The 50,302-nt window shown below is 65.1% G+C and carries 50 protein-coding genes and 5 pseudogenes (1 of these 55 running past the window's edge); 30 read left to right on the top strand and 25 right to left on the bottom strand.

The window, feature by feature from the left end; genetic code table 11:
• The 9 genes from N5J71_RS09465 to N5J71_RS09425 form a co-directional block, all read right to left on the bottom strand.
• Positions 1 to 130, bottom strand: a 130-nt coding sequence (locus N5J71_RS09465; protein ID WP_279916758.1) for a glutaredoxin family protein, incomplete at its 3' end; no start/stop codon positions are given.
• 10 nt (positions 131 to 140) lie between these two features.
• Entirely contained in the window at positions 141 to 839 is a 699-nt protein-coding gene (gene copM, locus N5J71_RS09460; RefSeq protein WP_279916756.1) for a CopM family metallochaperone, read from the bottom strand.
• 224 nt (positions 840 to 1,063) lie between these two features.
• Positions 1,064 to 2,260, bottom strand: coding sequence for an MFS transporter (locus tag N5J71_RS09455; protein WP_008786732.1), 1,197 nt, complete (start codon positions 2,258 to 2,260; stop codon positions 1,064 to 1,066).
• A gap of 91 nt (positions 2,261 to 2,351) precedes the next feature.
• Entirely contained in the window at positions 2,352 to 2,744 is a 393-nt protein-coding gene (locus tag N5J71_RS09450; RefSeq protein WP_019396549.1) for a MerR family transcriptional regulator, read from the bottom strand.
• A 50-nt stretch (positions 2,745 to 2,794) separates the two neighbouring features.
• Entirely contained in the window at positions 2,795 to 4,300 is a 1,506-nt protein-coding gene (locus tag N5J71_RS09445; RefSeq protein WP_008786734.1) for an efflux transporter outer membrane subunit, read from the bottom strand.
• Between the two features lie 20 nt (positions 4,301 to 4,320).
• Entirely contained in the window at positions 4,321 to 7,497 is a 3,177-nt protein-coding gene (locus N5J71_RS09440) for an efflux RND transporter permease subunit (protein WP_008786735.1), read from the bottom strand.
• Entirely contained in the window at positions 7,494 to 8,732 is a 1,239-nt protein-coding gene (locus tag N5J71_RS09435) for an efflux RND transporter periplasmic adaptor subunit (protein WP_021162752.1), read from the bottom strand. The genes N5J71_RS09440 and N5J71_RS09435 overlap by 4 nt, the downstream gene beginning before the upstream one ends.
• A gap of 424 nt (positions 8,733 to 9,156) precedes the next feature.
• Positions 9,157 to 9,534: an ArsR/SmtB family transcription factor gene (locus tag N5J71_RS09430; RefSeq protein ID WP_008786737.1), complete on the bottom strand. Its 378-nt coding sequence runs from the start codon at positions 9,532 to 9,534 to the stop codon at positions 9,157 to 9,159.
• 43 nt (positions 9,535 to 9,577) lie between these two features.
• Positions 9,578 to 10,675, bottom strand: coding sequence for a cation diffusion facilitator family transporter (locus N5J71_RS09425; protein ID WP_008786738.1), 1,098 nt, complete (start codon positions 10,673 to 10,675; stop codon positions 9,578 to 9,580).
• A 224-nt stretch (positions 10,676 to 10,899) separates the two neighbouring features.
• Between N5J71_RS09425 and N5J71_RS09420 the strand changes: the two genes are divergently transcribed.
• On the top strand, positions 10,900 to 11,157 hold the full coding sequence (locus tag N5J71_RS09420) for a metal-sensing transcriptional repressor (protein ID WP_019396551.1): 258 nt from the start codon (positions 10,900 to 10,902) through the stop codon (positions 11,155 to 11,157).
• A gap of 9 nt (positions 11,158 to 11,166) precedes the next feature.
• Positions 11,167 to 12,477, top strand: coding sequence for an MFS transporter (locus N5J71_RS09415; protein WP_008786740.1), 1,311 nt, complete (start codon positions 11,167 to 11,169; stop codon positions 12,475 to 12,477).
• A 38-nt stretch (positions 12,478 to 12,515) separates the two neighbouring features.
• Here the strand turns inward: N5J71_RS09415 and N5J71_RS09410 are convergent, their stop codons facing one another.
• Entirely contained in the window at positions 12,516 to 12,872 is a 357-nt protein-coding gene (locus N5J71_RS09410) for an ArsR/SmtB family transcription factor (protein ID WP_008786741.1), read from the bottom strand.
• Positions 12,873 to 13,110: 238 nt separating this feature from the next.
• Here N5J71_RS09410 and N5J71_RS09405 point away from each other — a divergent pair, with 238 nt between their 5' ends.
• The 4 genes from N5J71_RS09405 (at position 13,111) to N5J71_RS09390 (ending at position 17,432) form a co-directional block, all read left to right on the top strand.
• The gene (locus tag N5J71_RS09405; RefSeq protein ID WP_008786742.1) at positions 13,111 to 15,606 is read left to right on the top strand and encodes a heavy metal translocating P-type ATPase; all 2,496 of its coding nucleotides are present in this window, start codon (positions 13,111 to 13,113) and stop codon (positions 15,604 to 15,606) included.
• A gap of 15 nt (positions 15,607 to 15,621) precedes the next feature.
• Positions 15,622 to 16,101 carry a Cu(I)-responsive transcriptional regulator gene (cueR, locus tag N5J71_RS09400; RefSeq protein ID WP_008786743.1) on the top strand — a complete coding sequence of 160 codons (480 nt, stop codon included), beginning with the start codon at positions 15,622 to 15,624 and terminating at the stop codon, positions 16,099 to 16,101.
• A gap of 16 nt (positions 16,102 to 16,117) precedes the next feature.
• A complete protein-coding gene (fdx, locus tag N5J71_RS09395; RefSeq protein ID WP_008786744.1) occupies positions 16,118 to 16,456 on the top strand; it encodes an ISC system 2Fe-2S type ferredoxin in 339 nt (112 codons plus the stop codon).
• Between the two features lie 217 nt (positions 16,457 to 16,673).
• Positions 16,674 to 17,432 (top strand): MauE/DoxX family redox-associated membrane protein, encoded by a 759-nt coding sequence (locus N5J71_RS09390; RefSeq protein WP_008786745.1) that lies wholly within the window; start codon positions 16,674 to 16,676, stop codon positions 17,430 to 17,432.
• A 74-nt stretch (positions 17,433 to 17,506) separates the two neighbouring features.
• Here the strand turns inward: N5J71_RS09390 and N5J71_RS09385 are convergent, their stop codons facing one another.
• Both N5J71_RS09385 and N5J71_RS09380 read right to left on the bottom strand, forming a co-directional pair.
• Positions 17,507 to 17,701 (bottom strand): heavy-metal-associated domain-containing protein, encoded by a 195-nt coding sequence (locus N5J71_RS09385; RefSeq protein ID WP_003821167.1) that lies wholly within the window; start codon positions 17,699 to 17,701, stop codon positions 17,507 to 17,509.
• A 57-nt stretch (positions 17,702 to 17,758) separates the two neighbouring features.
• On the bottom strand, positions 17,759 to 18,133 hold the full coding sequence (locus tag N5J71_RS09380; protein ID WP_008786746.1) for an Lrp/AsnC family transcriptional regulator: 375 nt from the start codon (positions 18,131 to 18,133) through the stop codon (positions 17,759 to 17,761).
• Here N5J71_RS09380 and N5J71_RS09375 point away from each other — a divergent pair.
• From N5J71_RS09375 to N5J71_RS09365, 3 genes and pseudogenes are all read left to right on the top strand, one after another.
• A pseudogene (locus N5J71_RS09375) lies at positions 18,090 to 18,248 on the top strand (4-hydroxyphenylpyruvate dioxygenase); the annotation flags it as partial. The gene N5J71_RS09380 and the pseudogene N5J71_RS09375 overlap by 44 nt on opposite strands.
• Before the next feature lie 286 nt (positions 18,249 to 18,534).
• On the top strand, positions 18,535 to 19,479 hold the full coding sequence (locus N5J71_RS09370) for a LysR family transcriptional regulator (RefSeq protein ID WP_008786747.1): 945 nt from the start codon (positions 18,535 to 18,537) through the stop codon (positions 19,477 to 19,479).
• Positions 19,476 to 19,754, top strand: a complete 279-nt coding sequence (locus tag N5J71_RS09365; RefSeq protein WP_008786748.1) for an EexN family lipoprotein — start codon at positions 19,476 to 19,478, stop codon at positions 19,752 to 19,754. The genes N5J71_RS09370 and N5J71_RS09365 overlap by 4 nt, the downstream gene beginning before the upstream one ends.
• Here the strand turns inward: N5J71_RS09365 and N5J71_RS09360 are convergent.
• Complete coding sequence (locus tag N5J71_RS09360) at positions 19,744 to 19,995, bottom strand: hypothetical protein (protein WP_124014400.1); 252 nt, start codon at positions 19,993 to 19,995, stop codon at positions 19,744 to 19,746. The genes N5J71_RS09365 and N5J71_RS09360 overlap by 11 nt on opposite strands.
• Here N5J71_RS09360 and N5J71_RS09355 point away from each other — a divergent pair.
• Genes N5J71_RS09355 through N5J71_RS09295 form a run of 13 tightly spaced genes read left to right on the top strand, consistent with a single transcriptional unit; the run spans position 19,990 to position 32,244 of the window.
• The gene (locus tag N5J71_RS09355) at positions 19,990 to 21,993 is read left to right on the top strand and encodes a conjugal transfer protein TraG (protein WP_019396555.1); all 2,004 of its coding nucleotides are present in this window, start codon (positions 19,990 to 19,992) and stop codon (positions 21,991 to 21,993) included. The two genes, N5J71_RS09360 and N5J71_RS09355, sit on opposite strands and share 6 nt — an antisense overlap.
• Positions 21,990 to 22,454 carry a CopG family transcriptional regulator gene (locus tag N5J71_RS09350; RefSeq protein ID WP_008786751.1) on the top strand — a complete coding sequence of 155 codons (465 nt, stop codon included), beginning with the start codon at positions 21,990 to 21,992 and terminating at the stop codon, positions 22,452 to 22,454. The genes N5J71_RS09355 and N5J71_RS09350 overlap by 4 nt, the downstream gene beginning before the upstream one ends.
• Positions 22,451 to 23,503 carry a P-type conjugative transfer ATPase TrbB gene (trbB, locus tag N5J71_RS09345; protein WP_008786752.1) on the top strand — a complete coding sequence of 351 codons (1,053 nt, stop codon included), beginning with the start codon at positions 22,451 to 22,453 and terminating at the stop codon, positions 23,501 to 23,503. Before N5J71_RS09350 ends, trbB begins: the two co-directional genes overlap by 4 nt.
• Complete coding sequence (locus N5J71_RS09340) at positions 23,500 to 23,883, top strand: TrbC/VirB2 family type IV secretion system protein (RefSeq protein ID WP_008786753.1); 384 nt, start codon at positions 23,500 to 23,502, stop codon at positions 23,881 to 23,883. The genes trbB and N5J71_RS09340 overlap by 4 nt, the downstream gene beginning before the upstream one ends.
• A complete protein-coding gene (locus N5J71_RS09335) occupies positions 23,880 to 24,152 on the top strand; it encodes a VirB3 family type IV secretion system protein (protein ID WP_008786754.1) in 273 nt (90 codons plus the stop codon). Before N5J71_RS09340 ends, N5J71_RS09335 begins: the two co-directional genes overlap by 4 nt.
• 12 nt (positions 24,153 to 24,164) lie before the next feature.
• A complete protein-coding gene (gene trbE / locus N5J71_RS09330) occupies positions 24,165 to 26,618 on the top strand; it encodes a conjugal transfer protein TrbE (protein WP_008786755.1) in 2,454 nt (817 codons plus the stop codon).
• Positions 26,615 to 27,340 (top strand): P-type conjugative transfer protein TrbJ, encoded by a 726-nt coding sequence (gene trbJ, locus N5J71_RS09325; RefSeq protein ID WP_008786756.1) that lies wholly within the window; start codon positions 26,615 to 26,617, stop codon positions 27,338 to 27,340. Before trbE ends, trbJ begins: the two co-directional genes overlap by 4 nt.
• Before the next feature lie 12 nt (positions 27,341 to 27,352).
• Positions 27,353 to 27,637 carry a hypothetical protein gene (locus N5J71_RS09320; protein ID WP_008786757.1) on the top strand — a complete coding sequence of 95 codons (285 nt, stop codon included), beginning with the start codon at positions 27,353 to 27,355 and terminating at the stop codon, positions 27,635 to 27,637.
• On the top strand, positions 27,634 to 29,004 hold the full coding sequence (gene trbL, locus N5J71_RS09315; protein WP_021221531.1) for a P-type conjugative transfer protein TrbL: 1,371 nt from the start codon (positions 27,634 to 27,636) through the stop codon (positions 29,002 to 29,004). The genes N5J71_RS09320 and trbL overlap by 4 nt, the downstream gene beginning before the upstream one ends.
• Positions 29,005 to 29,028: 24 nt before the next feature.
• Complete coding sequence (gene trbF, locus N5J71_RS09310; protein ID WP_008786883.1) at positions 29,029 to 29,733, top strand: conjugal transfer protein TrbF; 705 nt, start codon at positions 29,029 to 29,031, stop codon at positions 29,731 to 29,733.
• Complete coding sequence (trbG, locus tag N5J71_RS09305; RefSeq protein ID WP_008786882.1) at positions 29,730 to 30,728, top strand: P-type conjugative transfer protein TrbG; 999 nt, start codon at positions 29,730 to 29,732, stop codon at positions 30,726 to 30,728. The genes trbF and trbG overlap by 4 nt, the downstream gene beginning before the upstream one ends.
• Positions 30,729 to 30,730: 2 nt before the next feature.
• On the top strand, positions 30,731 to 32,005 hold the full coding sequence (locus N5J71_RS09300) for a TraB/TrbI/VirB10 family type IV secretion system protein (protein WP_008786881.1): 1,275 nt from the start codon (positions 30,731 to 30,733) through the stop codon (positions 32,003 to 32,005).
• Entirely contained in the window at positions 32,002 to 32,244 is a 243-nt protein-coding gene (locus tag N5J71_RS09295) for a DUF2274 domain-containing protein (protein ID WP_023123026.1), read from the top strand. The genes N5J71_RS09300 and N5J71_RS09295 overlap by 4 nt, the downstream gene beginning before the upstream one ends.
• Positions 32,245 to 32,598: 354 nt before the next feature.
• On the opposite strand, the gene N5J71_RS09290 is transcribed toward N5J71_RS09295, so the two are convergent.
• A complete protein-coding gene (locus N5J71_RS09290) occupies positions 32,599 to 33,561 on the bottom strand; it encodes a LysR family transcriptional regulator (protein WP_074858791.1) in 963 nt (320 codons plus the stop codon).
• A 100-nt stretch (positions 33,562 to 33,661) separates the two neighbouring features.
• Between N5J71_RS09290 and N5J71_RS09285 the strand changes: the two genes are divergently transcribed.
• Positions 33,662 to 34,429, top strand: coding sequence for a sulfite exporter TauE/SafE family protein (locus N5J71_RS09285; protein WP_074858788.1), 768 nt, complete (start codon positions 33,662 to 33,664; stop codon positions 34,427 to 34,429).
• Here the strand turns inward: N5J71_RS09285 and N5J71_RS09280 are convergent.
• Positions 34,424 to 35,278: pseudogene (locus N5J71_RS09280) on the bottom strand (LysR family transcriptional regulator). The gene N5J71_RS09285 and the pseudogene N5J71_RS09280 sit on opposite strands and share 6 nt — an antisense overlap.
• 97 nt (positions 35,279 to 35,375) lie before the next feature.
• Between N5J71_RS09280 and N5J71_RS09275 the strand changes: the two are divergent.
• From N5J71_RS09275 to N5J71_RS22520, 4 genes and pseudogenes are all read left to right on the top strand, one after another.
• Positions 35,376 to 35,624, top strand: a complete 249-nt coding sequence (locus N5J71_RS09275; RefSeq protein WP_084341809.1) for a DUF1127 domain-containing protein — start codon at positions 35,376 to 35,378, stop codon at positions 35,622 to 35,624.
• Positions 35,625 to 36,569 carry a DMT family transporter gene (locus N5J71_RS09270; RefSeq protein ID WP_074858778.1) on the top strand — a complete coding sequence of 315 codons (945 nt, stop codon included), beginning with the start codon at positions 35,625 to 35,627 and terminating at the stop codon, positions 36,567 to 36,569.
• A gap of 3 nt (positions 36,570 to 36,572) precedes the next feature.
• A pseudogene (locus tag N5J71_RS22525) lies at positions 36,573 to 37,174 on the top strand (DUF3291 domain-containing protein).
• Between the two features lie 14 nt (positions 37,175 to 37,188).
• Positions 37,189 to 38,340 (top strand): annotated as a pseudogene (locus tag N5J71_RS22520) (winged helix-turn-helix domain-containing protein).
• Here the strand turns inward: N5J71_RS22520 and N5J71_RS09245 are convergent.
• The 5 genes and pseudogenes from N5J71_RS09245 to N5J71_RS09225 all read right to left on the bottom strand — a co-directional run.
• Positions 38,337 to 38,435, bottom strand: coding sequence for a hypothetical protein (locus N5J71_RS09245; protein WP_242408929.1), 99 nt, complete (start codon positions 38,433 to 38,435; stop codon positions 38,337 to 38,339). The pseudogene N5J71_RS22520 and the gene N5J71_RS09245 sit on opposite strands and share 4 nt — an antisense overlap.
• On the bottom strand, positions 38,401 to 38,784 hold the full coding sequence (locus tag N5J71_RS09240) for a M48 family metalloprotease (protein WP_242408915.1): 384 nt from the start codon (positions 38,782 to 38,784) through the stop codon (positions 38,401 to 38,403). Before N5J71_RS09240 ends, N5J71_RS09245 begins: the two co-directional genes overlap by 35 nt.
• Positions 38,785 to 39,008: 224 nt before the next feature.
• The gene (locus N5J71_RS09235) at positions 39,009 to 40,355 is read right to left on the bottom strand and encodes a class II 3-deoxy-7-phosphoheptulonate synthase (RefSeq protein ID WP_279916748.1); all 1,347 of its coding nucleotides are present in this window, start codon (positions 40,353 to 40,355) and stop codon (positions 39,009 to 39,011) included.
• Positions 40,356 to 40,529: 174 nt separating this feature from the next.
• Positions 40,530 to 40,901, bottom strand: coding sequence for a hypothetical protein (locus tag N5J71_RS09230; RefSeq protein WP_174575453.1), 372 nt, complete (start codon positions 40,899 to 40,901; stop codon positions 40,530 to 40,532).
• A gap of 120 nt (positions 40,902 to 41,021) precedes the next feature.
• Positions 41,022 to 41,785: pseudogene (locus N5J71_RS09225) on the bottom strand (flavin-containing monooxygenase); the annotation flags it as partial.
• A 136-nt stretch (positions 41,786 to 41,921) separates the two neighbouring features.
• Between N5J71_RS09225 and N5J71_RS09220 the strand changes: the two are divergent.
• Both N5J71_RS09220 and N5J71_RS09215 read left to right on the top strand, forming a co-directional pair.
• The gene (locus N5J71_RS09220) at positions 41,922 to 42,701 is read left to right on the top strand and encodes a spermidine synthase (protein ID WP_279916747.1); all 780 of its coding nucleotides are present in this window, start codon (positions 41,922 to 41,924) and stop codon (positions 42,699 to 42,701) included.
• A gap of 291 nt (positions 42,702 to 42,992) precedes the next feature.
• A complete protein-coding gene (locus N5J71_RS09215) occupies positions 42,993 to 44,687 on the top strand; it encodes a DEAD/DEAH box helicase (protein WP_279916746.1) in 1,695 nt (564 codons plus the stop codon).
• A 155-nt stretch (positions 44,688 to 44,842) separates the two neighbouring features.
• Here the strand turns inward: N5J71_RS09215 and N5J71_RS09210 are convergent, their stop codons facing one another.
• Both N5J71_RS09210 and N5J71_RS09205 read right to left on the bottom strand, forming a co-directional pair.
• Entirely contained in the window at positions 44,843 to 45,340 is a 498-nt protein-coding gene (locus N5J71_RS09210; protein WP_003460226.1) for a DUF934 domain-containing protein, read from the bottom strand.
• Positions 45,324 to 46,982 (bottom strand): nitrite/sulfite reductase, encoded by a 1,659-nt coding sequence (locus tag N5J71_RS09205; RefSeq protein ID WP_003460220.1) that lies wholly within the window; start codon positions 46,980 to 46,982, stop codon positions 45,324 to 45,326. The genes N5J71_RS09210 and N5J71_RS09205 overlap by 17 nt, the downstream gene beginning before the upstream one ends.
• A 445-nt stretch (positions 46,983 to 47,427) precedes the next feature.
• On the opposite strand from N5J71_RS09205, the gene N5J71_RS09200 reads away from it, so the two are divergent.
• Complete coding sequence (locus N5J71_RS09200; RefSeq protein ID WP_279916757.1) at positions 47,428 to 48,477, top strand: ABC transporter substrate-binding protein; 1,050 nt, start codon at positions 47,428 to 47,430, stop codon at positions 48,475 to 48,477.
• On the opposite strand, the gene N5J71_RS09195 is transcribed toward N5J71_RS09200, so the two are convergent.
• The 3 genes from N5J71_RS09195 to N5J71_RS09185 all read right to left on the bottom strand — a co-directional run.
• Positions 48,478 to 48,702, bottom strand: coding sequence for a DUF2970 domain-containing protein (locus N5J71_RS09195; protein ID WP_279533334.1), 225 nt, complete (start codon positions 48,700 to 48,702; stop codon positions 48,478 to 48,480).
• Positions 48,703 to 48,832: 130 nt separating this feature from the next.
• On the bottom strand, positions 48,833 to 49,852 hold the full coding sequence (locus N5J71_RS09190) for a PDC sensor domain-containing protein (RefSeq protein WP_003460217.1): 1,020 nt from the start codon (positions 49,850 to 49,852) through the stop codon (positions 48,833 to 48,835).
• 383 nt (positions 49,853 to 50,235) lie between these two features.
• Positions 50,236 to 50,302 carry the final stretch of an RNA methyltransferase gene (locus N5J71_RS09185; RefSeq protein WP_003460216.1) on the bottom strand. The gene runs 974 nt beyond the window's last position, so the window shows 67 of its 1,041 coding nt (coding positions 975-1,041); the start codon falls outside the window, past its right edge; it ends in the stop codon at positions 50,236 to 50,238.

The following is a 50,302-nucleotide window of genomic DNA, read 5'->3' as shown; positions in this document are numbered from 1 at the left end:
TCTTCGGGTCGGTCAGGTCGCGTTCTTCAAACACGATGCTCTGCTGGGACAGCCACTCCTTCAGCACCCGACAGTCCGGGCAGGCTGGAGTGCTATAGATGATGATGCGCGGGGTGCTGGCTTGGTTCATGGTCGTGCCTTCACTTTCCCCGAGCGGCAAGCCAGCTCTTCATCATGGCGATCTCTCCTTCCTGCGCAGAGATAACCTCCTGAGCCAACTCGCGGACCTCCGGGTCCTTGCCGTACTGCAACGCCACCTTGGCCATGTCGATCGCGCCCTGGTGATGCGGGATCATGCCGCGCATAAAGTCCACATCGGCATCGCCGCTGAAGTCAATCATCATGTCGGCGTGCATGCGGTCATTGCCGGCACGGTAGGCGGTCGTCGAGGCGTCGCCCGAGCTGCCGGTCGCCGCCTGTTGGCCGCGTTCTCCAAGCCACTTATTCATCATGGCGATCTCGCCTTCCTGCGCAGAGATAACCTCCTCAGCCAACTTGCGGACCTCCGGGTCCTTGCCGTACTGCAACGCCACCTTGGCCATGTCGATCGCGCCCTGGTGGTGCGGGATCATGCCGCGCATGAAATCGACGTCGGCGTTGCCAGTGAACTGCGCTCCCATCCCCGCGTGCATCTGGTCGTTCACGGCGCGATACGCGGTCGTGGAAGGGCTGTCATTGGCCGAGGCGCTGGAGGGCATCGCGTGCCCTTGGTGATCTCCGCTCGCATTGGCCTGCATCACTTCACCCGACGGGACCACCTTCTTCTGAACGGCCATCAGGCCGATGGCGACCACGATGGCGCCCGCAATGAACAACAGGCTGAACTTGTTGACTCTCATGAAAAACTCCTTGAATGAGATTGATGGAGTCACTGTAGGGCTTCCCATTGTTGGAAGGTCAAGCCCCTCATTTCGCCGTTGATGCCGATGAAGACCCTCGGCGCAAGATCCAGTCCTTCACTTCCGCCGCCTACGACAACGCGCTGTCGAAGCTGCAGCGGTGGAAGCAGGTGATGTAGCGCCTGAGGCGACCGCTAGATGGAACACCTCCCGCATCGGCCCGATCAGCCCGGACCTAGCCGCACCGGCTTTCGCGCGGTCTGCCACAGCAGCGGCACCAAGATCAGCGCCAGGGCCGGGAAGATCATCCAGTTGACCGCCTGCCAGCCCGAGCTGTGCAGGATCGATCCCGCGAGGAACGACACGGCCGCCGTGGCGGCGAAGACGAAGAAATCGTTCATGCCCTGCGCCTTGCTGCGCTCGGCCGGGGTGTGGCAATCGGTGACCACCGCCGTCGCGCCGATGAAGCTGAAGTTCCAGCCGATGCCCAGCAGCGCCAGCGAGCCCCAGAAGTGGGACAGGCCGAGCCCGCCCAGGGCCACCACCCCGGAGGCGGCGAGCAGCACCATGCCCACGGCGGTCACGCGCTCCTTGCCGTAGCGCACCATCAGCCGCCCAGTGAAGAAGCTCGGCCCGAACATCGCCAGCAGGTGCCACTGGATGCCCAGGGCGGCGTTGTCCACCGAATGCCCGTGGTTGACCATCGCCACCGGCGCGGCGGTCATCACGAACGCCATCACCCCATAGGACACCACGCCCGCGGCCACGGCCAGCGCGTAGCGCGGCATCGCCAGGAGCTGCAGCACCGTGCGGCCGCTGTCGGCGGCGGCTTCGGCCGGGGTCTGGCGCGGCGTGCGCAGCATCAGCAAGATCGGCAGGGCGATCAGCGGCAGCAGCGCCTGGCTGAGGAAGCTGCCGACGTAGGGCGTGCCCGCTACCGCGTCGCGCGTGAAGATCACCAACTGCGGCCCGATGATGGCACCCGCGAGACCCCCCACCATTACCCAGGAAATCGCCTTGGCCTTGAGCGCGTCCTCGGCGGTGTCGGCGGCTGCGAAGCGGTAGCTCTGCACATACGCGCCGTAGAAGCCCGCCAGGAAGGTGCCGGCGCAGAAGATCCAGAACGAGGCCAGCATGATGCCCAGCGCGGCGATCAGGCCCGAGGCCACGCCGAAGCCGACCCCGACCACGTATCCGTTGCGGCGGCCATGGCGCCGCATGATGAACGCCGCAGGCAAGGTGCCGATGGCAAGACCCAGGCCGAACAGGCTCACGGGCAAGGTGATCCAGGCCGAGTCCTTGGCAAGCTGCTGGCCGACCAGCCCGCCCAGCGACATCACGATGGGCGCGCTGGCGCCACCGAGCGCCTGCGCGGCGGTGAGAACGCCGATGTTTCGGCGCGTGATGCTCTGGTCGGTCATGGGCGGTCTTTCTTGTTCGTTTGTCTGGCCGGAAATATTACACGCATGAATATATGTTCAGTTATCCGACCATGATTCGGCCATGCGATGCTCATGAACCGCCGCAACCTGGTCGCTCCTCGCAAATCTCCCGAGCGGCAGAAGGAACAGCCTGCCGTTCCAATGCGAGCAGGTGCTCTTTCACCCGGGTCAGTTGCGCCATGCGTTCCTCGACATAGGCGAGATGGTCCCGGACAGCCTGCGTCAGCAGCTCGGGTTCCGGGGACTCGCGATGCGTCCAGCCCAGCAAGTTGCGCATGTCATCCAGGCCGATGCCCGACGCGCGGTAGTTGCGAATCAGGTAAAGCCGCTCGACATGGGCCGGGCCATAGCGCCGGTAGTTGTTGCGGGACCGCTCGGGAGCGGGCAGCAGGCCCTCCCGTTCGTAGAACCTGATGTTCTCAGGGGGCGTGCCGGTCAAGCGCGCGAGTTCACCAATCCTCATCCAGCTCTCCGCGCGCAGCGATGGGGGACGCCACCGCTGCGCGCCGGCCCTCATCCCGGCGACCGGGCGGACTGCTGCGCCGTGGCGCCCGATTGCACCGTGTGCTCAGTCCAGCCGCCGCCCAGCGCCTTGTACAGATGGATGAGGTTGTTCAGCCGCGTCAGGCGCGTGCGCACCAGGGTCTGCTGCGTGCCGTAATGCGTGCGCTGCGCGTCGAGTACAGTGAGGTTGTCGTCCACGCCCTCCTGGAAGCGCTGCTCGGCCAGCTCGTAGGCCTTCTGGCTGGCCGCCACCAGGAGCTGCTCCGCGCGGATCTGCTCATCGAGCGTGCGCTTGCCCGCCAGGCCGTCGGCCACCTCGGCGAAGGCCGCCTGGATGGACTTCTCGTAGTTGGCGATCTCGATGCGCTTCTGTACGTGCGCCACGTCCAGGTTGGCGCGCAGCGCGCCGCCGCGGAAGATGGGCAGCGTGATCTGCGGCAGGAAGCTCCAGGCCCGCGAGCCCGAATCGAACAGGCCGTCCAGCGAAGCGCTGGCCGTGCCCGCCGAGCCCGTAAGGCTGATCGTCGGGAAGAACGCGGCCCGCGCCGCGCCGATGTTGGCGTTGGCGCCGATCAGCATCTGCTCGGCGGCGCGGATGTCCGGCCGGCGCGCGAGCAGTTCGGACGGCAGGCCGCTCGGCAGGCCGGTCGGCACGATGTCGTCCGGCAGCGCCATGGCCTCGTCAAGCTGCCGGGACAGCTCCGGCGTCAGCGGCTGGCCCAACAGCAGCACCAGCGCGTTGCGGTCCTTGGCCGCCTGCCGTGTGTAGGCGGCATGGTTGGCCTCGGCGGTGCGCAACGCGATCTCTGCGCGGCGCAGGTCGAGCTGCGTGGAGTTGCCCGCTTCCACCAGTTGGGTGGTCAGCCCGTAGGAGCGCTTCTGCGTGGCGAGGGTGTCGCTCGTCAGGCGCAGCAGTTCCTGGTCGGCACGCAGCGTGAGGTAGGCGCTGGCCACCTCGGACACCAGGCTCATCTGCGTGGCGATGCGGGTCTCGTCGAGGGCCAGGTAGGACGCCAGCGCCCGGTCGCTGAGGCTGCGGATGCGGCCCCACAGGTCCAGTTCCCAGGCGGCCGTCACCCCGGCCACGTCGTAGCGCCGGAGCACGTCGCTTTGCCCCGTGGTGCTGAGGTCGGCCGGTACGCGCTCTGACGCGCCGCGGGCGGAAACGCCCAGGTTCGGCAGCATCTCGGCACGCTGGATACGGTACAGCGCCTGAGCCGCCTCCACGTTGAGCGCGGCCTTGCGCATGTCGCGGTTGTTCTCCAGTGAAATGCCGATCAACTGCTGCAGCAGCGGGTCGCGGAAGAAGTCCCGCCAGCCGATCTCGGCCGTGATCGCGTCGTCGGGCGTCGCGGCCGCCGGTTCCACATAGGCCGCGCCCAAGGGATAAGCCGTGTCGATCGGCGCTGCGGGCCGGTCATACTTCGGTGCCATGGAGCAGCCAGTCAACGCCGCCGCGAGGGCGAGCGGCGCCAGCGTCCTGGCGGGTCGTGTGAATGCGAAAGATGTTTTCATGTCGTATGTCCTCCTGGCCGTCATGCGTGCTGGTCGGTCATGCCGACACGGGCATGGCGCGCTTCGCGGCGCAGCGCCAGCTTGCGCACCACGACGTAGAACACCGGCGTCAGCACCAGGCCGAATACCGTCACGCCCAGCATGCCGGCGAACACCGCGATGCCCATGGCGTGGCGCATCTCGGCGCCCGCACCGCTGGCCAGCACCAGCGGCACCACGCCAGCGATGAAGGCGAACGACGTCATCAGGATCGGGCGCAGCCGCAAGCGCGCGGCTTCGAGCACGGCTGCCAGCGGATCGGCCCCTTCGCTTTCCTTCGCGCGGGCGAACTCCACGATCAGGATCGCGTTCTTGGCGGCCAGGCCGATCAGCACCACGAAACCGATCTGCGTGAAGATGTTGTTGTCCCCCCCAGAGAGCCAGACGCCGGCGATCGCCGAGAGCAGCGCCATGGGTGCAATCAGCAGCACAGCGAACGGCAGCGACCAACTGTTGTACTGGGCCGCCAGGAACAGGAAGGCGAGCAGCACCGCCAGCGCGAAGATATAGATAGCAGTATTGCCAACTCGCTTTTCCTGGAAAGTCAGGTCCGTCCATTCGTAGGTCATACCGTCAGGCAGCGATTCGCTCACGATCTTCTCAATCGCGGCGGTGGCCTGGCCGGATGAGTAGCCCGGCGCTGGCCCGCCGCTGATGTCCGCCGAGGGGAAGCCGTTGTAATGCATCACCCGGTCGGGGCCGGAACTGCGCTCGATGGTCGCGAACGCGCTCAGCGGGATCATGTCGCCCGCTGCATTGCGCACCTTGAGCATGCCTATGTCCTCAGCCTGCATGCGGAACTGCGCATCGGCTTGGGCCATTACCCGGTAGGTGCGACCGAAGCGGTTGAAGTCGTTGACGTAGAGCGAGCCAAGGTTGACCTGCAGGGTGTCGAACACCTCGGTCAGCGACACGCCCTGCGACTTGGCCTTCACCCGGTCGATGTCCACCTGCAACTGCGGCGCATTGGTCTGGAAGCTGGCGAGCATGTTCGCCAGCTCGGGCGCCTGCATGGCCTTGCCCATGATCTGGCCCTGTGCTTGTGCAAGCGCCTCGGGACCCAGGCCCGCCCGGTCCTCGATCTGCAGCTTAAAGCCGCCCATAGAACCCAGGCCCGGCACCGGCGGCGGCGGGAAGATGCCGACGAAGCCGTCCGGGATCTGGCTGAACTTGCCCATGAGCTTGCCCTGGATGGCGAAGGCCGACAGCGACGGGTCCTTGCGCTCATCGAAGGGCTTGAGCATGGCGAACATCAGCGCGGTGTTCGGCTGGTTCACCGGTCCATTGACCGACAGGCCCGGGAAGGCCACCACGCTCTCGACGCCCGGCTCAGCCAGTGCGATCTTGGTCATCTCCTTGACGACCGCCTCGGTGCGATCCAGCGAGGCGCCGGTCGGAAGCTGGGCGATGCCCACGAGGTAGTACTTGTCCTGGGCGGGCACGAAGCCCGCAGGCACCTTGTGGAAGCCCAGCCAGGTCAGGCCCAGGAAGCCGACGTAGAGCAGCAGCACGATGGCGCTGCCGCGCACCGCGCGGCGCACGCCCCCGACGTAGGAATTCGAGGCGCGGTCGAAGAAGCGGTTGAAGCGGCGGAAGAAGCCGCCGAACACGCCGTCGATGATGCGCGTGACGCGATCGGGCTTGGCCGCGCCGTGGTGCGGCTTGAGCAGGATGGCGGCCAGCGCTGGCGACAGCGTAAGCGAGTTGATCGCCGACAGGATGGTCGAGAACGCGATGGTTAGCGCGAACTGGCGATAGAACTCGCCCTGCAGCCCCGACAGGAACGCCGAGGGGATGAAGACCGCTGCCAGCACCGAGGTGATGGCCAGGATCGGGCCAGTCACTTCATCCATCGCCTTGCGCGCCGCGTCCTTGGGTGATTCGCCCAGCGCTATGTGGCGCTCCACGTTCTCCACCACCACGATGGCGTCATCCACCACGATGCCGATGGACAGCACCAGTCCGAACAGCGACAGTGTGTTCAGCGAGAAACCGAACATGTGCATCACCGCGAACGTGCCGACCAGCGAGACCGGCACGGCGATCAGCGGGATGATCGACGCGCGCCAGGATTGCAGGAACAGCACCACCACGATCACCACCAGGAAGATGGCCTCCAGCAGCGTGACGGCGACGGACTGGAGCGAGGCGCGCACGAAGACCGTGGGGTCGTAGGCGATCCTATACTCAATGCCGTCGGGGAACTTAGCTTGAAGTCGGTCCATTGCCGCGCGCACCGCGCTAGACACATCCAGCGCGTTCGCGCCCGGGCTCTGGATGATCTGTATCCCCACCGCCGGCTCGCCATTGAGCAGGCTGCGCAAAGAGTAGGAATCGGCCCCCATCGAGATGCGGGCGACATCCCGCAGGCGAGTTACCTGGCCGTCGGCGCCCGTCTTCACGACGATCTCGCCGAATTGCTCCTCGCTCGACAGTCGGCCCAGAGTGTTGACCGTGACCTGGAACGCCGCCGAGGCATCCGGCTGCTGACCAACCGAACCAGCGGCAACCTGTATGTTCTGCTCGCGGATGGCGGCAACCACGTCGCTCGCGATCAGCCCACGAGCAGCGACCTTGGCGGGTTCGAGCCAGACCCGCATCGAATACTCCCCGGCGCCCCAGACTAGGACATCGCCGACGCCTGGCGTACGAGCCAGCTCATCCTTCACATGAAGTGTGGCGTAGTTGGAGACGTACAGCGGATCATATCGACCTCCAGGCGAAAGCAAATGCACCACCATGAGAACGTCCGGCGACGTTTTCTCGGTGACAACACCGATGCGCTGAACTTCAGGCGGTAGGCGCGGCAACGCCCGCGAGACCCGGTTTTGCACCTGGATCTGCGCAATGTCGGCGTTGATATGCTGCTCGAAGGAGACGGTGAGCACCATTTTCCCGTCGGTGGACATCTGAGACTGCATGTACATCATGCCTTCTACGCCGTTGATCGCCTGCTCCAGCGGTGATGCCACGGTATCGGCGATCACTTGCGGGTTGGCACCGGGATAGCTAGCGGTGACCTGCACCGTGGGAGGCGTGACCTGCGGGTATTCGCTCAGCGGCAGCTGGAAGTAGCTGATCGCGCCCGCGATCAGCATCAGCACCGACAGGACGATGGCGAAGATGGGCCGGTTGATGAAGAAGCGGGGGAAATTCATTTGCGGGCCTCCGCCGAGCCGGCCGCGCCGTCAGCCTTGGCGGGGTCCGCGCCGGCGGCCGGTGCCGCGGGCGGCTGCATGGGCACCATGCGCGGCGTGACCGCCATGCCGGGGCGCACGAGGCCCTTGATGATGATCTTCTCACCGGCCTGCAGGCTGCCGTTGATGACGCGCAGCCCGTCCACCACCGGCCCCAGTTCGATGGGCCGGTACTGGGCCTGGTTGTTCTCGCCCACGACCAGCACGTAGTTGCGCCCTTGGTCGGTGCCCACGGCCTGATCGTCGATCAGGACGGCCTCGCGCGCCGCGCCGGTGGACAGCTTGACCCGGGCGAACATGCCGGGTGCCATGCGCCCATCCGGGTTGGGCACAACGGCGCGCGCGCGGATCGTGCCGGTGCTTCGGTCAATGGTGTTGCCCACGAAGTCGAGCGCGCCCCTGTGCGGGAAACCCTTGTCCGTGGTCAGCCCGACCTGCACGGGCAGCGAGGCCTTGCCGCCGGCGCCCGCAGCGGGCCGCGAGCGGCTCACGACGTTGAGGTACGTGGCTTCGTCGATGTCGAAGTACACGTGCAGCGGGTCGATGGACACGATCGTGGTCAGCAGCGTGGCCGCGCCGGCGACACCGCCGCTGACCAGGTTGCCCTCGGTCACGAGCACGCGGTCAACGCGCCCGGCGATGGGCGCCGTGACGCGGGCGTAGGACAGATCCAGCCGCGCCGCAGCGACGGCGGCCTTGGCCGCTTGCACCTGGGCCTGGCGCGCACTGCGCGCGGAGACGGCATCGTCGTAGGTCTTGCGCGCGACAGCGCCGGTCGCCACCAGGCGCTCGGCGCGGTCGAAGTCGGCCTGGGCCTGACTGGCCAGCACCTCGGCCTGTTGCAGTTGCGCCGCAGCCGTGTCGAGCGTGACCTGGAACGGTCGGGGGTCGATCTGGAACAGCAGTTGTCCCTTGCGCACCAGGCTGCCCTCGGGGACGCTCACAGCATCGACGGCGCCGCCGACCCGCGAGCGCAGCTCGACGGTCTTGGGCGCGGCCAGGAAGCCGGTGTACTCGGCCGATGGCGCGACCGTGCGGGTGATGACCTCGGCCACGGGCACCTGCGGCGCCATCGGCGCGCCCGCCGGGGGCGCCGCGGCCTTGCCCTCGTCCTTGGCGTCGCGGGCGGCAATCGCTATGCCCCCGACGGCTGCGATGACGCCTGCCACCACAACGATTCTGATTTTTTTACGCATGGAAGTGCCCCTTTCTTGGATGCAGGACTCCGGCCCTTCCGAAGCGCTCTGCAGAAATTTGTGTGGAGGCTAGGCGTTACAACGAAGGCAAGGTCAAGCCCTTTGGGTTGCCCTAGCGGGCAGGCTGCATGGACAAGGTGGTGGGAAAACCCCGCGTCGTCGCTGTGGCCACTCCGACATCCAGCTCACGAGTGCCGTTGTGCGGTTGAACCGGTCGGTCTTGTGGGTGATTGCGAGCGCGGGAGGCTCAGGCGTCCAAGCTGCCGCCGCCCATTGCTGTGCCTGCGCGGCATCCCGGCGCCCAGGCAGGGCCCGCGATTCAGGGTGTTGCGCCCAGGCCGCATCGAGGACGTCCTTGAGGCTAACCGGCGGCGTGGGTACCGGCGCCTCGCAACCTGCCATTCGCCTGGGTGCTTGGGCCTGGTCAGTCGTCGGCTTTGTCCTCGGAAATGTGGACCGCCATGTCCTGCAGCACCTGGCTGACGTGCTGGTCCGCGATGCTGTAGAAGATGTGCTTGGCTTGGCGTTCGCCGCGCACGAGGCGCGCACCGCGCAGCAGCCGCAGGTGATGGCTGACCAGAGACTGCGACAGGTCGAGCGCTTCGGCGATGTCCCCCACGGCGACCGAGCCATGCATGCACTGCAGCAGGATCTTCAATCGCGATTGGTCGCCCAGCAGGCGGAAGGTCTCGGCCAGAACAGCGACGTCACTTTGCGACATTGCGAGGGCATCGGTCGCCGCGTCGTGGCTGGTGGTCGAGCATTGCGCGGTGTCGGCGCTGGTGGTTTTGCGGGACGTCATGGATGCAAATCCTCAAGTGGAGTGCGAGCCGGCTCGCGCGGCCTCAATGCCTGTGACCAGGAGCGGAATGGTCGTGGTCATGGCCGTGGCTGTGCCCGCCGCCATGCTTGTGATTGCCATGATCATGGCCGCTGTGGTCGTGCCCGCTGTGGTCATGACCGCTGTGATCGTGGCCGCTGTGGTCCTGACGCTCCGACGTGGGCTGCAAGCTGCAGACGTTCTCGTCGGTGCCCGAGTTCCAGTCGATCCCGACCGTGGCGTGTTCGATGCTGAATTGCTCTCGAAGCACCGCTTCGACGCGCTTGACCACGGCGCGTGCTTCCTCGTCCACGTTGGGGCGAACGTGCAGCGTGGCCATCGTGCGCCCGGAGGTGAGCTGCCACACGTGAACGTGGCTGACGGCCGCCAGGCCCGGCACGGCGCCCATCAGGCCTTGCTCCACCTTCTCCGGCGAAGCATCCTCCGGCGCGCCTTCCAGCAGGATGTGGATCGACTTGGCGAGCAGCTTCCATGCGCTGCGCAGGATCAGCGCCGCGACCAGGACCGACAGGATGGGATCGATCGGCGTCCAGCCCGTGAGGTAGATGACGATCGCAGCGACGATGGCGCCGACCGAGCCGAGCAGGTCGCCCATCACGTGCAGGATGGCCCCCTTCACGTTGACGTGATCGGTCTCTCCGCGGGTCATGATCCACAGCACGAGCACGTTCACCAGCAGGCCGAGCACGGCGACGATCATCATCGGGCCGGCCAGGATCACGGGCGGCGCCTGCAGCCGCTCCCACGCCTCGTAGGCGATCCAAGCGACGATCGCGAACAGGGTCACGGCGTTCAGGAAACCGGCGATGACCTCGAAGCGCAGGTAGCCGAAGGTGCGCTTGCTGTCGGCCGCGCGGCGGCCGAACCGGAATGCTGCGTAGGCCAGTGCGAGCGCCGCGGCGTCGGTCAGCATGTGGCCCGCGTCGGCCAGCAAGGCCAGCGAGCCCGACAGCACGCCTCCGACGGCCTCCACGACCATGAAGCCGAAGATCAGGAAAAAGGACAGCAGGACCTTGCGCTCGTTGGCGCTGGTCACGGTCGGGGTGTGGTCATGATCATGGTCGTGATCGTGACCATGGTCATGTGCGTGGGATTGGGACATGGGGCCTCGGGAAACTGGGTCTTTGACTGTGGCTCAAAATATAACACATGAACATGTTTTCATGTGAATTGTTGTACACATTTGTGTTCGCGTCTCACCACGGCCGGGATGCCGCTCCGGGCAATTGCCTTAGCCTGGCTCGGCGACCATTCCCCCCGCCTGGCAAGCAGCCGTTGATCTAACATCCAGTGGCAGTATCCCCCCTGGGGGGATATGATTTCAGCATGGAAGACATGCATAAGCACACCACCCATCCCGACCTGGTGAAGCGGCTCAAGCGCGCCGAGGGGCATCTGCGGCACGTCATCGGGATGATCGAAGGGGGAGAAACCTGCCTCGACATCGCCCGCCAGCTCGCGGCGGTGGAAAGCGCGGTGACGGCGGCCAAGCGCGTCCTGATCCACGACCACATCGACCACTGCCTGTCCCATGACGAGGACTCCGTTCTGACCGAAATGAAGGCGCTGACCAAACTGCTCTGAGGCCGTCCGATGCTCTCCGTCCTGAATAACCGCACCTACCGCCACCTGTTCACCGCCCAGGTGATCGCGCTCGTCGGCACCGGCCTGATGACGGTGGCGCTCGGCCTGCTGGCCTACGAGCTGGCCGGCGCGGATGCAGGCGCGGTGCTCGGGACGGCGCTGGCCATCAAGATGCTGGCCTACGCGGGGGTCGCGCCGGTCGCGCAGGCCTTCGCCGACCGGCTCCCGCGGCGCTCGCTGCTCGTGGCGCTGGACCTCGTGCGAGCGGCCGTCGCGCTGTGCCTGCCCTTCGTCACCGAGGTCTGGCAGATCTACCTGCTGATCTTCGTTCTGCAGGCGGCATCCGCCGGCTTCACGCCGACCTTCCAGGCCACCATCCCGGACATCCTTCCCGACGAAGAGGACTACACGAAGGCGCTGTCGCTGTCCCGGCTGGCCTACGACCTGGAAAGCCTGATTTCCCCGATGCTGGCCGCCGCGCTGCTGACCGTCATCAGCTTTCACAACCTGTTCGCGGGAACGGTGCTCGGTTTCCTCGTTTCAGCCGCTCTCGTGGTCAGCGTGCGGTTGCCCACGTCCGTCCCCGGCCCGCGCCGCGGCATCTGGGAGCGAACGACGCGCGGCACGCGCATCTACCTCGCCACGCCTCGCCTGCGGGGCCTGCTGGCGATCAGCCTGGCCGTCTCGGCGGCCGGCGCGATGGTGATCGTGAACACGGTGGTGCTCGTGAAGGCGCGTTTCGGCCTGGGCGAAGTCGAGGTGGCGTGGGCACTGGCGGCGTTCGGAGGCGGCTCGATGGTGGCCGCCTTCGTCTTGCCGTCCCTACTGGAGAAAGTAGCCGACCGACCCGCGATGCTCACCGGCGCCGCTGTCCTCGTCGTGGGCACGGCGATCGGCGCACTGCTGCCGAGCTATGCGCTGTTGCTGCCGCTGTGGCTGGTGATCGGCTTTGGCTACAGCGTGGCGCAGACGCCATCCGGCCGTCTTCTGCGCCGCTCGGCCCACGCCGAGGACCGTCCAGCGATCTTCGCGGCCCACTTCGCGCTGTCGCACGCCTGCTGGCTCATCTGCTACCCGCTGGCCGGACGCTTCGGCGCGGCCATGGGGCTGCAATCGACGTTCGTCGTCATGTCCTTGATCGGCCTAGCTGGCGTGGCGCTGGCGCTTCGGCTGTGGCCGGCCAGCGACCCGTCGGACTTGGCCCATGACCATCCGAACCTGTCGGCGGATCACCCCCACTTGCGTCAGCACGCGAACCAAGGCGGGCACCATCACGTGCTGGTCGTGGATGACTTGCACCGGATCTGGCCGAAAGGATAGGCCTCACGGGACGCGGTAAGGGCTGTTTCGCACCAAGGCTAGTCGTCGCTGTTGTCCTCAACGATGTGGATGGCCATGTCCAGCAGCACCTGGCTCACGTGCTTGTCCGCTACCTCATAGAAGATCTGCTTGGACTGGCGCGCGCCCTTGACCAGACGGGCTCCACGCAACAGTCGAAGGTGATGGCTGACCAACGACTGCGAGAGTTCGACGGCTTCCGCGATGTCGCTTACCGACGTGGACCCCTTCATGCAGCACAGCATGACCTTGAGCCGCGACGGATCGCCCAGGAGCCGGAAAGTCTCGGCCAGGATGGTCACGTCATTCTGTGACAGGGAGGCCAGATCGGTGCTTGGGCCCTTCGGTGGGGCACTGGCTGGTTTGCGTGGAGTCATCTCTCAAAAATTCCTACCCTCGAACGGCTGTTCGTGCCCTTCAGGATCAACGAGGCTGCGACCGCTTGAGCGCGCGCACAGCCCGGGACCAGGGCGAGCCTGGCGACCAAGGCCCCTCGTTTCCCCCGTGCGCCGGGCCATTTCTGAAACCTCACAGTACCCGAAAAAAGCGCTTGACCTTCCCACGATGGTAAACCCTAAGCTCCCCCATGTCGAATATCAACTATGGGAAACAACCATGAGCATGCCAATAACGAGTGATGCTCGTGCCACCGCAGCAGCGATCAGCCTACCCATCGAGGGCATGACCTGCGCGAGCTGCGTCGGCCGAGTCGAGGCCGCCCTGGCCAAGGTGCCGGGCGTGGACAGCGTGTCCGTCAATCTCGCCACCGAGCGGGCGGACATCCGCCTGGCCAGTCCTGTCGATCGCATCGCGTTGATCCAGGCGGTCGAGAAGGTCGGCTACGACGTGCCGGCTGGCACCGTCGAACTGGCGGTCGAGGGCATGACCTGCGCCTCCTGCGTGGGCCGCGTCGAGAAGGCACTCAAGGCCGTGCCCGGCGTCACCGAGGCCACGGTCAACCTCGCGACCGAGCGTGCCACCGTGCGCGGCGTGGCCGCCGTGGCGGACCTGATCGCGGCCATCGAGAAGGTCGGCTACGAGGCCAACCCGGTGGATACCGGCGCGCAGGCCGACGAGGAAGCCGCCGAGAAGAAGGACGCCGAGCGCGCCGAACTCAAGCGCGACCTGACCCTGGCCGCCGTGCTGGCGCTGCCTGTGTTCGTGCTCGAAATGGGCTCGCACATGATTCCCGGCATGCATGAGTGGGTGGCTTCCACCATCGGCATCCAGCAGAGTTGGTATCTGCAGTTCGTGCTGACCCTGCTGGTGCTCGCCATTCCGGGCTGGCGCTTCTACGAGAAGGGCTTCCCGGCGCTGTTCCGCCTGGGTCCCGACATGAACTCGCTGGTCGCGGTCGGCACGGCCGCAGCCTTCGGCTATTCGATGGTCGCCACATTCGCGCCCAGTCTGCTGCCGGCCGGCACGGTGAACGTGTACTACGAGGCGGCCGCCGTCATCGTGGCGCTGATCCTGCTGGGCCGCTTTCTTGAGGCACGGGCCAAGGGCCGCACCTCCGAGGCCATCAAGCGCCTGGTCGGCCTGCAGGCCAAGGAGGCGCACGTGCTGCGCGACGGCCGCATCGTGGACATCCCGATCAACGACGTGGCGCAGGGCGACATCGTGGAAGTGCGCCCCGGCGAGCGCGTGCCGGTCGATGGTGAAGTGACCGAGGGCCGCAGCTTCGTGGACGAGTCGATGATCACCGGCGAGCCGATTCCCGTCGAAAAGGCGGAAGGCAGCACCGTGGTCGGCGGCACCGTCAACCAGAAGGGTGCGCTGACGCTGCGTGCCACCGCCGTGGGCGGTCAGACCATGCTGGCGCAGATCATCCGCATGGTCGAGCAGGCGCAAGGTTCCAAGCTGCCGATCCAGGCCGTGGTGGACAAGGTGACACTGTGGTTCGTGCCCGCCGTCATGCTGGCCGCCGTGCTGACCTTCCTGGTCTGGCTGGTGTTCGGCCCGTCGCCCGCGCTGTCCTTCGCGCTGGTCAATGCCGTGGCGGTGCTGATCATTGCCTGCCCGTGCGCCATGGGTCTGGCGACGCCGACCTCCATCATGGTCGGCACGGGCCGGGGCGCCGAGATGGGCGTACTGTTCCGCAAGGGTGAAGCCCTGCAACTGCTCAAGGACGCCAAGGTGGTGGCCGTGGACAAGACCGGCACGCTGACCGAGGGCCGCCCGGTCCTGACCGACCTGGAGATTGCCGACGGCTTTGACCGCAACCAGGTGCTGGCGAAGGTCGCCTCTGTCGAATCGCGCTCGGAGCATCCGATCGCACGCGCCATCGTCGAGTCGGCCGTGGAAGGTGGCATCGCGCTGCCGACGATGACAGACTTCGATTCGGTCACGGGCATGGGCGTGCGCGCCACCGTGGACGGCGCGCGTGTCGAGGTCGGTGCCGATCGCTTCATGCGTGAGCTGGGGTTGGACGTGAGCGGCTTCGCTCGCACGGCCGAGCGCCTGGGCAATGAGGGCAAGTCGCCGCTGTACGCCGCGATCGACGGCCGACTGGCCGCCATCATCGCGGTGGCCGATCCGATCAAGTCCAGCACGCCCGCGGCCATTGCCGCGCTGCACCAGCTCGGCCTGAAGGTGGCGATGATCACTGGCGACAACGCGCGTACCGCGCAGGCCATCGCCAAGCAACTGGGCATCGACGAGGTGGTGGCCGAAGTGCTGCCCGAGGGCAAGGTCGAAGCCGTGCGCCGCTTAAAGGCCACCCACGGCCAGATCGCCTACGTGGGTGACGGCATCAACGATGCGCCGGCGCTGGCCGAGGCCGACGTGGGCCTGGCGATCGGCACCGGCACCGACGTGGCGGTGGAGTCGGCCGACGTGGTGCTGATGTCCGGCAACCTGCAGGGTGTGCCCAACGCCATCGCGCTGTCCAAGGCCACCATCGGCAACATCCGCCAGAACCTGTTCTGGGCGTTTGGCTACAACACGGCCCTGATCCCGGTGGCCGCTGGCGTCCTATACCCCGCATACGGTGTGCTGCTGTCGCCGATCTTCGCGGCCGGAGCGATGGCGCTGTCCAGCGTGTTCGTGCTCGGCAACGCGCTGCGCCTGCGCCGCTTCCAGCCGCCGCTGGCGGCGGATACCGCTCATTGAGAAAGGAGGAACACCATGAACATCGGTGAAGCATCCAAGGCCTCGAAGGTCTCGGCCAAGATGATCCGCTACTACGAGCAGATCGGCTTGATTCCCCCGGCCGACCGGAACGATTCGGGCTACCGCGCCTATAGCCAGGACGACGTACACCGGCTGCACTTCATCCGGCGTGCGCGCGACCTCGGCTTCTCGGTGGCCGAGATCACGGACCTGCTGGGACTGTGGAACGACAAGTCGCGCCGGAGTGCCGACGTCAAGCGCCTGGCGCAGCAGCACATCTCCGAGCTGGACCGGCGCATCGCGAGCATGTTGGAGATGGCCGAGACGCTCAAGGCGCTGATCCGGTGCTGCGCCGGCGACGAACGGCCCGACTGCCCGATCCTGCACACGCTGGAGCAACTCGATACCAGCGACGACGAGCCCGAAGCGCGCACCGGCGCCGTGCCACGGCGTGCAAGTGGCAACGCAGCGGCAAAGAAGCCGCGTGCGCACTGAGCAGCCGGGAGAGACCATGCCCAAGATCACCGTCTTGCCCCATCCTGAACTGGCGCCCGAGGGCGCCGAGCTGAACGTGCCGGTCGGCACCTCGATCTGCGAGGCGCTGCTAGACAACGGCATCGAGATCGAACATGCCTGCGACATGAGCTGTGCCTGCACGACCTGCCACTGCATCGTGCGCAAGGGATTCGATTCCCTCAACGAGGTCGAGGAGTGCGAGGACGACCTGCTTGACCGGGCCTGGGGGCTAGAGGCGCAATCGCGCCTGAGCTGCCAGGCCATCGTGGCGAACGAGGACCTGACCGTCGAGATCCCGAAGTACACGATCAACCATGCCAAGGAGAACCACTAGGACCCAGCGTGCCGCCGCGGGCGCGCCGGCCTGCGGCGGGGTTGCTCTGGCAGACGGAGGACTGACGGCGTTGCAGCCTGACGACCGCCCCGGGAGCCAGATGCCTACACCCCCTTGCACCACCGCCGGTTAGGCTGGAAATGTCGTCAAAGTCCTTCAATCCGTGATAGTCGGCGCTGCGGCCGGCCCATGAAAAGTCCCACAGGAGAAGTCCAGCATGTCTGCGCCCAAACAAGCCACGCTCTACCGGATGGTCATGCCCGGCCATACCTGCCCCTACGGGCTGAAGTCGCTCGATCTGCTCAACCGCAAGGGCTACGAGGTCGAGGACAAACACTTGGCGAGCCGCGAGCAGACGGATGCGTTCAAGAAGGAGCATGGCGTCGAGACCACGCCCCAGGTCTTCATAAACGGGCGGCGCGTGGGCGGCTACGACGACCTGCGCAAATTCTTCGGCATGTCCGTGAAGGACAAGAACGCCGTGACCTACACCCCTGTGATCGCGCTGTTCGCCATGGCGGCCGCGATGGCGCTGGCGGCGAGCTGGGCGGCCTTCGGCCAGCTCTGGAGCATTCAGGCGGCAGAGTGGTTCGTGGCCTTTGCCATGTGTCTCCTGGCGCTGCAGAAGCTCAAGGACGTGGACGGCTTCGCGACGATGTTCCTCAACTACGACCTGCTGGCCAAGCGCTGGGTTCGGTATGCCTATTTCTACCCGTTCGCGGAGGCCATCGCAGGCGTCCTGATGGTCGCGGGCGTGGGGATGTGGGTGTCGATTCCGTTGGCGCTGTTCATCGGGACCGTCGGGGCCGTGTCGGTTTTCAAGGCGGTCTATGTCGATCGCCGGGAACTCAAGTGCGCCTGTGTGGGCGGGGACAGCAACGTGCCGCTGGGCTTCGTGTCCCTGACCGAGAACCTGATGATGGTGGCGATGGCCCTGTGGATGTGGGCCAAGGTCGCCTACCTTGGGATGCACTGAGCGCCGCGCCAGGTACGGCGCAGCGCACGTGCTCGCATCGGCCGTCCTGTGTGCAGGCCGGCCACGACGCGGTGTTACTGCGCGCGCGGCGGGAAGCCAGCTTCGCTCAGGGCCGCGGCGATCTGCTCTTGCGAGGCCGAGGTCTGGACCTCGACACGGCGGGTCGGCGGGTCCGTGACGATCTTGGCGTTGGGGTCGATCGTTTGGATCGTTTTCGTAACGGTGCGGGCGCAGCCGCCGCAGGTCATGTCTTCGAGATGGAATTGCATGGAAAACTCCTTTCGGGTTGGGGTGTTTGAAGTCTGGTCCTTGCCACGGTTGGAAGGTCAAGCGCTATTTGCATCCCCGCTACACCAATCGGCCGAATGCTCATAGGGCAAGGCCGTGGTGCTCTTTACCCGATCCAGCACGAAGCTTGTCTTGCAGTCCTGCACGCTGGGGTGCTTGAGCAGCGTGTCGAGCACGAAGCGAGAGTAGTGAGCCATGTTCCTGACGACCACCCGCAGCAGATAGTCCATGTCGCCGGTCAGCGCATGGCATTCCACGACCTCCGGCCATTTCTGGACCGACGCGCGGAACACGTCCATGGGATTGCGCTTGTGCGAGTCGGAGTGCTTTTCGAGACGCACGTTCAGGTAGGCCGTGAGCGTGAGGCCGATCTTCTCCGAGCCGCTGCTCGGCCCGGTGTTCTTCGAGTTCATCGAGCGCAAGGGCAACTACCGCGAGGGCTTCGGCGAAGGTAACTTCGGTGCCTTGTTCGAGTCGATGGAGCGCGACCAGATCAACCGCGGCGCGCTGGAAATCAACCCAGCCTGATTCGGGCTTTCCCCCTGAAGGCATAGCACCTTCCGCATCTCGCGAGCCCCGGTGGGGCTCGCACTATTTTGGCAAGCGGCCTCCACGATGCCCATTGGCCCTCGTGCAGCTTGCACCATTCATCTCCTCACAATCGAACATCACCACGGCACGGTGCAGGCTTCTTTGACTAATATATGAACACATGTATAATTGTTTATTCAATATTTGGCCTCAGCTCGACTGGTGCTACAGCAGGCGTGCATCTCGTCCCCCGAATCAACATGGATCATGGAAGGACAAGACTATGGAACTTCGTCACTTGCGCTGCTTCATTGCGGTTGCTGAGGAACTCCATTTCGCCCGCGCTGCCGAGCGGCTGCACATCGAGCAGTCTCCACTGTCACGGGCCATCAAGGAACTGGAAGAAGAACTGGGCGTGATGCTGTTTGCCCGCACCACGCGCAGCACTCGGCTGACCCGTGCGGGCGAGCTGTTTCTGGAGCACGTGCGCCGCGTGCTCTCCGCCTTGGAGCAGGCACGCGATAGCGTGAAAGCGGCAGCAAACGGTTTTCATGGCCAGTTGCGCGTGGCATTGTCCGACGGCATCACGCCGTCGCGCCTTTCTGCGTTGCTCGTACTTTGCCGCCAGGAAGAACCCGAGGTCGAAATCCGGTTCTTCGAGGTGCCCCTATCGCAACAGATCAAGGGGCTGCATAGCGATCTGTATGACGTAGGGTTTGCTCAATCCGACGAAGTGGGCGACGGTATCGTCGCCACGCCCGCATGGAGCGATGCGCTGATGGTGGCCGTGCCAGCTCGGCATCCGCTTCTGGCCCACAAGCGCATCCCCTTGGATGAGTTGCTTCGCTATCCACTGGTTCTGTGCGATCCACAGGCATGTGAGGGCCATGCCAAGCAAGTTGAACGGGTGTTGCGCCGTGCGGATGTGGAGCCACTGATTGCAGAGAGGGTTTCGTCCACCGACCTGATGATGGCCCTAGTCTCGGCCGGTTTTGCGCTCGGCCTAGCAGGCAGTGCACACATTGCCGCCAGCCGTGAGCCGGGTGTAGTGGCCCGGCCGCTAGCTTCGCGCGTGTCGCCCCTCACGACCTATCTGTTGCGGCTGGACGGAGATCCGTCCGACGAGTTGGCGCGGTTTATTGAGCGCGCACAGGCCATCGAACAGCCGGAAACCCCCAGGCCCATACGAGGCCGTAATCCCGATCACCCGGAGGAACTGACGCCATGAAGAAGATCATCCCATTCTTGCTGGTTGCCGTGTTGACTGCCTGCGGCCAGTCCGATGGGCCACAGAAGTCCGCCGGTTCCGCAGCCAACATCCCGACAGTGGAAGAGCTGGCGGCCAACCCCGAACGGCTCAAGGAACTGCGCCAGCAGTGCAAGACCGACCGCCCCAAGCTGGGCGACGTGTTGTGCAACCGGGTGGCCGAGGCCACGCGCAAGCGGTTCTATGGCGACGGGGAAACGCCCTACACACCGCCGAAGGAGCCGCCTAAGTTTTGATCGTGGCCGCTTCGCCACGAATATTGGATTTCCTGACCGACACGCCGCAACGCGCCTGCGCTTGCGACGTTTTTCGTTGGCTCGCCACCGCGCTAATTCTTTCTTTTTGCTCGATCTTTCTGCTTAAAACGGTCTTTGACCGGCACTGACGCGGCACCGATCCTGACGCCTCCGGCACGTCCTTGTGCCGCTTTTTCCATGAGGAATCGGCGCAGGAGAAATCGGAGGCCAGGTCATGCAAGGGACGAACGTGCTGTTCGGTCAGATCGCCGTGGTATTCGGCATCGTGATCGCCGGAGTGTGGGGTGCCACACAATGGACAGCAGCAGCCCTTGGCTATCAAGTACGCCTTGGCTCGCCCTGGTTCGATCTTCTTGGCACGCCGATCTATCACCCGTGGAAGCTGTTTGAGTGGTGGTTTTCTTACGGCGCCTATACCCCGGAAATCTTCGACACCGGCGGAGCCATCGCTGGCAGCAGTGGCATGGTCGCCGTGGCCGTCGCCATTGCCATGTCGGTCTGGCGCTCGCGGCAGGCACGCCTTGTCACGACCTACGGATCGGCCCGCTGGGCGAACGCGCATGACATTCGCAAGGCGGGCCTCACGCAGCCAGAGGGCGTGTTCCTCGGCCAGCACGACCGCCAGTACCTGCGCCATGAGGGGCCAGAGCATGTCCTGACGTTCGCACCCACGCGCTCGGGCAAGGGCGTCGGCCTGGTGGTGCCGACGCTGCTTTCTTGGCCCGCGTCCGCCGTCATCCACGACATCAAGGGCGAGAACTGGCAGATCACCGCAGGCTGGCGCTCGCGCTTCTCGCATTGCCTGCTGTTCAACCCCACGGATGCGAAGTCGGCGGCCTACAACCCGCTGCTGGAGGTGCGGCGCGGCGCGCATGAAGTGCGCGACGTGCAGAACATCGCGGACATTCTGGTCGATCCCGAAGGCGCGCTGGAGAAGCGCAACCATTGGGAAAAGACCAGCCACGCGCTGCTGGTCGGCGCGATCCTGCATGTGCTCTACGCGGGCGAAGACAAGACGCTGCGCGGCGTCGCCAACTTCCTCAGCGACCCGGCCAGCCCGTTCGAGCTGACCTTGCATCGAATGATGACCACGCCCCACTTGGGCGAGGGGCCGCATCCGGTAGTCGCGTCGGCGGCGCGTGAAGTGCTCAACAAGTCGGACAACGAGCGTTCCGGCGTGTTAAGCACCGCCATGTCGTTCCTAGGCCTGTACCGCGATCCCACGGTGGCCGAAGTCACCTCGCGCTGTGACTGGCGCATCGCCGACCTGATCGCGGCCGAGCATCCGGTGTCGCTGTACCTGGTGGTGCCGCCTTCGGACATATCGCGCACCAAACCGCTCATCCGCCTGATCCTCAACCAGATCGGGCGACGCCTCACCGAATCGCTGGACGGCAGCGACGGCATCGAACGCCGCCACAAGCTGCTGCTGATGCTCGACGAGTTCCCGGCCCTGGGTCGGCTCGACTTCTTCGAGACAGCCTTGGCCTTCATGGCGGGCTACGGCATCCGCAGCTTCCTCATCGCGCAGTCACTCAACCAGATCGACAAGGCGTATGGACAGAACCATTCCATTCTCGACAACTGCCACGTCAGGGTGACGTTCGCCACCAACGACGAACGCACCGCCAAGCGCATTTCCGAGACGCTGGGCACTGCGACCGAGCTGCGCGCGCAACGCAACTACGCGGGCCACCGGCTCGCGCCGTGGCTGGGCCACCTCATGGTGTCGCGCCAGGAGACGGCCCGCCCGCTGCTGACGCCGGGCGAGGTGATGCAGCTTCCGCCGGACGATGCCGTAGTGATGGTGTCCAGCATGGCGCCGATCAAGGCCCGGAAGCTGCGCTACTACGCCGACGCCAATTTCAAGCAGCGCGTGCTGCCGCCGCCCGAGCTGGCGGACGGCCGGTACGCCGACGCGCCGCCACTGCGCCCCGACGACTGGAGTGGCCTGGCGATTCCTGCCGTGCCTGCCGCGCCTGCGGCCGATGCCGCCGAAGGCTTCCGGGCGTCGGCCGACGACGGCGGCCCGCGCCGTCAGCCCGAGCTAACTGAGGCCGTCGCCTACGACCCCGAGCTGGCCGCGCCCGCGGCCGACCTCGGCCTGCTCGATGACGACGACGACCTGCCGCTTCCCCTTCCTCGCCAGCTTGATCCGGCCATGCAGCGCACGGCCCGGCTGGCGTCCCTCGACCCCAACGACGGAATCGAGCTATGAGCCACTATCGCCTGAACCTCTTTATCCAGCCCGAGCACGCCCAGCGGCTCGATGAACTGGCCGCCAAGAAAGGCGTGTCCAAGTCCAGCATCGTCGCCGCTGCCTTGGCGTCCTGGCTGTCGCCGGACGCGGCCGACCAGCGCGAGGCGGCCATCGCCAAGCGCCTTGATCGCCTCTCGCGCCAGGCCGAGCGAATGGAGCGCGACCAGAGCATCGCCATCGAGACGCTGGCGCTGTTCATCCGCTACTACCTGACCGTCAGCACGCCGGTTCCCGAGGCGCACCAAGAGGCGGCCCGCGCCTTGGGCAAGGCGCGTTTCGAGCAGTTCACCGAGCAGCTTGGCCGCCACCTGATGCGTGGGCGCAGCCTGGTGCGCGACGTGGTGGAGGAATTGCATCCCGATTCGGTGCGGATGGAGGACGCGGCGGCAGCCGCCGATGCGCAGGAGCGTGCGTCATGAGCGCCGTTTCCCAATCCATGAGTGCCACGTCGCTCGACCGGCGCATCCAGATGCTGCGCACGGCAATGGGGCCGCTGATCGCCACCGCGCTCGAAGACCCCGACGTGGTGGAAATCATGCTCAACCCTGACCGCACCCTTTGGGTGGATCGCCTGTCGTCGGGCCGCGCGCCTATGGGCGTGGAGCTGCCCGAAGCCGATGGCGAGCGAATCATCCGCCTGGTCGCGGCCCACGTCGGCGCGGAGGTGCATCGCGGCCAGCCGCTGCTGTCCGCCGAACTGCCCGAAACCGGTGAACGCTTCGAGGGCATCCTGCCGCCAGCCGCGCCGGGGCCGGCCTTCGCGCTGCGCAAGCGCACCATCGGCGTGATCCCGCTGGAGCGGTACGTCGTGGACGGAATGATGACCGCCGCCCAGGCGGGCTTTTTGGTGCGCGCCGTGCGCGAGCGCCAGAACGTCCTGATCGCGGGGGCCACCAGCAGCGGCAAGACGACCTTGGCGAACGCGCTGCTGGCCGAGATAGCTGCCACGGGCGACCGCGTGCTGGTGCTCGAAGACACGGTGGAGCTGCAATGCGCGGCCCGCGACCACGTTCCGCTGCGCACGCGCTCCGGCGTGGTGTCCATGACCGAGCTGGTGCGCTCGTCCATGCGCCTGCGACCTGATCGCGTCGTCGTCGGCGAGGTACGCGGTGCCGAGGCGCTGGATCTCATCAAGGTGTGGGGCACCGGCCACCCCGGCGGCGTCGCCACGATCCACGCCGGCTCCGCGCTGGGCGCGTTGCTGCGCCTGGAGCAACTGATTCTCGAAGTGGCGGTGAATCCGCCGCGTGCGCTGATCGCCGAGGCGGTCAACGTGGTGATCCAGATCGCCGGGCGCGGACGCAAGCGCCGCATCGAGAACATCGCCCGCATCGTCGGCTTCGACGGCGTGGGCTACCAACTGGTGGACGCGCTGGAAACGCCGTTTCCCGAGCTGCCGCCGATCCCTGATGCCGCACCCGCTGCGGCGACTTCCTCGTCCCCTGACCAACCTGGAGAACTGCTATGACGCAGATGACCATTCCTGCTTTCCGTGTTTCCGTAAATCCGGCTTTGCGCCTTGCACGGCTGCGCTGCCTGGCCCGCCCTGCGGGGCGAGGACTGCTGCTGGCCGCGCTGTTGCTGTTCCTGGCCGGCACCGCGCAGGCCGCTGGTTCCTCGATGCCCTGGGAAGGCCCGTTGCAGTCGATCTTGGAGTCGATTCAGGGGCCGGTGGCGCGCATCGTCGCGGTCATCATCATCATTGCCACGGGCCTCGCGCTCGCCTTCGGCGACACGTCGGGCGGCTTTCGCAAGCTGATCCAGATCGTGTTCGGCCTGTCCATCGCGTTCGCGGCTTCGAGCTTCTTCCTGTCGTTCTTTTCGTTCTCGGGCGGGGCTGTCGTATGAGCGGCCCGGATAGCTTCGCGGCCGGGTTCGAGGTGCCTTTGCATCGCTCGCTCACCGAGCCGATCTTGCTGGGCGGCGCACCGCGCACCGTGGCGATTGCCAACGGCACGCTGGCCGCCGCCGTCGGGCTGGGCCTGCAACTGTGGATTCCTGGCGTGGTGCTCTGGATCGTCGGCCATTCGCTGGCGGTATGGGGTGCGCGCGTCGATCCGCAGTTCATGGCCGTGTTCGCCCGGCACATCAAGCACCGCCCGCTGCTGGACGTGTGAGGGGACGCCGCCATGCTGAACCTCGCCGAATACCGCCAGCGCCCGGCCTTGCTCGCCGATTGGCTGCCGTGGGCCGGGCTCGTCGCGCCGGGTGTCGTCTTGAACAAGGACGGCAGTTTCCAGCGCACGGCCCGGTTTCGCGGGCCTGACCTCGACAGTGCCACGCAAGGCGAGCTGATCGCCACGTCGGCCCGCTTGAACAATGCGCTGCGCCGGCTGGGATCGGGCTGGGCGCTGTTCATCGAGGCCGAACGCAGCGCCGCCGCGGACTACCCGCACTCAGAGTTTCCGGAGGCGCTGTCGTGGCTGGTGGACGAAGAACGCCGCTCGGCCTTCGAGGACACCGGCCATCACTTCGAGAGCGGCTATCACTTGACGCTGGTGTACCTGCCGCCTGAAGAATCGCGCGCTCGTGCCGCCAAGATGCTCTACGAGAACACGCCGACGAATGGCGTGGACTGGCGCGAGCGGCTGCAAGCCTTCGTCGCGGAAACGGATCGGGTCTTTGACCAGCTCGATGGCGTCATGCCGGAAATTGCCTGGCTCGATGACGCGCAGACCCTGACCTACCTGCACGCGACCATCTCGACGCGACGCTATCGCGTCGGTGTGCCCGAGGTGCCTTTCCACATCGACGCGCTGCTGGCCGACTCGCCGCTGGTTGGCGGCCTGGCCCCCATGCTGGGCGACCGGCACCTGCGCGTGGTGTCGGTGCGGGGCTTTCCGACCTCGACCTGGCCGGGGATTCTGGACGACCTCAACCGCCTCGGATTTGCGTATCGCTGGAGTACGCGCTTCCTCTGCATGGACAAATCCGAGGCGGAAAAAGACCTCGCCCGCCTGCGCCGCCAGTGGTTCGCCAAGCGCAAGAACGTCATCGCGCTGCTGCGCGAAACGATCTTCCAACAGGAGTCGCCGCTGGTGGACACGGATGCCTCGAACAAGGCGACCGATGCCGATGCCGCGTTGCAGGAGCTGGGCAGTGATCAAGTCGCCTTCGGCTACCTCACCGCCACGGTGACGGTGCTCGATGCCGACCCGGCCGCAGCCGACGAGAAGCTGCGCATGGTGGAGCGCGTCATCCAGGGCCGGGGCTTCGTGACCATCTCCGAAACGCTCAATGCCGTGGATGCGTGGCTGTCCTCGCTCCCCGGCAACGCCTATGCCAACGTGCGCCAGCCGATCGTCTCGACGCTGAACCTGGCGCACATGATGCCGGTGTCGGCCGTGTGGGCCGGCCCCGAGCGCAACGCGCATCTGGACGGCCCGCCTCTCATCGTGACGCGCACCGATGGCGCCACACCGTTTCGCTTGGTCACGCACGATGGCGACGTGGGCCACATGCTGGTGGCCGGCCCGACGGGCATGGGCAAGTCAGTGCTGCTCGCCACGCTGGCGATGCAGTTCCGCCGCTACCTCGGCTCGCGCATCTTCGCGTTCGATATGGGGCGTTCGATGCGCGCCACGATCCTCGGGCTTGGCGGCGAGCACTACGACTTGGGCACGGACGGCGAAATCGCCTTCCAGCCGCTCGCCCGCATTGACCGCGAAGGCTACCGCACCTGGGCCGCCGAATGGATCGAAGGCCGTTTGCTGCATGAAGGCGTAGCAGTCGGCCCGGACGAGAAAGCCGCCATCTGGTCGGCGCTGGGCAGCTTGGCCGGTGCGCCCGTCGAGCAGCGCACGATGACCGGCCTGTCGGTGCTGCTGCAATCGAACGCGCTGCGCCAGGCGCTCGCGCCCTATGTGCTGGGCGGCGCGCACGGCAAGCTGCTGGATGCCGACCACGACCGGCTGGGCATGGCGGACGTGCAGGGTTTCGAGATGGAGGAGCTGATGCACAGCAAGGCCGCCGTCATGGCCGTGCTGCATTACCTCTTTGCGCGCTTTGACGAACGCTTTGACGGTGCGCCCACGATGCTGATCCTCGATGAAGCGTGGCTGTTCCTGGATGACCCGGTGTTTGCCGCGCGCATCCGCCAGTGGCTCAAGACGCTGCGCAAGAAAAACGTGTCGGTGATCTTCGCCACGCAGTCGCTCGCGGACATTAAGGATTCGAGCATCGCGCCCGCAATCATCGAGAGCTGCGCAAGCCGCATCTTCCTGCCGAACCCGCAGGCGACCGAGCCGCAGATTCGCACGATCTACGAGGGCTTCGGGTTGAACTCGCGCCAGATCGAGATCGTCGCCACCGCGCAACCCAAGCGCGACTACTACTACCAATCCCGCCTCGGCAACCGCCTGTTCGACCTCGACCTGGGGGCGGCGACGCTGGCCTTCGCGGGCGCTTCCACGCCGCAAGACCAGCGCGACATAGACCGCGTGCTGCTGGACGCCGGCACGCCCGGCTTCGCGGGTGCCTGGCTGCGCCATCGCGGCCTCGATTGGGCGGCTGACCTGCTGCCCTCGTTCCCCGGCCTCGCGCCGGATTCCCTCGCTGACCAACCACAGGAGATCCTGCCATGAAGAAGCGCCTTGTCGCCGCTGCCATCGCGGCCATGCTTTGCACCGCCACTGCCCATGCGCAATGGGTCGTGATCGACCCCACCAACCTCGTGCAGAACACGATGACCGCGATCCGCACGCTGGAGCAGATCAACAACCAGATTCGCCAGCTCCAGAACGAAGCGCAAATGCTGATGAACCAGGCGCGCAACCTCGCCAGCCTTCCATCCAGCGTGGTCGGCCAGTTGCGCGCCAACCTGGCGACGACCGAGCGGCTGATCGCCCAGGCCCGAGGCTTGGCCTACGACGTGACGAATCTGGATCGGGAGTTTGCCCGCCTGTACCCGGAGCAGTACGCCGCCACCGTCAGCGGCGACCAGATGTACCGCGACGCCCAGGAGCGGTGGAAGAACACGCTGGGCGGCTTGCAGACCACCATGCAGATGCAGGCGCAGGTGTCGCAGAACCTGGGCGAAGACGAAAGCGTGCTGGCCGATCTGGTCGGCAAGAGCCAGTCGGCGCAAGGCGCGTTGCAGGCGATGCAGGCCATGAACCAGTTGCTCGCCTTGCAGGCCAAGCAGTCGATCCAGTCGCAGCGGCTCCAGATCACGCAAGACCGGGCCGCCTCGCTGGAACTGGCGCGGCAGGCGGCGGCCACCGAGCGCGCCCGCGAAGTGCGGCGGCGCTTCCTCGGGGAAGGCACGCCGTACACGCCGCAGTCCGTCAACTTCTACCGCGACTGACAGGAGGCCGCCATGCGATGCGTCCTCGTCCTTGGTGCCGTGCTGCTGGCCGCTTGCGGCGAGCAGCCGGCCGACAACCTCGCCGATGCCCTGGCCGCCGATCGCGTGCGGCTCAAGGCATTGCGCGCGCAATGCGCGGCCGACCGGCAGGCCACGGGCGAGGACGCTTGCCGCGCCGCCGCCGAAGCCTTCCGGCGGCGCTTCTTTTCCGGCGAGGCCGGGCCGGATGAATACCAGACGCTGGCCGACCTGCCGCCGATCCCGCCCAGCTTCGAGGAACCGGAGGGCACGCCATGAATGACGTGACCATCATCGACCAGTTCCTCAACACCTTCGCCACCTACATCGACTCGGGTTTCGGGCTGCTGCGCGGCGAAGTGGCGTTCCTCACGGCCACGCTGATCGTCATCGACATGACGATCGCCGGGCTGTATTGGGCCATGAGCCACGCCACCGGCCAAGGCGATGACGTTATCGCCAAGCTGCTGCGCAAGGTGCTCTACGTCGGTGCCTTCGCCTACATCCTCAACAACTTCAACTGGCTGGCCAGCATCGTGTTCCGCTCGTTCGCGGGGCTGGGCATCACCGCCACCGGCTCGGCCATCACGATGGAGAACTTCTTGCAGCCGGGCCGGCTCGCCAAGACCGGCATCGACGCCGGGGCGCCGATTCTGGAGCAGATCGGCGAGATGGCGGGCTTCCCCGAGGTGTTCGCCAATCTCGATCCCATCGTGGTGATGTTCCTCGCGTGGCTGGTCGTGGTGCTGTGCTTCTTCGTGCTGGCGATCCAGCTTTTCATCACGCTGATCGAGTTCAAGCTGACCACGCTCGCCGGGTTCGTGCTGGTGCCGTTCGCGCTGTGGAACAAGACCAGCTTTCTCGCCGAGAAGGTGCTGGGCAACGTCGTGGCCGCTGGCATCAAAGTGCTGGTGCTGGCTGTGATCGTCGGCATCGGCTCGGGCCTGTTCGCGCAGTTCCAAGTCCACCCCGCCGAGCCGAACATCGACCACGCGCTGGTCATCATGCTGGCCTCGCTCACCTTGCTCGCGCTCGGGATCTTCGGCCCCGGCATCGCCACGGGCCTTGTGTCCGGCGCGCCCCAGCTCGGCGCGGGCGCGATGGCCGGTGCCGCCGTCGGCGCGGCCGGAACGGCAGTGGCTGTCGGTGCTGCCGCGACGGGCGTGGGCGGCGCGGTGGCCGCTGGCGCGCGCATGGCCCCGGCTGCCGCCAAGCTGGCCGGCAGCGGCGCGCGTGCCGCCACGTCGGCGGCTGGCAGCGCGAAGTCGGCGTTCCAGGCGGGTTCCGCTGCCGCCGGCGGCGGTGCCAAAGGCGCGATGGCGGGCTTGGGCAACGTCGCCAAGACCGGCGCGCAGTCTGCCGGACGCGCTGCCGCATCCCGCGCTTCCGCTGCCGGGCAGCGCATGGCCGCACCGTTCCGCGCGGGCTGGAACGGCGACGCTGGCGCGTCAGCCGGCCAGGCCGCCACCAGCGAAGCGCCGGCAGGCGCTGCCGCTGCACAGGCGCCCGAGCAGCCCGCTTGGGCCAAGCGGCTGCATCGCCGCCAGCAGCTCACCCACGCCGCGACCACCGCTGCCCACGCGCTGCGCGGTGGCGACGGCGGCGGCTCCGGGCAAGGCCCGAGCCTGCGCGGCTCCGACGACTGACGCGATTCACAAGGAGAACTGACCATGCGATTCAAGAAACCGCAGGTGCGCTACGCCGACACGCCGCAGCCTGCCACGCCGTACCAAACCGCCGGCCAGGTGTGGGACGACCGTATCGGCTCGGCCCGCGTCCAGGCCAAGAACTGGCGATTCATGGCCTTCGGCTGCCTCACGCTCGCGCTGCTGATGGCCGGCGGACTGGTGTGGCGCTCGGCGCAATCCATCGTCACGCCCTACGTCGTGGAGGTGGACAACGCGGGCCAGGTGCGCGCCGTGGGCGAAGCCGCCACGCCGTACCGGCCCAACGATGCGCAGACGGCGCACCACATCGCGCGCTTCGTGACGCTGGTGCGCTCGCTGTCCATCGACCCCATCGTCGTCCGCCAGAACTGGCTGGACGCCTACGACTACACGACCGACAAAGGCGCGGCCGTGCTCAACGACTACGCGCGGGTCAACGACCCGTTCGCGCGCATCGGAAAGGAGTCGGTGACGGTGCAGATCACCAGCGTCGTGCGTGCCAGCGACACGTCTTTCAACGTGCGCTGGACGGAACGCCGCTACGTCAACGGCGCTGCGGCGGGCCTGGAACGGTGGACGGCCGTGGTGTCCATCGTGCTCCAGCCGCCGCGCACCGAAGAACGCCTGCGCAAGAACCCGCTGGGCATCTACGTCAACGGCCTTTCCTGGAGCCGCGAGCTGGATTCTTCCGAAGGAGCAAAACCATGAACCTGTCTTTCCGCTTTTACGCTTTGCCGTTGATGCTTGTTGCCCTGGCGGGCTGCGCCACGCAAGGCAAGCCGCCGCCGACCATCTCGCTCGATGAGCCGGTGCCGGTGCAGGCCCAGCCGATGCCGGAGCCGCCCGCGCCCGTGGAGGTTGTGGCCGTGCCCGAGGTGCTGCCGATGCCGGCGCAGTTGATGCCGGCACCCGAGGCCGAGGACGCCAAGCCCACGCCCGAGCCGGCCGACGAGAAGGTGCGCGTTTCACGCGCCAATGCCGAGGCGCGTGTCGCGCCCACGCGCGAGGGCTACGTCAACGCGATTCAGGTGTGGCCCTTCACCGATGGCGCGCTGTATCAGGTCTATGCGGCCGTGGGCCGGGTGACGATGGTTGCCTTGCAGCCGGGCGAGGAGCTGGTGACGGTGGCCGCCGGCGATACCGTGCGCTGGATCGTGGGCGACACGTCCAGCGGCAGCGGTGCCGACTTGCGCGTCAACGTGCTGGTCAAGCCGATCCGCTCGGGCCTCAAGACCAATCTGGTCATCATCACCAGCCGGAGGACGTACCTGCTGGAACTGACTTCCACGGAAAAGACGTGGATGGCGTCGGTGTCCTGGGAGTACCCGCGCGACCGGATGCTGGCCTTGCAGCGCCAGGCGCAAGCGGCCAGCGCCGCCGCGCCGGTGGATAGCGGCCTGTCGCTGGAGAACCTGCGCTTTCGCTACGCGATCGGCGGCAGCAATCCGTCGTGGAAGCCGCTGCGCGCTTTCGACGACGGGCAGAAGGTCTATATCCAGTTCCCCGCCGGCATCGCGCAAGGCGAACTGCCGCCGCTGTTCGTGATCGGGCCGGAAGGCGACGGGCAACTGGTGAACTACCGCTTCCGTTCGCCGTACTACATCGTGGATCGCCTGTTTGGCGCGGCAGAGTTGCGCCTGGGCGGTGACAAGGGCGACGTGGTGCGGATCGAGCGCACGGATGGCGTGGCACGGAGGAACTGACCATGAGCCAGGACGATACCCCCGACCTCGCCACGCGGCAGGCAGGCAAGGTCGCGCCCGAGGCGGTGGCGCTTCGCGCCCAGCCGCGTGCCGTGACCCGGTTGAACCGGCGCACGCTGGCCGTCCTCGTCGGCGGCCTGTCGGTCGCCGTGCTCGGGGCCACGATCTGGTCATTGCAACCGCACCGGCGCGGCGCGGGCGAGCAGACCGAGCTTTACAACGTCGATCGCGTCTCGAAGTCCGAAGGGCTGGACGGCCTGCCGTCCGACTACTCGAAGCTGCCGCCGAAGGTGCCCGAGCTGGGGCCGCCACTGCCGGGCGATCTTGGCCCGGCCATCGTGAACTCGCAGCAGTCCGCCGTGGCCGCTTACGCGGCCCCCGGCCACGATCCCAACGACGCCTTGCGCAAGGAGGCGGAAGCCGCAGCGGCTTCGTCGGTGTTTTTCCGCTCGGGCGGCCAGGGCCAGGCCGCCGCCACGGCCACGGTGGCGCCGCCGGGTGTGCCTGGTGCTGCCAACACGCTCGCGGCCTTCGACCCGCTCGCGGCTGGGCCGGCCTCGGCGGCGCCCCAGCCTGCCGATCCGACAGCTGTGCAAAACCGGCAAGACCAGAAAGAGGCGTTCCTGAAAGGCGGCTCTATGGAAACCCGCAATTCCGGAAACCTGAAAATGCCGGCCTCGCCGTATCAGGTCATGGCCGGAACGGTGATTGCGGGCGCGCTGGTGACGGGCATCAAGTCGGACTTGCCAGGCGACGTGATCGCCACGGTGACGGAGCCGGTCTATGACTCGGCCACGGGCAAGTTCCTGTTGATCCCGCAGGGGTCGCGCATCCTGGGTAAATACAACAGCCAGGTCAGCTACGGGCAGAGCCGCGTGCAGGTGGTGTGGAACCGGGTCATCCTGCCCGATACGTCCTCGCTGACGCTCGACAACCTTGTCGGCACCGATCCAGCCGGCTACGCCGGCCTGGAAGACGACGTGGACTGGCATTGGAATCGCATCGTCGCGGGCGCCGTGCTGACGACGCTGCTGGGCGTAGGCGCCGAGTTGGCCGCGCCAGAGAACCGCCAGGACGGCAACCGCATCGTCATCGCGGGGCGCGACAGCGCCCAGGACAGCATCAATCAGGTGGGTCAGGAGATCACCCGGCGCAACATGGACATCCAGCCGACGCTGACCATTAGGCCGGGCCTGCCGGTTCGCGTCATCGTGAACCGGGATCTGGTGCTGCGGCCGTGCCAGCCGCTGTTCTTCAACCGGGGAGCTTCCCAATGAACACGAAGAAACTGCGGCTAGGGCCGCTGCCCAAGACCGAGAGCGTCAAGCTGACCTTTGCCTGCCCGGCCAGCTTGAAAGCCGACCTCGACCGCTACGCCGCGCTGCACGCGCAGGCGTATGGCGAGGCCGTCGATGCCGAGAAGTTGATCCCGCACATGCTGGGGGCGTTCATGGCGGGGGATCGGGGATTCAGGAAGGGCACCACGACGCGGAGCGTGCCGTCCAAGCCGACGTGATGGCCCTCGAAGCCTGCCCAGCAACATCCATCGAACGCGCAGCCCAAGGCTGCGCGTTCTTCATTCTGGATGCCGCCAAGAGCCGCCTGGGCTATGATGACAAGACAAGCCCGCCGTCCCTCGGCAATCCAGCACGACACAGTGCGATGTGGCTTTCTCTCCCAACGCTCCTATGTGGCTCCTAGCCCACGAAGCCACACCGCGCCAAAGTGGCCGAGAAAAGAGCTAACCTACTGTCCCATATACGGTTTCAAGTCCTGCGTGATTTGCACAAAGGACTTGACACCAGAACTTTTTTGTGGCCGTCACGTGGTGGTTTTCGTGGTGCGCGCGGCGCGCCCTAGGGTCATGATCTTACTGCTGTGGGATGGCCAGGCTGGTTTGCAGTGCCTGATCCCAGGGCGGCGGAAAGCCGAAGCGCTGCTTCAGGAAACTCAGCAGCAGGCGTGTCCGCGGGCTGGCCTCGCGCTCCAGGCGCAGGGCGTAGATGCTTACCGGCTCGATGGGTGGCAGGCCCTGTTCGCAGAACAGCGGGATCAGCTCGCCACGTTGCAGATGCTCGCTGCTCATCCAGGTGGGCAGGTGGGCGATGCCCAGGCCGGCGAGGGCGCTGAACAGCAGGGTTTCGGCGTTGTTGCTGGTCTGGCGCAGGCGCTTGGGCTTGCACAACTGCAGCTTGCCGTCGACTTCAAAGCGCCAGGCGTAGGGGGGCGCCAGGCTGTCCCAATCGAGGCCGTCGTGCTGTTCCAGTTCCAGTGGGCTGCGCGGAATGCCGCGTCGACGCAGATACTCCGGGCTGGCGCAGACGATACGCGTCATCGACGCCAGCGGCGTGGCCACCAGGCGGCTGTCGGGCAGGGGGCCGATACGCACGACGATATCCACCTCACCCAGGTGTTCGCCCTGCAGGTCGATGAAGCTGTCGATCAGGCGTAGTTGCACGTCCAGGCCGGGGTTTGCGCGCAGGAACTCGGCAATCGCCGGAGCCAAGTGGCGGCGCCCAAAGGGTGAGGGGGCGTCGATGCGAATCAGGCCTTCCGGTGCACTGCTCAACGACACCGCTTCGGCGCGGGCCAGGTGCAGCTCGGCAAGGATACGCCTGGCGCGCTCGGCGAACGCCAGGCCCGCCGGGGTGACGCGTACCGCATGAGTGGTGCGACTGAACAGACTGCTGCCCATGGCGCGCTCCAGGGCGTCGATGCGCCGTGCCACTGCCGAGGGCGTGAGCGGATGGCGCCTTGCCGCTGCGGAGAAGCTGCCGGTCTCCAGCACGTCGAGAAAGAGCTCCAACTGGTCGGTCAGTGCATCGGGGTTCATGGCAGCCTTCTTATGTGAGATAAGCAAAGCCATTGTGCGCTGCTGTGCGTTTCCACGCTAGCCGTGGCTGCTTAACATGCGCCCACTGTCTGGAGGTGTCATGAATCTGTTCGACCTGTTGCTCAATCTATTGCTCGGCCTGGGCCTGGGGACTCTGGGCGGGTTATTTGGCATTGGCGGCGGGCTGATCGCCATTCCGGTGTTGGGCATCGTTTTCGGGCTGGATCAGCAGTTGGCTCAGGGCACCGCGCTGGTGATGGTGGTGCCGAACGTGATGCTGGCGATCTGGCGATACCATCAGCGCAATCGCATCGATCTGCGCTATGCGTTGCTGCTCGGTGTCACCAGCTTCTTCTGTGCCTGGCTGGCCTCGTTGTATGCAGTAGAAGTGGACTCGCGCACCATGCGCTGGGCTTTCGTCGGTTTCCTGCTGGCCCTGGCGGCATACAACCTGCTGCGCATGCTGATGGCTCAGGGGCCGGCCAGTGGCGAGTTGCGTCATCACTGGGGCTGGTTTGGCGTGCTGGGCGGGGTGTCCGGCGCCATGGGCGGGCTGTTTGGCGTGGGCGGCGCGGTGGTGGCTACGCCAGTGCTGACCAGCGTATTCGGCACCACCCAGGTGGTAGCGCAGGGGTTATCGCTGTCGCTGGCGCTGCCCAGCACCGGCGTCACGCTGTTCACCTACGCGCTGCATGATCACGTCAACTGGTGGATGGGCGTGCCGTTGGCGGTGGGTGGCCTGCTCAGCATCAGTTGGGGCGTACGCCTGGCCCATTCGCTGCCGGAGCGTCTGCTGCGCAGCCTGTTCTGTGGCTTCCTGCTGCTCTGTGCACTGCTGCTCGCGCTGGAGTCGGGTGGCCGCCTATAGGCGAAAACCATAGACGATATGCTCGGCCAGGCATTCGGTGACGGGTGACTGGCTGCTGTCGTTGCTCAGCAGCACGATGCTGGTCAGCGGCAGCAGCTGCAGGCCTTCGGCTTCGCCGAGGATGCGCAGGTCGGGGGTGATCAGGCTTTGCAGTTGCGCAGTGACCGCGAGGCCCGCGCGCACCACGGCGAAGATCGCCGAGAGGCTGGGGCTGGTCTAGGCGATGCGGTAGGGACGGCTCATCGCATCCAGCGCGTTGCAGGCCCATTCGCGGCAGAAACACTCGGCGTTGAACATGGCCAGTGGCATGGGGTTCTGTTCATGTGGGCAGAAGCCCTGGGCCACGGCCCAGGCGAAGCGCTCCTGGCGCAGCAGTTGGTCGATCTCCTTGCCGGGCTGGCGGGTGACGATGGTCAGGTCCAGATCCTGGCGCAGCAGCAGTTGTCCCGAAGGCTCGCAATGCACTTCCACCTGCACCAGCGGATAGGCCTGGGCGAAGCGCGAGAGAATCTTCGGCAGAAAGCGCATCACGTAGTCGTCCGGCGTGCCGATGCGCACGACACTGACCATATGCGGCTCGCGCAGGGTGTTGAGTACCTCGCCATGCAGCTTGAGGATGCGCCGCGCATAACCCAGCAGCACCTGGCCCTCGGGCGTCAGCCGCACCTGACGGCCGTCGCGCTCGAACAACGGGCGTTGCACCACGTCTTCCTCCAGCCGCTTTATCTGCATGCTCACGGCTGACTGGGTGCGATTGACCGTTTCTGCGGCGCGGGTGAAACCGCCGGTGTCGGCGATGGCAACGAAGTTGCGCAGCAATTCGGCATCAATACTGGGGTGGAAGGCCATTCATCAATCCTCGAGATGGATGCCATAAGAAACATTCGCTGGATTGATCTAAAGCTGGGCCCGACACTGACGCCAACCCCACAGGGAGGGCGAAAAGATGAAAGGTCAGAAAGGTTATGCGTTGGCTCAGGCCATCCACTTCGAACGGTTGCCGTCACTGGTCGGCGTATGGCGTATGCTGCGGCGCTGGCGTCAACTGGCTCACAAGCGGGCACAGCTGGCGCAACTGAATGATGCTGCATTGAAGGACCTGGGACTGTCCCGCGCCGATGTGTTGCAGGAGGCCGAACGGCCGTTCTGGGATTACCCGCTGAGAAAGAGAGTGGTACATGACAGGAGTTGTTGAATGACCGCGGTACGCAAGGGCGCCGATTTTTTCCTGTTCCAACTGATGCTGTTGTTATGCGCCATCTGGGGTAGCCAGCAGGTGGCAATCAAGCTGGCGGCGGGCGATATCGCGCCCATGCTGCAGGTGGCCTTGCGCTCCGGCATCGCCGCCGTGCTGGTCGGCTTGCTCTTGCTGTGGCAGCGCGGATGGCGCGAATGGGTCAGCTCGACGTGGCTGGCTGGACTGCTGGCGGGCGTGTTGTTCGCACTGGAGTTCTTCTTCATCGCCCTTGGCCTGCGCTACACCACGGCTTCGCATATGGCGGTATTTCTCTACACCGCGCCGATCTTCTCGGCGCTTGGGCTGCACTTTCTGTTGCCCAGCGAGCGCTTGCGACGCCTGCAGTGGCTGGGTATCACCTTGTGTTTCGGCGGTGTAGTGATGGCATTTGGTGTCGGTGGCAATTGGGCTGAGGTCGATGCCGGTATGCTGCTGGGCGATGCGCTGGGGCTGTGCGCCGGCATGGCCTGGGGCGCGACCACGGTAGTCGTGCGGGGTTCGCGCCTGTCCGAAGCGCCGGCCGGGTTGACCCTGTTCTATCAGTTAGCGGTGGCGTTCGTGCTGCTGCTGGCGTACGCGCTGGTGGTGGTGGACTTGTCCCAGCTGCGTTGGACGCCTGTGGCCATCGCCAGCATTCTGCTGCAGGGCGTGGTGGTGTCATTCTTCACCTACTTGACCTGGTTCTGGCTGCTGCGCCGCTACCTGGCTTCGAACATGGCAGTGTTCTCCTTCATGACCCCGCTGTTTGGCGTCACCTTCGGCGTGCTGGTGCTGGACGAACCGCTGACCCTGAACTTCATCATTGGCGCGGCGCTGGTGCTGTCGGGCATCACCCTGGTCAGCAGCGAGGCCTGGTTGCGCCGTCGCCTGTCGGGTTGGCGTGGCCTGCCGCAGCAACCCTGACGCATGGAGGCTTATCACTTGGCCCAACTGAACATTGCCTGGGTGAGGGCGTCGCTGGAGTCAGCGGAGATGGCTGACTTCGTCGCCAATCTGGAGCGTATCAATGCACTGGCTGAAGGCTCGCCCGGCTATGTCTGGCGTTTGCAGGACGAGGCGGGTGATACCACTGCGATCCGACCGTTCGGTGATGAGGTGTGGGTCAACATGTCGCTTTGGCAGGACGTGCAGGGCACCTCTAAAAACTACCTGCGTTGCCATCGCAGCGTTAAAAACAGGCTGGAACGCCAGCCCGGTCAAATGCTCATTTACACTGCGTAAACTGCGCTTTCTCGCCTGTTTTTGCCTTGCGCTGGCTGCCTCGCCTACGTTTGAGGTGCCCTGCGTCGCTCAGCGATTACGTCTACAAATCGGCGCATTCCGAGATGCTCGAGCGCCGTCGTGAATGGTTCGAGCGTGTCGAGCAGGCGCACCAGGTGTTGTGGTGGGTGCCAGCCGGGCATCGGCCGAGCGTGGTCGAGGCCTCCGAGCGCCTGGCTCATCTGCGCGAGTATGGCGCGACGGCGCAGGCCTTTACCTTCCGTCATGCGTTCGCGGCGCCAGCCTGATAGGCTGAGTCGCCATGACCCTTTCTCTCGCTGAAGCGCGTCGTCTGGCCCTGGCTGCCCAGGGGTTCGGGCGTATGCCGCGCGGCGCCATCGTTCACAAGCAGCTGCAGGCGCAGATCGAGCGCCTTGGCGTGGTGCAGATCGACTCGGTCAATGCCTTGGTGCGCTCGCACTACCTGCCGACTTTTTCCCGTCTTGGTCATTACCAGGCCGAGCACCTCGATGAACTGGCCTGGGGCAGGGCGCGGCGCAGGCGTCTGTTCGAGTACTGGGGACACGAAGCCTTGTTGTTGCCGCTCGAGCTTTTTCCGCTGCTGCGCTGGCGAATGCGCCGAGCCGCGGATGGGCAGGGCATCTACAGCCAGCTGCGAAATTTGGCGTGGAGCGGCGCGATGCGATAGATCGCGTGCTGTTGGCCGTGCGCGAGCGCGGTGCACTGAGCGCCGGCAGCCTTTCCTCGCGCACCGAGAAGACCGGCCCCTGGTGGGATTGGAGCGCGAAAAGATGGCGCTGGAATGGCTGTTCGCTGCAGGTTTGGTCACTGTGGCTGGGCAGCGTGGCTTCGAGCGGCTGTACGAACTGCCGGAGCGGGTCATTCCCGCGGATGTGCTGAATCCCCCGGACCTCGACGGCCTGTTGCTGCGTTCTGCCGATGCCCTTGGCGTGGCGACCGAGCGCGATTTGCGCGACTACTTCCGGCTGGACGTCAGTGACAGCAAGCGCCGTATCGCCGAATTGGTGGAGGCGGGCGAGTTGTTGCCCGTCGCGGTGCAGGGCTGGCGGCAGGTGGCCTATTGCCGGGGCGAGCCGCGCATTCCCCGGCGTATTCGCCATAGCGCCTTGCTGTCGCCGTTCGATTCACTGATCTGGGAACGCGAGCGCACCGAACGACTGCTGGGCTTCCGCTATCGGCTGGAGATCTACACCCCGCAGAGCAAGCGCGTGTATGGCTATTACGTGCTGCCGTTTCTGACCATGAACGCCTGCTGGCGCGGGTGGATCTGCACAGCGAGCGCGCTACCGGGTGCCTGGCGGTGCATGCCGTGCATCTGGAGGACGTAGTGTTGAGCGAGGAGGCGCGCTTGGCGCTGGGCGATTCACAGTGCGCGGGCCTGGATGAGGTGTGGTTGGCGCCGAGCGTGAGTCTGCGCGGGCAGCTCGGTTAACCGCCATTCTCCAGCAGCAACTGCTCGACGCGCTGGATGTTCATCTGCATCGGGCAATAGTTATACATCGGCGAGCCGACATGCTTGCCCTGCAGCTCGCACTGGCCATTGCGGTAGACCAGCCAGGCCTTCTGCGTCGTTGTTGTCGGTCATCAGGTCCATCAGGCCGCTGTAGACGCGCGCGCAACCGTTGGCCATGGCCCAGGCGTTGACGTCGTCGGCCTGATACACCTTGTAGGTGATCGGCGTGCCGTTGATCTGATGGCCGAGGTTGTTGACGATCTTGTCCAGACGTTTGCTGTACGGGTTGTTCGGGCCGGAGATATTGGCTTCGGCATCCATTTCGGCGCAGGCCTGGTCGGACATGCTGCGTACTTCGGCGTCGCTGAGGGTCGCGGCCTGCACGGCCATCAGGCCCGATTGCAGCATGGCGTCGGGGGACATGTTCTGGCAGCCGGTCAGCAGAACGGCGCTGGACAGGCGAAAGCGGAGACGGTGGTGCGCAGTTGCATGGTTTATCGTCCTTGTTGGGGGGCGCGAGTCCTTTCCGGCTGGGTGTAGCTTGGGCACCTGTCCGGTGCTCGCGATGGGAAAGCATTATGCCGGACACCGCACAGAAGATGTGCGAGCCGGTTCGCGCCCTGGCCAAGTGGCCAGGGCGCGGAGGGTCAGCGGCGTACCTGCTTCAGCGTTTCGGCGATCATGAACGCCAGTTCCAGAGACTGGTCGGCATTCATGCGTGGGTCGCAGTGGGTGTGGTAGCAGTCTGACAGGCCGTCTTCGGTGATCGGGCGTGAGCCGCCGATGCACTCGGTGACGTTCTGCCCGGTCATCTCGATATGGATGCCACCGGCGTAGGTGCCTTCGGCCTGGTGTACGGCGAAGAACTGCCGGACTTCGCTGAGGATCTGCGCGAAATCGCGGGTCTTATAGCCGCTGCTGGCCTTGATGGTGTTGCCGTGCATCGGGTCGGAACTCCACAGCACCTGGCGGCCTTCCTCCTTGACCTTGCGCAGCAGGCGCGGGAAGTGCGCCTCGACCTTGTCCGCGCCCATGCGCACGATCAGGTTGAGGCGACCGGGATCGTTGTCCGGGTTGAGGGTGTCGATCAGGCGGATCAGCTCGTCCGGGGCCATGCTCGGACCGACCTTGACGCCGATGGGGTTCTCGATGCCGCGCATGAATTCGACGTGTGCGCCGTCCAGCTGGCGGGTGCGGTCACCGATCCACAGCATGTGTGCGGAGCAGTCATACCAGCGACCGGTGAGGCTGTCGCGACGCACGAAGGCTTCTTCATAGTTCAGCAGCAGCGCTTCGTGGGCGGTGAAGAAGCTGACTTCGCGCAGCTGCGGTGCGCTGTCCATGCCGACGGCGCGCATGAAGGCCAGGGTTTCGTCGATGCGATTGGCCAACTGGTGGTACTTCTCGGATAGCGCCGAGTTGGCGATGAAATCGAGGTTCCACTGATGCACCTGATGCACGTCGGCGAAGCCGCCCTGAGCGAAGGCGCGCAGCAGGTTGAGGCTGGCGGTGGCCTGATGATAGGCCTGCAGCAGGCGCTCCGGGTCCGGTACGCGACTGGCGACGTCGAAACCGATACCGTTGACGATGTCGCCACGGTAAGCGGGCAGGGTGACGCCATCGATGGTTTCGCTGCCGGACGAGCGCGGCTTGGCGAACTGGCCGGCCATGCGCCCGACCTTGACCACCGGGCAGCCGGCGGCGAAGGTCATGACGATGGCCATCTGCAGCAGCACCTTGAAGGTGTCGCGGATCTTCGCGGCGGAAAACTCGGCGAAACTCTCGGCGCAGTCGCCGCCCTGCAGCAGGAACGCGCGCCCCTGGGTGGCCTCGGCGAACTGGCGACGCAGCTCGCGCGCCTCCCCGGCGAACACCAGCGGCGGGTAGCCGGCCAGGGTTTGTTCGACGCGAGTCAGGTGCGCGGCATCAGGGTATTCAGGCTGCTGTTGGATGGGCTTGGCCCTCCAGCTTTCGGGGCTCCAGGCGTTCGACATGCTGCGTCTCTAGCGGTTGATCAGGCGGAGACACATGGTAACCGATAAGCCCCGCAGCTCGTACGTGTATTGGCTCATGACGCCGGGGCGGGCTCGAATGCGCGCGCAGGCCGCATGCGCGGCGATACATCGCGCGCCGGCAGGAAGCGCCCGTAGTGCTGTGCCTTGCCCAGATCATCCGGGTATTCCAGGCAGCAGTGATAGGCGATGCGACAGTTGATCATCGTCAGCGCGACCGCTGCATCGTTGCGTTTGACCACTCGCATCGCGGTACTGGCAGGCCAGTTCGAAGTAGGCGTCTACTGCATCCAGGCCGCGCGACTGGCCCAGTTGCTTGAAGTTATTACCGACCAGGCTGGGGGCCAGGCATTCGGTCACCCAGCAATCGGAGAAGTCGCGGTGCCACAGGTCCTTGGTCAGCACGGCCTTTGCCTGCTTCTTGAACAGAGCGCGAAATTCCGGCTCCTTAACCTTGGCATAGGGCTCGTCCGGGTCCTTGAAATTGCGCAGGATCTCGCCGGCACCGAATTCCTCGAAGGCATTCACGTTGAGTCCTTCCAGGCGCAGGATGAAGGGCGCTGGCAAGGTCTGCCAGCGGAAGTGGCCGCGCAACACCCTGTTCGCCAGCCAGCCGGAAAGGCGGGTGAAACGGTGCAGCAGCGGCTGCAGGCGGTAGTCCGGGTCGGGCAGACCGTACTGCGAGGGTTTGCCGACCAGGGCGCGCACCAGCAGACCGTCGACCAGCTGTTTGAGACGCGCGGTAGCTTGATCGCTCCGCCGAAGGTATCGGTGGGTTTGCCGAGGATGAACTTGGGCAGGAAGTGATAGCCACGGCGTACCGAAAGGTCGACCGAGGCGGCGCGATGCACTGCATCGACGGCGATATCGCAGGCCGAGTTGCCGCAGCCGACCACCAGCACCCGTTTGCCGGCGAAGATATCCGCGCTCTTGTAGGCATTCGAATGCAACAACTCTCCGCAGAAATCACCGGGTAGGCGCGGCAGGTTGGGCGTATGCAGGGTGCCGTTGGCGATCAGTACACCGTCGAAACGCCATTCGCCCTGCTCGCCGTTGCGCTCGCTGATCAGTTTCCAGCCATCTTGCTCGCGTTGCACCTGCAGCACGCCGGTGTCGAATTGATAATGCTCGTAGATACGAAACAGTCTGGCGTAGTCGCGAAAGTAACGGCGCATCTCGCTGTGGTGCGGGTAGGGCGCCACCTCGGCGCACATGAGGAACTCGCGGAACTCGGTGGTGCCCTTGGAGGAAATCAGATGCGCCGAGTGATACATGCTGCTGTGCGGGTTATCGATATCCCACAGGCCGCCAACGTCGCTGTGCAGCTCGAAACCGACGAAATCGATACCGTGCTTCTTCAATTGCCGAGTCGTGCACAGGCCCATGGGGCCGGCACCTATGATGGCGTACATGGCGAACCTCGTTATTGTTATGAGTAGTAGCGCAAGTGTTGGAATTATTGCGTGACCGGGGGCGGCTGCTTCAATGACAATCGGCGCCTTTAGCCCGGTTGTTGTGGTACGGGATGTCACTGTGGGAGAGGTATCGATGCCAGGGTTGCCACCAGACGACGAATTGCAGCAGCAGGACGAGGTTCTGCTGGCCGAGGTGCGCGACGCCTTCGGGGTGATCCGTGTGGTGCAGATCGGCGCCTACCGCTTTCTCGAGTTTGGTGATGCCATCGAGCAGAGCTGCGTGTTCCAGGGCGATCCGAGCTGGCTGGAGTACGACTACACCCGCGCCATGCTGCTGGGCGCGCTGTGCCACGATGAGCCGGAAACCGCGCTGTTCCTGGGGCTGGGTGCCGGCAACCTGACCCAGGCCTGCCTGAAGTTCCTGCCGCTGGAGGATGTCGAGGCCATCGAGCTACGACCGGACGTGCCGCGCCTGGCCATGGAGTTTCTCGGGCTCGACGACGACCCACGGCTGACCATTCGCATCGGCGATGCTACCGAGCTGCTCGACAGCGCAGAAACCGCCGACCTGATCTTTCTCGACCTGTACACCGACCAGGGGCCGGGCGCCGGGCATCTGGCCTGGCGCTTTCTCGAGCGCTGCCGCGAAAAACTCAACCCGGGTGGCTGGCTGATCATCAACCAATGGGCAGGCAACGACGGCAAGCCGCTTGGCGCGGCACTGCTGCGCGGCCTTTATCATCGACACTATTGGGAGTGCCCGGTGAAGGAGGGCAACGTGGTACTGCTGATCCCGGCCGACCTCGAGCAGCGCTTGAACATGGGCTGCCTGCAAATGCGCGCGGGCGAGCTGGCGCCGCGTCTGGGTTACTCGCTGCAACCACTGATCGAAGCACTGCGACCGGCCAGCTAATGCGCCGTTGAGCGGTTGGATGCAGATGGATCGATAAAAACCAGCACCCGAGTCAGGATTTTCAGGTATAGTGCGCGCCGGCCAATTTTCTGGCCACGTTCAGGTAGTGCAACTCGCCCGGGGGAATTGACCTCCGGCAGCCAGTCCCCCAGCGGACTATCCTTGACGATTCACTTTCACCACGTTTTCGCAAAACCCCGCCGACCAGGCTGCCAGGGTGACCCAAAAGGTCTTGCACGGCATGCGCAGCTTTGGAACATGGGTCTTTGCGGATGCACTTGAGGCAGACCCATGACCCAGGAAATCGGCGGCTTCGCCGCGCTCGGACTTCACCCCAATATTCTCGCCGCTCTGACCGCCGTCGGTTACGAAGAGCCGTCTCCCATCCAGTCGCAGGCCATTCCGGTGATCCTCGCCGGCCAGGACATGATCGGCCAGGCCCAAACCGGCACTGGCAAGACCGCAGCCTTCGCGTTGCCGATCCTGTCAAAAATCGACCCGACCAAGCGTGAACCACAGGCGCTGATTCTGGCGCCGACCCGCGAGCTGGCCCTGCAGGTCGCTACCGCCTTCGAAACCTATTCCAAGCAGATGCCTGGCCTGAACGTCGTGGCTGTCTACGGTGGTGCACCGATGGGTCCGCAGCTCAAGGCCATTCGCCAGGGCGCCCAGGTCATCGTCGCTACGCCGGGCCGTCTGGTTGACCACCTGCGTCGTGACGAGAAAGTGCTGTCCACCATCCAGCACCTGGTACTCGACGAAGCCGACGAAATGCTTAAGCTGGGCTTCATGGATGACCTCGAGGTGATCTTCGAAGCCATGCCGGAAAGCCGCCAGAGCGTGCTGTTCTCCGCCACGCTGCCGCATTCGATCCGTGCCATCGCCGAGAAGCACCTGCGCGAACCGCAACACGTCAAGATCGCGGCCAAGACCCAGACCGTCTCGCGTATCGAGCAGGCGCACCTGATGATCCATGCCGATCAGAAGACCAACGCCGTGCTGCGCCTGCTGGAAGTCGAGGATTTTGACGCGCTGATCGCTTTCGTTCGCACCAAGCAGGCCACTCTGGACCTGGCTTCCGCGCTGGAAGCCAAAGGCTTCAAGGCCGCTGCGCTGAACGGCGACATTGCCCAGAACCAGCGTGAGCGCGTGATCGAGTCGCTCAAGGATGGTCGTCTGGACATCGTCGTCGCGACTGACGTTGCTGCTCGTGGTATCGACGTACCGCGCATCACCCACGTGTTCAACGTCGACATGCCGTACGACCCGGAGTCCTACGTACACCGTATCGGCCGTACCGGCCGCGCCGGTCGCGATGGCCGTGCGCTGCTGCTGGTAACCCCGCGTGAGCGCCGCATGCTGCAGGTGATCGAGCGTGTCACCGGGCAGAAGGTCGGCGAGGTCAAGCTGCCGAACGCCCAGCAGGTGCTTGATGCACGCATCAAGAAGCTCACCAGCAGCCTGGCGCCGCTGGTGGCCGATGCCGAAGCCAGCCATGGCGATCTGCTCGATCGCCTGACTGCCGATATCGGTTGCAGCCCGCGCGCCCTGGCCGCTGCGCTGCTGAAAAAGGCCACTAATGGCCAGGCACTGGATCTGGCCAGCGTCGAGCGCGAGCAGCCGCTGGTGCCGGGCGTCGGTGGCGCACCACGTGAGCGCCGCGAGCGTGATGGCGAGCGCTCCGAGCGTAGCGGTGGCGAGCGCGGCGAATACCGCGAGCGCCGTGCGCCGTTGCCGCTGACCGAAGGCCGCGTGCGTTGCCGCACGGCCCTGGGGACGCGCGACGGCATCGCCGCCAAGAACCTGCTCGGCGCCATCCTCAACGAAGGCGGCCTGGCCCGTGAAGCCATTGGCCGTATCCAGATCCGCGAGACCTTCAGCCTGGTCGAGCTGCCGGAAGATGGCCTGGATCGTCTGCTCGGCAAGTTGAAAGACACCCGCGTCGCTGGTAAGGCGCTGAAGCTGCGTCGCTATCGCGAGGATTGATCCAGCCGGCTGATTGCCGAGGATCAAAAAACGCCGCGCCCCTCACAGGGCGCGGCGTTTTTGTGTGTGCGCTGGCCGCACGGGCTGCCGAACGCCGGCGCCTGAAAGCAAAACGCCCCGAACCAGTCGGGGCGTTTGCGTCGTTCTCGCTGCGATCAGGCGCGGCGGCGGAACAGGGGCAGCGGTTGGTCTGCCGACGCCTGGTAGACCTCACTGTAATCCTCGAAGGCCTTCAGTGCATCGTACGGATCCTTGTCGGCACGCAGGGCGAAGGCATCGAAGCCGACACGCCTGAGGGCGAACAGCTGGTCGCGCAGCACGTCGCCAATGGCGCGTACTTCGCCCTTGTAGCCGTAACGGGTGCGCAGCAGGTAGGCCGTGGAGGAATGACGGCCATCGGTGAAGGCCGGGAATTCCAGGGCGATGACCTGAAAATGCGCCAGGTCATCGGCGATTTCCTCGATCTCGTCACTGGCCTCAAGCCAAACGCCGAGGCCACCGTCGCGAGCCTTTAGGGCATGAGCATGCTCGCGCCACAGGGCCAACGGGACGATGATGTCATCGCAGTTGGGAATGACGTCCAGGGTCACGTCCTTGGCCAGCAGGTGCCAGGTTTCGTCGACCACCTGACCGTTCTTAATGATTCGCTGCATAGACGCGCTCCTTAAACGGGTCGATACCGATGCGACGGTAGGTATCGAGGAAGCTTTCTTCTTCGGTGCGTTGCTCGACGTAGACCTTGATGATCTTATCGATCACATCGGCCATGTCCGCCTCGGCGAAGGATGGGCCGAGGATCTGCGCCAGGCTGGCGTCACGGCCGGCGCTGCCGCCGAGCGATACCTGATAGAACTCCTGGCCTTTCTTGTCGACGCCGAGGATGCCGATGTGGCCGACGTGGTGGTGGCCGCAGGCGTTCATGCAGCCGGAAATGTTCAGGTCGATGTCGCCGATGTCGAACAGGTAGTCCAGATCATCGAAACGACGCTGGATGGCTTCGGCGATCGGGATCGACTTGGCGTTGGCCAGCGAGCAGAAGTCGCCGCCCGGGCAGCAGATGATGTCGGTCAGCAGGCCCACGTTCGGCGTGGCGAAGCCTTGTTCGCGCAGCTCACCCCACAGGGTCAGCAGCTGACGCTGCTCGACGTCGGCGAGGATGATGTTCTGGTTATGGCTGTTACGCACCTCGCCGAAGCTGTAGCGATCGGCCAGATCGGCGATGGCATCGAGCTGCTTGTCGGTGACGTCGCCCGGCGCTACGCCAGTTGGCTTGAGCGACAGGGTCACGGCCACGTAGCCAGGCTTCTTGTGGGCGAAGGTGTTGCGCTGGCGCCAGCGGGCGAAGCCAGGATGCTCGGCGTCCTGCCGGGCGAGCAGGGCATCTTCGTCCTGCAGGGGCAGATAGGCCGGATCAACGAAGTGTGCGGCAACGCGGGCGACTTCGGCTTCGGTCAGGGTGGTCGGGCCATCCTTGAGGTGCGCCCATTCGGCGTTCACGCGCTCGGCGAACACCTCGGGGGTCAGCGCCTTGACCAGAATCTTGATGCGCGCCTTGTACTTGTTATCGCGACGGCCATAGCGGTTGTACACGCGCAGGATGGCGTCGAGATAACTGATCAGGTGCTGCCAGGGCAGGAATTCGTTGATGAAGCTGCCGACGATCGGGGTACGCCCCAGGCCGCCGCCGACGGAAACACGGAAGCCCAGCTCGCCGGCCTCGTTCTTCACTGCTTCCAGGCCGATGTCATGCACTTCGATGACGGCGCGGTCGCTCACGGCGCCGTTGACGGCGATCTTGAACTTGCGCGGCAAGTGGCTGAATTCGGGATGAAAGGTCGACCACTGACGGATGATTTCGCACCAGGGGCGCGGATCGACGATCTCGTCCTTGGCCACACCGGCGAACTGGTCGGTGGTGGTGTTGCGGATGCAGTTGCCGCTGGTCTGGATGGCGTGCATCTGCACGGTGGCCAGCTCGGCAAGAATCTCCGGCACGTCTTCCAGCTCCGGCCAGTTGAACTGCACGTTCTGCCGGGTGCTGATGTGCGCGTAGCCCTTGTCGTAATCGCGGGCGATGCGCGCAAGCGCACGAACCTGAGCGGACGACAGCAGGCCGTAGGGCACGGCGACGCGCAGCATGGGCGCGTAACGCTGGATATACAGACCGTTCTGCAGGCGCAGCGGACGGAATTCCTCGCCGCTCAGCTCTCCGGCGAGGTAGCGGCGGGTTTGATCGCGGAACTGCTTGACGCGATCCTCGACGATCTTTTGATCGTACTGGTCATATACGTACATGAAGGGTCCTGTTTTCAGGCTACTTACTGCCAATCAGCGCGCACGGCCGCGCACTCCCCGAGGAGCCGGGGCACGATACCAGCTCAGGTTTATGCGTAAAAGTGATGTTTGAATATATAAACCTTGGTTTAGGGAATAAGACCGCCCCAGAGCATAACCATATGGTTTGAGCGAAGGCCAAGGCTGGTCTTAAATGCAGTGTGCATCACCCAAAAGCACAAGAAGAGGGGGGGAACCATGACCGAGCACACTGAAGTGGAAAGTTCCGACAGCGTTATCGATGCTTGGGCGATCTTTTGCCTGATCCTGATTGCGGTAGGTACGGCGGTCTTCTGGGTCAGCGGACAGTGAGGGCGAAGGCCGACACGCATTAGCGGTCGGCCTTTTGCCATTAACACCTTATACTGCGCCCCGATTATCGAGGAGGGGCGATGTGAGCAGGTGGATGCTGGGTCTGGGACTGTTGTTTTGCTGCGCGTTGGCGTCGGCACAACCGCGCGTGCCGACCATGGTTTTTCTCAACCCTGGCTACGCCAATGAGCGTTTCTGGAGCGATTACAGCCGCTACATGCAGGATGCCGCTGGAGACCTGGGCGTCGAGCTGGAGGTGCTGTACGGCGAGCGCGATCCTGAACGTATGCTGCGCAATGCCCAGCAGGTTTTTGCGGGTAAGCACCCCGATTATCTGATCTTCACCAATGAACTGTTCCTGGGGCCGGCATTGCTGCGCTTGTTCGAAAACAGCGATGCCAGGCTGTTTGCCCTGCACAGCACCTTGACCGAAGAGCAGCAGGCCCTTATCGGTGGCAGCCGCGAGTACCACCGAAACTGGATAGGTAGCCTGGTGCCCAACGATGAGGAGGCCGGTTATCTGATGGCGCGTGAGCTGATCGCCCTGACCCGTGGCAAACCTGCCGAGTTGCTGGCGTTTTCCGGGGTCAACCGTACGCCTTCGTCGACTCTGCGTCAGGCCGGCTTGCAGCGTGCCTTGAGTGAAGCACCGCATATCAAGCTGATGCAGGCGGTTCATGGTGAGTGGCGGGAACAGCGGGCATACGAGCAGGCGATTGGTCTATTGCCGCGTTATCCGGCGGTCAGCCTGATCTGGTCTGCTAATGATGAAATGGCCTTTGGGGTATTGCGTGCAGCCAATGAGCTGGGCAGACCCCTGCATTACACGGCCCTGAACAACTCGGAGCGCGTGCTAAAGGCGCGTATCGACGGACGTATCGATATTTTGGCCAGTGGTCACTTTCTTTTGGGCGCCTGCGCTTTGGTGATGCTCAGCGACCACGCGCGGGGGCTGGATTTCGCCGAGCGTGGCGGCAAGGATCAGGTGGCGTCGCTGTTGCGTACTGTCGACAGGGCGCAGTCAAAGCAATTGCTCGAACGCCTTGCACAGCCGGATATTGGTATGGACTTTCGCCAGTTCAGCATGCTGTCGCAGCCTCAGCGTCAGCGTTACCAGTGCTCGATTGCCTCCCTGCTGGAGTGATCAGCCAGTCGCCAGGTGCAGGATCAGCTTCACCACGCCCAGCAATACAACCACGAACAACGTGGTGAACAGCACGCCGAGCAGAATGAAATGGCTGGGCTTGCCGCGGCTGAAATCGCGGCTGCGATTTTTCCCGCTCTGCACGCCGAGCGCAGCCGCCAGCACGCTTTGCAGCATTTCTCGCAGGGTCAGAGGCGCTTGGGGGTCTTTGTCCTGATCGGTCATGGTCGGTCTCTCCTTTGATCCTGCAAGCATAGACTTTGTTGTGCATTCGCCATCCTGAAAAACAAAACGCCGCAGACCTTTGCAGGTTGCGGCGTTTTCTATTGTGCTGAATCGCTCTGCGGCAGGAGCCTCAGACCTTGAAGCGCCCCAGCAGACGATCCTGCTGGCCGACCTGTTCCACCATCGAGGCGCACTGCCGGACCTGTTGCTCGGCACCGCCAGCCAGCTCGTGGCTGATGTCGCGGATGTTGGTGGTGTTGCGGTTGATTTCTTCGGTGGTCGCGCTCTGCTCTTCGGCTGCGGTGGCGATCTGCAGGTTCATGTCGTTGATGCGGGTGATCGCCTCACGGATGCGGCCGAGCATGTCGTTGGCTGCGATTGCGTCCTCGGCGGTCTTGCTGGCGGTATCGCGGCTCTGTTGCATGCGGCTTTCGGCCTGGCGCAAACCACCCGCGGACCTTTCGTCGTTGCTGGTGATCGCCAGGCGGCGCGTCAGGTCACCTTCGCCGCTGTTGATCTCACGCAACGAGGTGCTGAGCAGGCTCAGTGGTTTGAGCAGGCTGTTCATCAGTAGGCCCAGCACCACGAGGCTGATGGCCACGCCGACCACGGTACCGACCACGGCAAGCCAGGTCAGGCGGTTGGCTTCGGCCATCACCACGCCGATGTACCAGTCCATGCCAAGCAGGTTGGGTAGCGGGGTGAAGGAGACCAGCAGGTTCTTGCCGCTGGCCTCGACTTCGTGCAGTTCCTTGCTCAGCGCCGGGCTCTGGCCGTCGAACAGTTCGCTGTAGGACTTGCCGTTGTACTCGGCATTGGGGTGGGAAATGATATTGCCCGAGCGGCTGAGCAGGAAGGCATAGCCGGCGCCATTGAAGTCCAGGGTGTTGATCGCATCGGCCACCGATTGCAGGCGGATATCGCCACCGAACACGCCGAGAAACTGACCCGCGTCGCTGATCCGGGCGACAGCAGAGATGAGGATTTCATTGGTGGTGGAGTCGACGTAGAGTCCGGTCTGCACTGCCTGGTTGCCAGCCTTGCCGGTCGCATACCAGGGGCGTTTACGGCCGTCCCAGTCGGCGCTGGGTTTCCAGTCGTCGCTGTTCTTGATTGGCTTGCCGTCCGCTTCCAGCGCACAGTGGCGCATCGAATACACGCTGATTTTCTTCAGGGCTGTAGCTGCTGTCGATGGTTTGCGACATCAGGTCAATCAGACGCAGTTTGGCGTTTAGCCAATTCTCGATCTGTCTGGCCAGGGCATTGCTCGATTCGACCTGACTGCGCAGGGTGTCGCGGACCTAGCTGACCTGGGATAGCGACAGCAGGCTGGTGGTAAGGAACAGCACGGTAGCGGCCGCGATACCGACCTTGTGGGCGATTTTCATGAATGGGCTCCTGGGCACCAAGACGACGGGGCTGCATCCATGCAAGGCAGTTGTCTGCAAGGCAAATACAGTGCTGGCTTTCGCCAGCGGGACGTGTGGTCTCTCTGTACGCTTTTGTATCGGCTCTTGGTGCTGTTCTTGAGCCTCAGCCGCGCTTTCTGTGCAAGCGACTGGTATTGACCGCATCCACTGCGCGGGCGCGCAGTTGACCG

It is taken from the genome of Ectopseudomonas oleovorans (assembly GCF_029845265.1).
GTDB lineage: Bacteria > Pseudomonadota > Gammaproteobacteria > Pseudomonadales > Pseudomonadaceae > Aquipseudomonas > Aquipseudomonas oleovorans.
Note: the sequence above shows the minus strand (reverse complement) of the source record. Positions and strands in the feature narration are given on the sequence as shown.

Coding starts and splice junctions, on each gene's coding strand:
- copM (WP_279916756.1), bottom strand. CDS start 839: ATGAGAGTCAACAAGTTCAGCCTGTTGTTCATTGCGGGCGCCATCGTG.
- N5J71_RS09455 (WP_008786732.1), bottom strand. CDS start 2,260: ATGACCGACCAGAGCATCACGCGCCGAAACATCGGCGTTCTCACCGCC.
- N5J71_RS09450 (WP_019396549.1), bottom strand. CDS start 2,744: ATGAGGATTGGTGAACTCGCGCGCTTGACCGGCACGCCCCCTGAGAAC.
- N5J71_RS09445 (WP_008786734.1), bottom strand. CDS start 4,300: ATGAAAACATCTTTCGCATTCACACGACCCGCCAGGACGCTGGCGCCG.
- N5J71_RS09440 (WP_008786735.1), bottom strand. CDS start 7,497: ATGAATTTCCCCCGCTTCTTCATCAACCGGCCCATCTTCGCCATCGTC.
- N5J71_RS09435 (WP_021162752.1), bottom strand. CDS start 8,732: ATGCGTAAAAAAATCAGAATCGTTGTGGTGGCAGGCGTCATCGCAGCC.
- N5J71_RS09430 (WP_008786737.1), bottom strand. CDS start 9,534: ATGACGTCCCGCAAAACCACCAGCGCCGACACCGCGCAATGCTCGACC.
- N5J71_RS09425 (WP_008786738.1), bottom strand. CDS start 10,675: ATGTCCCAATCCCACGCACATGACCATGGTCACGATCACGACCATGAT.
- N5J71_RS09420 (WP_019396551.1), top strand. CDS start 10,900: ATGGAAGACATGCATAAGCACACCACCCATCCCGACCTGGTGAAGCGG.
- N5J71_RS09415 (WP_008786740.1), top strand. CDS start 11,167: ATGCTCTCCGTCCTGAATAACCGCACCTACCGCCACCTGTTCACCGCC.
- N5J71_RS09410 (WP_008786741.1), bottom strand. CDS start 12,872: ATGACTCCACGCAAACCAGCCAGTGCCCCACCGAAGGGCCCAAGCACC.
- N5J71_RS09405 (WP_008786742.1), top strand. CDS start 13,111: ATGAGCATGCCAATAACGAGTGATGCTCGTGCCACCGCAGCAGCGATC.
- cueR (WP_008786743.1), top strand. CDS start 15,622: ATGAACATCGGTGAAGCATCCAAGGCCTCGAAGGTCTCGGCCAAGATG.
- fdx (WP_008786744.1), top strand. CDS start 16,118: ATGCCCAAGATCACCGTCTTGCCCCATCCTGAACTGGCGCCCGAGGGC.
- N5J71_RS09390 (WP_008786745.1), top strand. CDS start 16,674: ATGTCTGCGCCCAAACAAGCCACGCTCTACCGGATGGTCATGCCCGGC.
- N5J71_RS09385 (WP_003821167.1), bottom strand. CDS start 17,701: ATGCAATTCCATCTCGAAGACATGACCTGCGGCGGCTGCGCCCGCACC.
- N5J71_RS09380 (WP_008786746.1), bottom strand. CDS start 18,133: ATGAACTCGAAGAACACCGGGCCGAGCAGCGGCTCGGAGAAGATCGGC.
- N5J71_RS09370 (WP_008786747.1), top strand. CDS start 18,535: ATGGAACTTCGTCACTTGCGCTGCTTCATTGCGGTTGCTGAGGAACTC.
- N5J71_RS09365 (WP_008786748.1), top strand. CDS start 19,476: ATGAAGAAGATCATCCCATTCTTGCTGGTTGCCGTGTTGACTGCCTGC.
- N5J71_RS09355 (WP_019396555.1), top strand. CDS start 19,990: ATGCAAGGGACGAACGTGCTGTTCGGTCAGATCGCCGTGGTATTCGGC.
- N5J71_RS09350 (WP_008786751.1), top strand. CDS start 21,990: ATGAGCCACTATCGCCTGAACCTCTTTATCCAGCCCGAGCACGCCCAG.
- trbB (WP_008786752.1), top strand. CDS start 22,451: ATGAGCGCCGTTTCCCAATCCATGAGTGCCACGTCGCTCGACCGGCGC.
- N5J71_RS09340 (WP_008786753.1), top strand. CDS start 23,500: ATGACGCAGATGACCATTCCTGCTTTCCGTGTTTCCGTAAATCCGGCT.
- N5J71_RS09335 (WP_008786754.1), top strand. CDS start 23,880: ATGAGCGGCCCGGATAGCTTCGCGGCCGGGTTCGAGGTGCCTTTGCAT.
- trbE (WP_008786755.1), top strand. CDS start 24,165: ATGCTGAACCTCGCCGAATACCGCCAGCGCCCGGCCTTGCTCGCCGAT.
- trbJ (WP_008786756.1), top strand. CDS start 26,615: ATGAAGAAGCGCCTTGTCGCCGCTGCCATCGCGGCCATGCTTTGCACC.
- N5J71_RS09320 (WP_008786757.1), top strand. CDS start 27,353: ATGCGATGCGTCCTCGTCCTTGGTGCCGTGCTGCTGGCCGCTTGCGGC.
- trbL (WP_021221531.1), top strand. CDS start 27,634: ATGAATGACGTGACCATCATCGACCAGTTCCTCAACACCTTCGCCACC.
- trbF (WP_008786883.1), top strand. CDS start 29,029: ATGCGATTCAAGAAACCGCAGGTGCGCTACGCCGACACGCCGCAGCCT.
- trbG (WP_008786882.1), top strand. CDS start 29,730: ATGAACCTGTCTTTCCGCTTTTACGCTTTGCCGTTGATGCTTGTTGCC.
- N5J71_RS09300 (WP_008786881.1), top strand. CDS start 30,731: ATGAGCCAGGACGATACCCCCGACCTCGCCACGCGGCAGGCAGGCAAG.
- N5J71_RS09295 (WP_023123026.1), top strand. CDS start 32,002: ATGAACACGAAGAAACTGCGGCTAGGGCCGCTGCCCAAGACCGAGAGC.
- N5J71_RS09290 (WP_074858791.1), bottom strand. CDS start 33,561: ATGAACCCCGATGCACTGACCGACCAGTTGGAGCTCTTTCTCGACGTG.
- N5J71_RS09285 (WP_074858788.1), top strand. CDS start 33,662: ATGAATCTGTTCGACCTGTTGCTCAATCTATTGCTCGGCCTGGGCCTG.
- N5J71_RS09275 (WP_084341809.1), top strand. CDS start 35,376: ATGAAAGGTCAGAAAGGTTATGCGTTGGCTCAGGCCATCCACTTCGAA.
- N5J71_RS09270 (WP_074858778.1), top strand. CDS start 35,625: ATGACCGCGGTACGCAAGGGCGCCGATTTTTTCCTGTTCCAACTGATG.
- N5J71_RS09240 (WP_242408915.1), bottom strand. CDS start 38,784: ATGTCCCCCGACGCCATGCTGCAATCGGGCCTGATGGCCGTGCAGGCC.
- N5J71_RS09235 (WP_279916748.1), bottom strand. CDS start 40,355: ATGTCGAACGCCTGGAGCCCCGAAAGCTGGAGGGCCAAGCCCATCCAA.
- N5J71_RS09220 (WP_279916747.1), top strand. CDS start 41,922: ATGCCAGGGTTGCCACCAGACGACGAATTGCAGCAGCAGGACGAGGTT.
- N5J71_RS09215 (WP_279916746.1), top strand. CDS start 42,993: ATGACCCAGGAAATCGGCGGCTTCGCCGCGCTCGGACTTCACCCCAAT.
- N5J71_RS09210 (WP_003460226.1), bottom strand. CDS start 45,340: ATGCAGCGAATCATTAAGAACGGTCAGGTGGTCGACGAAACCTGGCAC.
- N5J71_RS09205 (WP_003460220.1), bottom strand. CDS start 46,982: ATGTACGTATATGACCAGTACGATCAAAAGATCGTCGAGGATCGCGTC.
- N5J71_RS09200 (WP_279916757.1), top strand. CDS start 47,428: ATGCTGGGTCTGGGACTGTTGTTTTGCTGCGCGTTGGCGTCGGCACAA.
- N5J71_RS09195 (WP_279533334.1), bottom strand. CDS start 48,702: ATGACCGATCAGGACAAAGACCCCCAAGCGCCTCTGACCCTGCGAGAA.
- N5J71_RS09190 (WP_003460217.1), bottom strand. CDS start 49,852: ATGCGCCACTGTGCGCTGGAAGCGGACGGCAAGCCAATCAAGAACAGC.